This is a genomic window from Serinicoccus chungangensis (assembly GCF_001483745.1).
Classification (GTDB): Bacteria; Actinomycetota; Actinomycetes; order Actinomycetales; family Dermatophilaceae; genus Ornithinicoccus; species Ornithinicoccus chungangensis_A.
Genome location: NZ_LQBL01000027.1, coordinates 1 through 57,671, shown reverse-complemented (window position 1 = coordinate 57,671; position 57,671 = coordinate 1). Strand labels below are relative to the sequence as shown.

General features: G+C 74.0%; 48 protein-coding genes (1 of these 48 running past the window's edge). 3 read left to right on the top strand and 45 right to left on the bottom strand.

The annotated features are described in order from the left end of the window. From fmt to AVL62_RS07200, 30 genes are all read right to left on the bottom strand, one after another. Positions 1 to 405: the 5' portion of a methionyl-tRNA formyltransferase gene (gene fmt / locus AVL62_RS07345; protein WP_058891005.1), read on the bottom strand. The gene continues 537 nt to the left of window position 1, outside the view; 405 of the gene's 942 nt are visible here — the first part of the coding sequence; it begins with the start codon at positions 403 to 405; the stop codon falls past the left edge of the window. Between the two features lie 7 nt (positions 406 to 412). Then, positions 413 to 2,251, bottom strand: a complete 1,839-nt coding sequence (locus tag AVL62_RS07340) for an ABC transporter ATP-binding protein (RefSeq protein WP_058891004.1) — start codon at positions 2,249 to 2,251, stop codon at positions 413 to 415. Then, complete coding sequence (locus AVL62_RS07335) at positions 2,251 to 3,243, bottom strand: ABC transporter permease (RefSeq protein WP_058891003.1); 993 nt, start codon at positions 3,241 to 3,243, stop codon at positions 2,251 to 2,253. The genes AVL62_RS07340 and AVL62_RS07335 overlap by 1 nt, the downstream gene beginning before the upstream one ends. A 64-nt stretch (positions 3,244 to 3,307) precedes the next feature. Continuing rightward, complete coding sequence (locus AVL62_RS07330; protein ID WP_058891002.1) at positions 3,308 to 4,840, bottom strand: ABC transporter permease; 1,533 nt, start codon at positions 4,838 to 4,840, stop codon at positions 3,308 to 3,310. Positions 4,841 to 5,083: 243 nt separating this feature from the next. Next, complete coding sequence (locus AVL62_RS07325; protein WP_083518781.1) at positions 5,084 to 6,925, bottom strand: ABC transporter substrate-binding protein; 1,842 nt, start codon at positions 6,923 to 6,925, stop codon at positions 5,084 to 5,086. Between the two features lie 264 nt (positions 6,926 to 7,189). Continuing rightward, positions 7,190 to 9,340, bottom strand: a complete 2,151-nt coding sequence (locus tag AVL62_RS07320) for a hypothetical protein (protein WP_083518780.1) — start codon at positions 9,338 to 9,340, stop codon at positions 7,190 to 7,192. 16 nt (positions 9,341 to 9,356) lie between these two features. Next, positions 9,357 to 10,571 carry a methionine adenosyltransferase gene (gene metK / locus AVL62_RS07315; RefSeq protein WP_058891000.1) on the bottom strand — a complete coding sequence of 405 codons (1,215 nt, stop codon included), beginning with the start codon at positions 10,569 to 10,571 and terminating at the stop codon, positions 9,357 to 9,359. A 130-nt stretch (positions 10,572 to 10,701) separates the two neighbouring features. Next, the gene (gene coaBC, locus AVL62_RS07310) at positions 10,702 to 11,940 is read right to left on the bottom strand and encodes a bifunctional phosphopantothenoylcysteine decarboxylase/phosphopantothenate--cysteine ligase CoaBC (protein ID WP_058890999.1); all 1,239 of its coding nucleotides are present in this window, start codon (positions 11,938 to 11,940) and stop codon (positions 10,702 to 10,704) included. Positions 11,941 to 11,975: 35 nt separating this feature from the next. Continuing rightward, positions 11,976 to 12,245, bottom strand: coding sequence for a DNA-directed RNA polymerase subunit omega (gene rpoZ, locus AVL62_RS07305; protein ID WP_058890998.1), 270 nt, complete (start codon positions 12,243 to 12,245; stop codon positions 11,976 to 11,978). A gap of 7 nt (positions 12,246 to 12,252) precedes the next feature. Continuing rightward, positions 12,253 to 12,804: a guanylate kinase gene (gene gmk / locus AVL62_RS07300; protein WP_083518779.1), complete on the bottom strand. Its 552-nt coding sequence runs from the start codon at positions 12,802 to 12,804 to the stop codon at positions 12,253 to 12,255. 47 nt (positions 12,805 to 12,851) lie between these two features. Further along, entirely contained in the window at positions 12,852 to 13,169 is a 318-nt protein-coding gene (gene mihF / locus AVL62_RS07295) for an integration host factor, actinobacterial type (protein WP_058890996.1), read from the bottom strand. A 149-nt stretch (positions 13,170 to 13,318) separates the two neighbouring features. Then, on the bottom strand, positions 13,319 to 14,188 hold the full coding sequence (gene pyrF / locus AVL62_RS07290; protein WP_058890995.1) for an orotidine-5'-phosphate decarboxylase: 870 nt from the start codon (positions 14,186 to 14,188) through the stop codon (positions 13,319 to 13,321). Then, on the bottom strand, positions 14,185 to 15,102 hold the full coding sequence (locus AVL62_RS07285) for a hypothetical protein (protein WP_058890994.1): 918 nt from the start codon (positions 15,100 to 15,102) through the stop codon (positions 14,185 to 14,187). The genes pyrF and AVL62_RS07285 overlap by 4 nt, the downstream gene beginning before the upstream one ends. Beyond that, positions 15,089 to 15,883 (bottom strand): hypothetical protein, encoded by a 795-nt coding sequence (locus AVL62_RS07280; protein ID WP_058890993.1) that lies wholly within the window; start codon positions 15,881 to 15,883, stop codon positions 15,089 to 15,091. The genes AVL62_RS07285 and AVL62_RS07280 overlap by 14 nt, the downstream gene beginning before the upstream one ends. A 10-nt stretch (positions 15,884 to 15,893) precedes the next feature. Next, positions 15,894 to 19,289, bottom strand: a complete 3,396-nt coding sequence (gene carB / locus AVL62_RS07275; RefSeq protein ID WP_058890992.1) for a carbamoyl-phosphate synthase large subunit — start codon at positions 19,287 to 19,289, stop codon at positions 15,894 to 15,896. 2 nt (positions 19,290 to 19,291) lie between these two features. Beyond that, positions 19,292 to 20,500 carry a glutamine-hydrolyzing carbamoyl-phosphate synthase small subunit gene (gene carA / locus AVL62_RS07270; RefSeq protein ID WP_058891214.1) on the bottom strand — a complete coding sequence of 403 codons (1,209 nt, stop codon included), beginning with the start codon at positions 20,498 to 20,500 and terminating at the stop codon, positions 19,292 to 19,294. Further along, entirely contained in the window at positions 20,497 to 21,816 is a 1,320-nt protein-coding gene (locus tag AVL62_RS07265) for a dihydroorotase (protein ID WP_058890991.1), read from the bottom strand. Before AVL62_RS07265 ends, carA begins: the two co-directional genes overlap by 4 nt. Beyond that, positions 21,816 to 22,745: an aspartate carbamoyltransferase catalytic subunit gene (locus AVL62_RS07260; RefSeq protein ID WP_058890990.1), complete on the bottom strand. Its 930-nt coding sequence runs from the start codon at positions 22,743 to 22,745 to the stop codon at positions 21,816 to 21,818. The genes AVL62_RS07265 and AVL62_RS07260 overlap by 1 nt, the downstream gene beginning before the upstream one ends. After that, the gene (pyrR, locus tag AVL62_RS07255; RefSeq protein ID WP_083518778.1) at positions 22,742 to 23,323 is read right to left on the bottom strand and encodes a bifunctional pyr operon transcriptional regulator/uracil phosphoribosyltransferase PyrR; all 582 of its coding nucleotides are present in this window, start codon (positions 23,321 to 23,323) and stop codon (positions 22,742 to 22,744) included. Before pyrR ends, AVL62_RS07260 begins: the two co-directional genes overlap by 4 nt. A gap of 87 nt (positions 23,324 to 23,410) precedes the next feature. Beyond that, positions 23,411 to 23,824 carry a transcription antitermination factor NusB gene (gene nusB, locus AVL62_RS07250; RefSeq protein WP_058890989.1) on the bottom strand — a complete coding sequence of 138 codons (414 nt, stop codon included), beginning with the start codon at positions 23,822 to 23,824 and terminating at the stop codon, positions 23,411 to 23,413. 3 nt (positions 23,825 to 23,827) lie between these two features. Next, a complete protein-coding gene (efp, locus tag AVL62_RS07245; protein ID WP_058890988.1) occupies positions 23,828 to 24,388 on the bottom strand; it encodes an elongation factor P in 561 nt (186 codons plus the stop codon). 57 nt (positions 24,389 to 24,445) lie between these two features. Continuing rightward, entirely contained in the window at positions 24,446 to 25,525 is a 1,080-nt protein-coding gene (gene aroB / locus AVL62_RS07240; RefSeq protein ID WP_058890987.1) for a 3-dehydroquinate synthase, read from the bottom strand. Continuing rightward, positions 25,522 to 26,031 carry a shikimate kinase gene (locus tag AVL62_RS07235; RefSeq protein WP_058890986.1) on the bottom strand — a complete coding sequence of 170 codons (510 nt, stop codon included), beginning with the start codon at positions 26,029 to 26,031 and terminating at the stop codon, positions 25,522 to 25,524. The genes aroB and AVL62_RS07235 overlap by 4 nt, the downstream gene beginning before the upstream one ends. After that, entirely contained in the window at positions 26,028 to 27,290 is a 1,263-nt protein-coding gene (gene aroC / locus AVL62_RS07230; protein WP_058890985.1) for a chorismate synthase, read from the bottom strand. The genes AVL62_RS07235 and aroC overlap by 4 nt, the downstream gene beginning before the upstream one ends. A gap of 57 nt (positions 27,291 to 27,347) precedes the next feature. Continuing rightward, positions 27,348 to 28,067 carry an A24 family peptidase gene (locus AVL62_RS07225; protein WP_058890984.1) on the bottom strand — a complete coding sequence of 240 codons (720 nt, stop codon included), beginning with the start codon at positions 28,065 to 28,067 and terminating at the stop codon, positions 27,348 to 27,350. Beyond that, positions 28,064 to 28,897 carry a shikimate dehydrogenase gene (locus tag AVL62_RS07220; RefSeq protein ID WP_058890983.1) on the bottom strand — a complete coding sequence of 278 codons (834 nt, stop codon included), beginning with the start codon at positions 28,895 to 28,897 and terminating at the stop codon, positions 28,064 to 28,066. Before AVL62_RS07220 ends, AVL62_RS07225 begins: the two co-directional genes overlap by 4 nt. Then, a complete protein-coding gene (mltG, locus tag AVL62_RS07215) occupies positions 28,891 to 30,171 on the bottom strand; it encodes an endolytic transglycosylase MltG (protein WP_058890982.1) in 1,281 nt (426 codons plus the stop codon). Before mltG ends, AVL62_RS07220 begins: the two co-directional genes overlap by 7 nt. After that, entirely contained in the window at positions 30,168 to 30,704 is a 537-nt protein-coding gene (gene ruvX, locus AVL62_RS07210) for a Holliday junction resolvase RuvX (RefSeq protein WP_058890981.1), read from the bottom strand. Before ruvX ends, mltG begins: the two co-directional genes overlap by 4 nt. After that, a complete protein-coding gene (gene alaS, locus AVL62_RS07205; RefSeq protein ID WP_058890980.1) occupies positions 30,701 to 33,394 on the bottom strand; it encodes an alanine--tRNA ligase in 2,694 nt (897 codons plus the stop codon). Before alaS ends, ruvX begins: the two co-directional genes overlap by 4 nt. A gap of 111 nt (positions 33,395 to 33,505) precedes the next feature. Then, positions 33,506 to 34,894: a replication-associated recombination protein A gene (locus tag AVL62_RS07200; RefSeq protein ID WP_419177486.1), complete on the bottom strand. Its 1,389-nt coding sequence runs from the start codon at positions 34,892 to 34,894 to the stop codon at positions 33,506 to 33,508. A gap of 18 nt (positions 34,895 to 34,912) precedes the next feature. Here AVL62_RS07200 and AVL62_RS07195 point away from each other — a divergent pair, with 18 nt between their 5' ends. Both AVL62_RS07195 and AVL62_RS07190 read left to right on the top strand, forming a co-directional pair. Further along, a complete protein-coding gene (locus AVL62_RS07195; RefSeq protein WP_058890979.1) occupies positions 34,913 to 35,710 on the top strand; it encodes a GNAT family N-acetyltransferase in 798 nt (265 codons plus the stop codon). 512 nt (positions 35,711 to 36,222) lie between these two features. Further along, complete coding sequence (locus AVL62_RS07190; RefSeq protein ID WP_161937858.1) at positions 36,223 to 37,941, top strand: HNH endonuclease; 1,719 nt, start codon at positions 36,223 to 36,225, stop codon at positions 37,939 to 37,941. Between the two features lie 153 nt (positions 37,942 to 38,094). Here AVL62_RS07190 and aspS read toward each other — a convergent pair whose 3' ends face one another. Continuing rightward, positions 38,095 to 39,888: an aspartate--tRNA ligase gene (gene aspS, locus AVL62_RS07185; protein ID WP_058890977.1), complete on the bottom strand. Its 1,794-nt coding sequence runs from the start codon at positions 39,886 to 39,888 to the stop codon at positions 38,095 to 38,097. Between the two features lie 350 nt (positions 39,889 to 40,238). On the opposite strand from aspS, the gene AVL62_RS07180 reads away from it, so the two are divergent. Continuing rightward, positions 40,239 to 41,081, top strand: coding sequence for a hypothetical protein (locus AVL62_RS07180; protein WP_058890976.1), 843 nt, complete (start codon positions 40,239 to 40,241; stop codon positions 41,079 to 41,081). Positions 41,082 to 41,163: 82 nt separating this feature from the next. Here AVL62_RS07180 and AVL62_RS07175 read toward each other — a convergent pair whose 3' ends face one another. The 14 genes from AVL62_RS07175 to AVL62_RS07110 all read right to left on the bottom strand — a co-directional run bounded on the left by AVL62_RS07175 (position 41,164) and on the right by AVL62_RS07110 (position 57,574). Continuing rightward, the gene (locus AVL62_RS07175) at positions 41,164 to 42,543 is read right to left on the bottom strand and encodes a sugar porter family MFS transporter (protein ID WP_058890975.1); all 1,380 of its coding nucleotides are present in this window, start codon (positions 42,541 to 42,543) and stop codon (positions 41,164 to 41,166) included. Positions 42,544 to 42,641: 98 nt separating this feature from the next. Next, on the bottom strand, positions 42,642 to 43,253 hold the full coding sequence (locus AVL62_RS07170; RefSeq protein WP_058890974.1) for an NUDIX domain-containing protein: 612 nt from the start codon (positions 43,251 to 43,253) through the stop codon (positions 42,642 to 42,644). Then, the gene (locus tag AVL62_RS07165; protein ID WP_058890973.1) at positions 43,253 to 44,947 is read right to left on the bottom strand and encodes a CTP synthase; all 1,695 of its coding nucleotides are present in this window, start codon (positions 44,945 to 44,947) and stop codon (positions 43,253 to 43,255) included. The genes AVL62_RS07170 and AVL62_RS07165 overlap by 1 nt, the downstream gene beginning before the upstream one ends. A gap of 67 nt (positions 44,948 to 45,014) precedes the next feature. Beyond that, a complete protein-coding gene (locus AVL62_RS16575; RefSeq protein WP_161937857.1) occupies positions 45,015 to 47,027 on the bottom strand; it encodes an alpha/beta hydrolase fold domain-containing protein in 2,013 nt (670 codons plus the stop codon). Positions 47,028 to 47,038: 11 nt separating this feature from the next. After that, complete coding sequence (locus tag AVL62_RS17280; RefSeq protein WP_058890972.1) at positions 47,039 to 48,748, bottom strand: lipid II flippase MurJ; 1,710 nt, start codon at positions 48,746 to 48,748, stop codon at positions 47,039 to 47,041. Continuing rightward, positions 48,745 to 49,497 (bottom strand): hypothetical protein, encoded by a 753-nt coding sequence (locus AVL62_RS07150; protein ID WP_058891210.1) that lies wholly within the window; start codon positions 49,495 to 49,497, stop codon positions 48,745 to 48,747. The genes AVL62_RS17280 and AVL62_RS07150 overlap by 4 nt, the downstream gene beginning before the upstream one ends. A gap of 101 nt (positions 49,498 to 49,598) precedes the next feature. After that, positions 49,599 to 50,663 (bottom strand): copper transporter, encoded by a 1,065-nt coding sequence (locus AVL62_RS07145; RefSeq protein WP_058890971.1) that lies wholly within the window; start codon positions 50,661 to 50,663, stop codon positions 49,599 to 49,601. Continuing rightward, positions 50,660 to 51,838 (bottom strand): putative cytokinetic ring protein SteA, encoded by a 1,179-nt coding sequence (gene steA, locus AVL62_RS07140; RefSeq protein ID WP_058890970.1) that lies wholly within the window; start codon positions 51,836 to 51,838, stop codon positions 50,660 to 50,662. Before steA ends, AVL62_RS07145 begins: the two co-directional genes overlap by 4 nt. Beyond that, positions 51,835 to 53,622 carry a DNA repair protein RecN gene (recN, locus tag AVL62_RS07135; protein WP_058891209.1) on the bottom strand — a complete coding sequence of 596 codons (1,788 nt, stop codon included), beginning with the start codon at positions 53,620 to 53,622 and terminating at the stop codon, positions 51,835 to 51,837. The genes steA and recN overlap by 4 nt, the downstream gene beginning before the upstream one ends. Beyond that, on the bottom strand, positions 53,619 to 54,548 hold the full coding sequence (locus AVL62_RS07130) for an NAD kinase (protein WP_058890969.1): 930 nt from the start codon (positions 54,546 to 54,548) through the stop codon (positions 53,619 to 53,621). The genes recN and AVL62_RS07130 overlap by 4 nt, the downstream gene beginning before the upstream one ends. After that, positions 54,545 to 55,414 (bottom strand): TlyA family RNA methyltransferase, encoded by an 870-nt coding sequence (locus AVL62_RS07125; protein WP_058890968.1) that lies wholly within the window; start codon positions 55,412 to 55,414, stop codon positions 54,545 to 54,547. The genes AVL62_RS07130 and AVL62_RS07125 overlap by 4 nt, the downstream gene beginning before the upstream one ends. Continuing rightward, on the bottom strand, positions 55,411 to 55,761 hold the full coding sequence (locus AVL62_RS07120) for a hypothetical protein (protein ID WP_153011712.1): 351 nt from the start codon (positions 55,759 to 55,761) through the stop codon (positions 55,411 to 55,413). The genes AVL62_RS07125 and AVL62_RS07120 overlap by 4 nt, the downstream gene beginning before the upstream one ends. Then, positions 55,758 to 56,588: an HAD-IIA family hydrolase gene (locus AVL62_RS07115; protein WP_058890966.1), complete on the bottom strand. Its 831-nt coding sequence runs from the start codon at positions 56,586 to 56,588 to the stop codon at positions 55,758 to 55,760. The genes AVL62_RS07120 and AVL62_RS07115 overlap by 4 nt, the downstream gene beginning before the upstream one ends. Next, positions 56,585 to 57,574, bottom strand: coding sequence for a tetratricopeptide repeat protein (locus AVL62_RS07110; protein ID WP_235585586.1), 990 nt, complete (start codon positions 57,572 to 57,574; stop codon positions 56,585 to 56,587). The genes AVL62_RS07115 and AVL62_RS07110 overlap by 4 nt, the downstream gene beginning before the upstream one ends. Between the last annotated feature and the right edge of the window lie 97 nt (positions 57,575 to 57,671).

Below are 57,671 nucleotides of genomic sequence, written 5' to 3'. Positions count from 1 at the left end.
GGTCACCGCGCCGCTGACGTCGTCACCGGCGCGCAGCGCGTGCTGCACCGGGGCCGCGCCCCGCCACGCGGGCAGGAGCGAGAAGTGCAGGTTGACCCAGCCGTGCCGGGGCAGCGTCAGCAGGGCGGGCGGCACCAGCAGGCCGTAGGCCACGACCGGGCACGCCTCGGGGGCCCAGTGCCGCAGCTGCTCCTCGACCTCGGGGCCGCGCAACGAGCGGGGGGTCGCGACGGGTATGCCCGCCTCGTCGGCCACCTCGCGCACCGGGGAGGGCCGCAGCCCCCGCCCGCGGCCGGCCGGGGCGTCCGGCCGGGTGAGGACACCGACGACGTCGTGGTGCGAGCCCAGGACGGCGCGCAGGCTCGGGACGGCGGCCGCCGGGGTCCCGGCGAAGACGACGCGCACCGGGGGGTCAGCGGCCCGTCGGGCCGTCGGTGCCGTCGACGTCCTCGGTGTCGACGACCTCGGCCTGCGTCGACTGGTGGAACTCCTCGCCGTCGACCTTGAGCTCGACGATCTCCTCGCCCTGCTCGCGCAGCAGCTCGTGCCGCTCGCGGCGACGCCGGCCCTGCTCGAGGGGGTCCGGCACCGGGGCGGCGGCGATGAGCCGCTGGGTGTAGTCCTCCTGAGGGTTCTCCATGATCTGCTGCCGCGGCCCGGCCTCGACGACCCGGCCGTTCTGGAGCACCACCACCTTGTGCGCCAGCAGGTCGATGACGGCGAGGTCGTGGCTGATGAACAGGCAGGCGAAGCCGAACTGCTCCTGCAGGTCGGAGAAGATCTTGAGCACCCGGGCCTGCACCGACACGTCGAGCGCCGAGGTCGGCTCGTCGGCCACCAGCAGCTCGGGGTCCAGGGTGAGGGCGCGGGCCACCGAGATGCGCTGCCGCTGGCCACCGGACACCTCGTGCGGGTAACGGTTGTAGACCTCCCGCGGCAGCTGCACGGCGTCGAGCAGCTCGTAGACCTTCTGCTGGCGGGACTTGCGGTCCCCGACCTTGTGCACGACCAGCGGCTCGGCGATGCACTCCCCGATGGGCAGCCGCGGGTTCAGCGAGGCCGCCGGGTCCTGGAAGATGACCCCGATCCGCTTGCGCAGGGGCTTGAGGTCGCGCCGCTTCATCCCGGTGATGTTCTGGCCCAGCAGCTGGAACTCCCCCGAGGCTGCCGGGATGAGGCCCAGGGCGCAGCGCCCGATGGTGCTCTTGCCGGATCCGGACTCGCCGACGAGCCCGACGATCTCCCCCTGACGCACGTCGAAGCTCACGTCGTCGACCGCTCGGAAGGGTGCCTTGCCGAGCCGTTGGTACTCGATGACGAGGTTCTTCAGCTCGATGGCCAGGGGTGCCTCGGCGTCGACCTCCTCCTTGACGCTGATGCCCATCTGGCCCCGGCCGTGCCCCATCCGGGGCACCGAGCCGAGGAGCATCCTGGTGTAGTCGTGGTTCGGGTGCAGCAGCACCTCCTCCACGGTTCCGCGCTCGACGATCTCACCCTTGAACATCACGGCCACCCGGTCGGCCATGTCGGCGACCACGCCCATGTTGTGGGTGATGAGCAGGATGCCGGTGTTGAGCTTGTCCTTGAGCGAGCGGAGCAGGTCGAGGATGTCGGCCTGCACGGTGACGTCCAGGGCCGTGGTCGGCTCGTCGGCGATGATGACCTTGGGGTCACAGCTGATGGCGATGGCGATGACCACGCGCTGCCGCTGCCCGCCGGAGAGCTCGTGCGGGTACTTCTTCATCTGCCGCTCGGGCTCGGGGATGCCGACCATGCCGAGCAGCTCGACGGCCCGGCGCCAGGCCGAGGCGCCACGGGCCACGCCGTGCAGCTCCATGGACTCCACCATCTGCGTGCCGATGGTCAGGACCGGGTTGAGCGCCGTCATCGGCTCCTGGAAGACCATGGCGACATCGTTGCCGCGCAGGCGGCGCATGCTCGACTCCTTGAGCCGGCCCACCTCCTTGCCCGCGACGTCCACCTGGCCACCGATGGTGGCGTTGCGCGGCAGCAGCCGCATCGCCGTCATCGAGGTGACCGACTTGCCCGATCCGGACTCGCCGACGAGGGCCACGACCTCGCCGGGGCGCACCTTGAGGTCGACGCCCTTGACCGCGTGCACGCTGCCGAACTCGGTCTTGAAGCGCACGTCGACGTCGCTGAAGCCGAGGACCACCTCCTCGTCACCGGTGGGGGTGCCGGAGCCGGTGTAGATCGGCTGTCCGGAGTCGCTCTGCGTCGTCGTGGTCATCAGTCGGCCGTCCTGTTCTGGCGGGGGTCGAAGGCGTCGCGCAGCCCGTCACCGAGGAAGTTCACCGACAGCGCGATCGCGAGGATCATGAGGCCGGGCCACCAGAACAGCCATGGTCGGGTGAGGAAGGCGTTCTGGTAGGTCGAGATGAGCAGCCCCAGGGAGGTGTCCGGCGCCTGCACCCCGTAGCCGAGGAAGGACAGCGCGGACTCCAGCAGGATGGTCATGGCGATGGCGAGCGTGGCGGCCACGATGATGGTCCCGATGGTGTTAGGCAGGATGTGCTTGAAGATGATGCGCCCCGGGCCGGTGCCGATGGCCTCGGCCGCGGTGACGAACTCGCGCTCGCGCAGCGAGAGGACCTCGCCGCGCACGAGACGGGCCAGACTGGTCCAGGTGAGCAGGCTGAGCATGAGGGCGAGCCACCAGATGCCCTCAGCCATCTTGCCGACGACCGCGGCCAGGACCAGCAGCGGGATGATGATGAACAGGTCGGTGACCCGCATGAGGATGGCCTCGACCCAGCCGCGGTAGAAGCCGGCGATGGCCCCGATGAAGGTGCCGATGATGGTCGACAGGAGGCCCACGGTGAAGGCCACGATGAGCGAGCGCTGGGTGCCGCGCATGGTGAGGGCGAAGTAGTCCTTGCCGATGGTGTCCTGCCCGAACGGGTGCTCCCCGATCTGGAAGGGCCAGAGCTGCAGGGTGGGCCGCCCCCCGTCCACGGTGGCACCGGCGTCGTAGAACGTCTTGTTCCACCAGTTCGGGATGATCCCGTAGCCGATCGAGGTGAACGCCATGACCGTGATGAAGACCAGCACGAAGAGGGACACCATGGCGCCCTTGTGCCGGAAGAACCGGCGCACGACCAGCTGGCCCTGGGAGTAGGACTTCTGGCTGAGGTCGATCTGCTTCTCGACCGAGTAGGCCTGCTCGACCGGACCCGCCACCGGGGTGGGGTCAGGCTCGTCCGGGCGGTGGTTGTCGGTCATCGAACGATCCTCAGGTCGGTGGGAAGGGTCGGGAGGGCCGCCACTGCGGGAGGCCTGGCGGGGCTCACCGCCGGATCCGTGGGTCGAGCGAGGCGTAGGCGATGTCGGCCAGCATGTTCATCATGACCGCGGCACCTCCTGCGACGAGGTAGTAGGCCATGACCGGGTTGGGATCGACGGTGTCGAGGCCGAGCCGGAACATCGCGCCGAGCCCCCGCCAGCCGAAGATCGTCTCGGTGATGACCGCGCCCCCCAGCAGCGAGGCGAAGTCGAAGGCCACGATCGTCGTGATGGGGATGAGCGCGTTGCGCAGGGCGTGCTTGGTGAAGACCACCCGGTCCGAGAGGCCCTTGGACCGCGCGGTGCGGATGTAGTCCTGGTTGATCGTCTCCAGCATGGACCCACGCGTGTAGCGGCTGTAGGAGGCGATGGAGATGAGGGTGAGGACGATGGTCGGGAGCACCAGCTGGACCCCCCAGTTGAAGATGCCCTCCCAGAAGTCTCCGGTGAACCGCTCCGGGATGATGCGGTTCTCGCCGATGGTGCTGACCGGACGGTTGCCCGCGAGCTCGAGGAAGCCGGCCCAGCCCCGGAGCAGGCGGTCCATGAAGACGAGGAAGGCCATCCCGATCGCGGTGCCGACGCTGACGACCATGGCGGTGCGTCGCTCGTAGCCGCCCATGACCCAGCCGACGGCGAGCCCCACCAGCACCGTGACACCGAGCAGGGCGAACACGACCCACCAGTTGGCCGGGTCCTCGAGGATGGGGCCGGTGACGACGTAGGACACCAGCCCCAGGCCGATGGTGACGAGCCCGGCATACAGGATCTTGCGGTTCGACAGGCCGACGGTCATGACGAGCATGAAGCCGAGGGCCCCCAGCGCCCCCACAAGGATGAGCGGGAGCCCGAGCGCCGGCTGCACCCACCAGGTGACCTGGTCGAAGGCGAAGACGAGTCCGAACACCACGGCGAAGGTCACCAGCCCGGTCACCAGCTGCCGTCGCAGGCTCCCCCCGAGCACCGACGCCAGGGCGAGGGCGAACACCAGGGCGACGACGGCGGTCGCTGTGGTGGACACCGTTGGGTCCGCGATCCAGTTGTTGAACCGGATGGCGCCGAAGTCCTTGAGCAGCACCGCGGCCCAGAACACCGGGAGGGAGTAGAAGAGGAAGGCACCGAAGGTGATGGCGTAGTCGAAGCCGGAGTACTGCCGGATCGCGGACAGCACGCCCAGCGCCACCCCGATGAAGATGGCGAGGAAGGTCGCGACGGTCACCAGCCGCAGGCTGGCCCCGGCCGAGGAGAGCAGCAGGGCGTTGACGTCGGACCCGTCCCGTGTGGTGCCCAGGTCGCACTGCAGCACGAAGCACTTGCTCACCCCGGTCAGCCAGCCGAGGTAGCGCTGCCACCACGGCAGGTCCAGGCCCATGTTGTCGATCCGGGCCTGCATGAGCTGCTCACGGTTCTCGGCCCGGGACTCGCGCAGGTCCTGTAGCGGGTCGGCCGAGTTGATCGTGAGGACGTACATCAGCACGGAGCCCAGGAACAGGATCAGCGTCGAGATCGCGATCCTGCGGAGGATGAATGGGAGCACGGGTTCGAACCTTTGCGGTGAGGGTCCACGGCGGTGTGACTGACTGCCCGCAGACTCTAACCCCTGACGCTGGGTGCGGGTGACGTCGACCTGCGGCGCGTGTCGCGCCATGGGTCGCCGTGCTGCAGCACGTCGAGGGCGAGGGAGGGAGGACATGCCAGGGGCGGGAGGGCACGTGGCCCTCCCGCCCCTCAGCGTGGCGGTCGACGGTATGAGGTGGTGCTCACCGTGACCTCAGGTGACTCAGTTGGCGCGGACCCACTGGTCGGCGTTCCAGGAGACACCGGTCTGGACCGAGGTCGGCCGGACGTTCTCCAGCGTGCTGTCGTAGCCGACGATGCCCGGGTGGGTGAACAGCGGGATGCCGTACAGGTCGTCCCACAGGGCCTTCTCGATGATCTTCAGCTGCTCCATGTGGACCTCGGGGTCGACCGAGCTGGCCAGGGTGTCCCAGGCGGCGTCGACCTCCTCGTTGGAGAAGCCGCCGAAGTTCTGCGACCCACCGGTGGAGTAGATCGGCTCGCCCGAGGCGATCTGGCCCGAGCCGGCCCAGGCGAACAGCGCGACCTCCCAGTCACCCGACTCCAGCGTGCCGCCGGCCTCGAAGAAGTCCGGGTTGCCGGCGTCGACGATGTTGAAGCCGGCCTCGTCGCACGAGGACTTGATCTGCGCCACCTGCTCGGTGCGGCGCTGGTTGGGCGCCGAGTAGCCGATGCGGACCTCGGGGTTGTCCAGGCCGGCCTCCTCGAGCTTGGCCGAGGCACCCTCGATGTCGACCTCGTCGTAACGGCCGTCGTAGGCCGCGTCCACGAGCTCCTGGTAGTCCTCCTGGAACGGGAAGCGCTCACGGGCGTTGAGCACCTGGGCGTCCTCCGCGATCGGGGCGATGAGGTTGTCGATGATGTTCTGCCGCGGGACGCACATGGCGAACGCCTCACGGGCGGCCAGGCCACCGTTCTCGTCGCTGAAGACCGAGCTCTCGGCGAAGTTGAAGTCCAGGTGCTCCCAGGTCATCTGCTGGTTGTCCTCGACCGCGACCATGTCGCCCATGCCCTCGAGCTGCTGGCGGGTGTCCACCGTGGCCTGCGGCTCGATGACGTTGATGTCGCCGTTCTGCAGGGCCTGGACATGCGTCTCCGGGGCGGCGAACTTGAAGACCAGGTTGCCGGTCGCCGGCGCCGGGCCGAAGAAGTTCTCGTTGGGGACCAGGGCGAGCTGGTTGCCGCTCTCCCAGGCCGCACCCTCGAGGGTGTACGGGCCCGAGGAGGGCACCAGCGCCTCGTCCTCGACCTGGTAGTTCGGGAACAGCCAGCCGGTGTTCCAGAACTCGGACACCTGGGACACGGTCTCGGCGTCACCGTCGAGGATGGCCTGCGCGAGCTCGTCCGGCTCCAGCCCGCCCTGCTCCGCCGCGACGTGGGCCGGGAGTGGCGGGACCACAGCAATCTCCCAGTCCGGGTAGGGCTCGGGGTAGACGACCGTGAACTCCTTGGAGCCGACCTCGGTCTCCAGACCGTCGGTCGCGTAGGTGGACCACGTGGAGACCGGGTCGAAGCCGAGCTCCTCGGCACCGCCCATGGACTCGGGGTTGGTCGACGCCCAGGAGAGCAGGAAGTCGTTGGAGGTGATGGGCGTGCCGTCGGACCACACCGCGTCGTCGGAGATGGTGTACTCGACGGTCAGCGGGTCCTCGGAGGTCCGCTCGTAGGAGCCGAACCACTCGTTGGGGTAGATCGTGCCGTCGGTGCCCCAGTACCAGAAGCCGGACTGCAGCTGGTTGTTGACCACCGCGTTGTAGGTCGAGTTCGTCGCCGCGGTGTCGCCGTTGTAGGCGTTGTACTCCTCGGCGCCGCTGGAGAAGGACACCGAGTCGTCGTTGGTGGTGATGTCGCCCAGGTCGGCGCGGGCGGTGTCGGCCTCCTCGCCGCCCATGTCACCGGAGTCCTCCGAGCCGTCACCGGCGTCGCCGGTGTCCTCGGACATGTCCTCCTCGCCGCCGCCCTCGGCCGCGGTGTCGTTGTCCTCCGACCCGGAGTCGGACGTGCAGCCGGCCAGCGCCAGGGCACCGGCGGCCACGACGGCCATGGTCGCGCGCCTGATCTTCAATGTTCCTCCTAGTGAATGGGCGTCTCGCGGTACGGACCGTGGTGGTCCACCGCATGCTCTGATGACGCACCGGGGGGTTGCAGATGCAACTTAGGCACGCGTCCGCGCCCGACGCCACTACCGTGCCCACACGGTGACGCGATCGTTACCCTTTTGAGACTTCCGTAGGACTGACGCTGCGTCAAGCGCGTGGGCTGGTGACGCAGGGCCTGCCAGCCCCTCGTCCGCCGTCCCGCATGCGGTTCAGGCTCCGTCGTCCGGGTCGATCCGGAGACGGACGACGTCCCGGGTCTTGCGGGCGCTGCGGTCGGCCCGCACCGACCGGACCGCCTCGGGGGCCCGCCCCTGACCCTGGCTGAGCGTGGCCCTGACCTGCGGGGCCTGGCCTGCGCCCGGATCCGCGGCCGTGGTGTCGGTCGTGGGCAGGGTGCCGAGCAGCTGCATCCCGGCGGCGACCAGGGCCCGGGCCGCCTGGTCGACGGCCCCGGCCGGTCCGGTGACCTCCACGTGCCGGACGAGCGGCGGCAGCCCCAGCTCGGCGCGGTCGGACAGCTCCCGGGCGGCCAGCCAGGCCGGGTCCCAGCGCACCAGCGCCTCGACGGCCGGGACCGAACCGTGCGGCGGGACGCCGCACAGGACGACGCCGACCTCCCGCCGGTGCCCCGGCGCGCCGGTCACCGGCCGGGCCAGGGCCGCCGCACCGCACCAGCGGCGCAGCGCCTCCTGGGCGGCGTCCAGGGAGGGCCGCTCGAGCAGCCGCCACCCGTCGAGGAGCACCACGGCGCCGTAGCCGCCGGCGCACCAGGGCTCGGCCCCGGGGGTGGCCACGACGAGGGCCGGGGTGTCACCGACCTCGTCCACGACGTGCTCGCCCCCCGAGGACACCACCCGGATGCCCGGGAAGGCGCGCCCCAGCTCCTCGGCCGTGCGCCGCTCCCCCACCCCGGTGGTGCGCCGGCGCAGCGAGCCGCACTCCTCGCACGGGTGCTCGGGGGCCAGCTCGGTCCCGCACCACCGGCAGGACGCCGGAGCGCGGCGGTGCCCGGCCCCCACCGGCCCGTGGCAGACGCCGCACCGCAGCCGCGTCCGGCAGTCCTGGCAGGCCAGCCCGAGGACATACCCCTGCCGGGGGACCTGGACGAGGACGGGCCCCCGCTCGAGCCCGGCGCGCAGCGCACGCACCGCGACACCGGGCAGCCGCGCCGTCCGCGCAGCGGCGTCCCGCTCCTCCTGGTGCCCCTCCCCGGCCACCACCACCCGCGGTGCGTGCTCCCGCAGGCGTTCGTGCCCGGCGGTCACCGGCGCGAGCATCCCCTCCTGGACCCACCGTTGCACGACGACGCTGCGGGTGAACCCGCCTAGCAGCAGACCTGCTCCCGCGGAACGGGCGCGCACCCGCAGGACCTCGCGGGTGTGCGGGTAGGGGGCACGGGGCTCCTGGTGCAGGTCGTCGGCCTCGTCCCAGCACACGACCAGCCCCAGCCGCCGCACCGGGGCGAAGGCGGAGGCCCGGGTGCCGACGACCACCGTGGCGTGCCCGCGCAGCACCCGGAGGAAGGCGGCATACCTCGCCTCCGGGCCGAGGTCCGCCGTGAGGCGCACGACCTGGTCCGGGCCGACGGCCTCCTCCACCGCCCCCAGCACGCGGTCGACGTCACGACGGTCGGGGACGACGACCAGGGCACCTCGCCCGCCCAGGACGGTCTGGCGCACCGCCGCGGCGACCGCCCGTGGCCAGTCGTGCGCGGGCTCCTCCCCCGGCAGCGCGAGCCACGACGCCGCCGGAGCCTGCCCCGCGCGCAGGCGGCGCAGCAGCGCCGGTCCGGCGGGGTAGGCCTCCCATCCCTGCTCTGGTGACGGGCTCGTCGCCGCGGGGTCGGGTGCGGGATGATCCGCCGGGTCAGGGTCGGACGCGCCGGGGTCGGGCGTGCGCCCGTCCGGCTCCGCCTCCGGGGCGACCGACCGCTCGGCCCGCGCGTGCCGGGGCGGGACCGCGAGGCGCACGGTGTCGGCCAGGGTGCCGCCGTAGTGGTCGGCGACCGCGCGGGCCGCGGCGAGCACCCCGGGGGTGAGGACCGGCTCCGGGCTGACGACCGTGCGGAGCGGGGCCAGCCGGCCGGGGTGCTCGGCCGTCGCGGTCCGGGTGAGGAGGTAGCCGTCGTGGTCCCGACCGGCGAAGCGCACCCGGACCCGGACCCCCGGGCGGGCGCTCTGCGCCAGCTCGGCGGGGACGGCGTACTCGAACGGCCGGTCGAGGTGGGCCAGCGGGGTGTCCACGAGCACGGTGGCGACCGGGTCCTCCGCCGCCAGGGGCACGTCGGAGGCGGGGGTGCGGGCCCGGCGGCGCGGGGTGGCCGCCGGGGGCGCGGGGACCAGCTCGAGCTGCTCGCTCATCGCCCCCTCCTGCGACTCAGACCGCGGAGCGCAGCGCGTCCACCCGGTCCAGGCGCTCCCAGGTGAAGCCGTCCGTGAGCCCGGGGGCCTGGGTCCGGCCGAAGTGGCCGTAGGCCGCGGTGGGACGGTAGATGGGGCGCAGCAGGTCGAGCTGGTCGACCAGCGCCGCGGGACGCAGGTCGAAGACCTGCGTGACCGCCTGCTGGATCGCCTCGACGGGCACGGTCTCGGTGCCGAAGGTCTCGACGTAGAGGCCGACCGGGTGGGGGTATCCGATGGCGTAGGCCACCTGGATCTCGCACCGGCGGGCCAGGCCGGCGGCCACGACGTTCTTGGCGACCCAGCGCATGGCGTAGGCGGCGCTGCGGTCGACCTTGGACGGGTCCTTGCCCGAGAAGGCCCCGCCCCCGTGCCGGGCCATCCCGCCGTAGGTGTCGACGATGACCTTGCGCCCGGTCAGCCCGGCGTCGCCCATGGGGCCACCGATGGTGAAGACCCCCGTGGGGTTGACGAGCATGCGGTATCCGTCGGTCTTGAGCTCCACCCCCGCCTCGTGGGCCTGCTCCAGCACCGGGGTGATGACCCGCTCGCGGATGTCCGGGGTGAGCTGGTCGGCGAGGTCGATGCCCGCGGCGTGCTGGGTGGACAGCACCACGGTGTCCAGCCGGACGGCGGTGTCGCCGTCGTAGGCGATGGTGACCTGGGTCTTGCCGTCCGGGCGCAGGTAGTCCAGCTCACCGCTCTTGCGCACCGCGGCCAGCTGCTCCGCCAGGCGGTGGGCCAGGAAGGCCGGGAGGGGCATGAGCTCGGGGGTGTCGTCGCAGGCGTAGCCGAACATCAGGCCCTGGTCCCCGGCGCCCTGCTGGTCGAACGGGTCGGCGTCGGCCGCCCCCCGGCTCAGCACCGCGTCGTCGACGCCGGTGGCGATGTCGATGGACTGGTCGCCGATGGAGATCTCCACCCCGCAGGTCCGGCCGTCGAAGCCCTTGTGGGAGTTGTCATAGCCGATGTCGAGGATGGTCTGCCGCACGAGCTGAGCGATGTTGGCGTAGCCCTGGGTCCGGACCTCCCCCGCCACGTGCACGAGCCCCGTCGTCACCATGGTCTCCACCGCGACGCGGGACTGCGGGTCCTGGGCGAGCAGGTCGTCGAGGATCGCGTCGCTGATCTGGTCGCAGATCTTGTCGGGGTGGCCCTCGGTCACGGACTCCGAGGTGAACAGGCGGATCATGCACGACTCCTTCGGGGCAGCGGCTGCTGACTGAACGCCGGTGAGTCTACGGGTCGGCCCGGACACACCCGGCACGGTCCGCAGCGGCGCTCCCTGCGGGTCCCCGGTCGCCCGGACCTGCCCGGGGACGCTAGCTCAGCGAGGAGGCGACGCGGTCCCATATCGCCCGGGCGACCAGCGTCTTGGTGGCCGGTCCGACGGTCTCGACCTCGTCCTGCCCGGGTTGCAGCAGGTGGACCGTGGTGTCGTCGCGGCCGAACGTCCTGTCGGTGCCGACCTCGTTGGCGACCAGCAGGTCGCAGCCCTTGCGCTCCAGCTTGGTCCGCGCCAGGGAGAGGACGTCGCCCGTGGCGTCACCGGTCTCGGCGGCGAACCCGACGAGGTAGGGGCGGCGCCCGCCACCGCGGGCCCGCACCAGGCCGGCGAGGACGTCGGGGTTGCGGACGAGCTCGATGGTCGGTGCCGTCTCGTCGTCCGGACCGTGCGTCTTCTTGATCTTGGCCTCGGCGTAGTCCGCGGGCCGGAAGTCGGCGACAGCGGCCGCCATGACGACGGCGTCGACGCCCCCGCCCTCGACGAGGGACCCGACCTGCTCCTGCAGCTCCAGCGCGGTGCCCACCTCGAGGAGGTCGCAGCCGTCGGGGACGGCGAGGGAGACGTTGGCGCTGACCAGGCTGACCCGGGCTCCCCGGGCCGCGGCCTCGGCCGCGACCGCGTAGCCCTGCTTGCCCGAGGACCGGTTGCCGAGGAAGCGCACGGGGTCCAGCGGCTCGCGGGTCCCCCCGGCGGTCACGACGACGTGGCGACCCTCCAGGTCACGCTGCACGTGCGCGGCCGGGGCCCGCTCCCCCACGGCCTCCAGCGCCGCGGCGACGATCTCCTCGGGCTCCGGGAGCCGGCCGGGGCCGGTGTCGGCGCCGGTGAGCCGGCCCGAGGCCGGGTCCACGACGCGCACCCCCCGGGACCGCAGCGTCTCGACGTTGGCGGCCGTGGCCGGGTGCAGCCACATCTCGGTGTGCATGGCCGGGGCCAGCACGACGGGGCAGCGTGCGGTGAGCAGCGTGGAGGTGAGCAGGTCGTCGGCCAGCCCGTGGGCGGCCCGCGCCACCAGGTCGGCGGTCGCCGGCGCCACGAGCACCAGGTCGGCCTGCTGGCCGAGCCGCACGTGCGGCACCTGCGGCACGTCGTCCCAGACCTCGCTGGAGACGGGTCGTCCGCTGAGGGCCTCCCAGGTGGGGGCGCCGACGAAGCGCAGCGCGGAGGCGGTCGGCACGACGGTGACCTCGTGCCCGGCCTCGGTCAGCAGCCGGAGCACCGAGCACGCCTTGTAGGCGGCGATGCCCCCCGCGACGCCCAGGACCACACGCATACCGGTGCCGTCGCTCCTCGCCCGCCGGGTCCTGCTCAGCTCTCCGGGGAGCTGGTGTGCAGCTTGCCCTGGTCGATCTCGTGCAGGGCGATCGACAGCGGCTTGTCGGTGGCCTCGGCCTCGACGAGGGGGCCGACGTACTCCAGCAGGCCCTCGCTCAGCTGGGAGTAGTAGGCGTTGATCTGCCGGGCGCGCTTCGCGGCGTAGATGACGAGGGCGTACTTGCTGTCGGCGCGCTGCAGCAGGCTGTCGATGGGCGGGTTGGTGATGCCGTCCGGGTGGGCGATGGTGCCGGTTCCACTCACGTTCGTCTCAGTCCTTAGCTCGGGGGTCAACCATCAATGATACGAGTTCCTCGGCGGCCCGGGCGACATCGTCGTTGACGATGGTCACGTCGAACTCCTGGGCCGCCGCCAGCTCGGTCCGCGCGGTGCTCAGCCGGGCCGTGCGTTCCGCCTCCGTCTCGGTCCCCCGGCCCACGAGCCGCTGGACCAGCTCCTCCCAGCTCGGCGGGGCCAGGAAGACGAACAACGCCTCCGGCATGGCCTGCCGCACCTGCCGCGCTCCCTGCAGGTCGATCTCCAGGAGCGCCGGCCGACCCTGCGCGAGCGCCTGGTCCACCGGTCCCCGCGGGGTGCCGTAGCGGGCGCGTCCGTGCACCGTGGCCGACTCCAGCAGCTGCCCGGAGGCCTGCAGCCGGTCGAACTCGCGGTCGTCGACGAAGAAGTAGTGCGTGCCCTCGACCTCGCCGGGCCGGGGCGGGCGGGTGGTCGCCGACACCGAGAGCCACACCGCCGGGTGGTGCTCCCGGACGTAGCTGGCCACGGTGCCCTTGCCCACCGCCGTGGGGCCGGCCAGCACCACCAGGCGTCGCTTCGTGCCGGGGCTCGCCCCGGGCTCGGCCGCGGTGCTCAGCGGCCGCTGAAGTGGTCGAGCAGGTGGTGCACCTGGTTGGCGCCCAGCCCTCGGACACGCCGGCTCTCGGAGATGCCGATCTCCTCCATGAGCTGCCGCGCGCGCACCCGGCCCACGCCGGGCATGGACTCCAGCAGGGCCGAGACCTTCATCTTGCCGATGACGTCGTTCTCCTTGCCCTCGGCGATGACGTCCTTGAGGGAGCCCTGGGAGTTCTTCAGGCGGTTCTTGACGGCTGCACGCTCACGACGGGCGGCAGCAGCCTTGGCCAGCGCGTCGGCGCGTTGCTCCGGCGTCAGCTCGGGAAGGGCCACGGTCCTACTCCTTGTCATCCAGTGCCAGGGAACCCTGGTGCCGACGAACATAGCGACCCTCCGCCCGCCGTGCCAACCCGCGGCACCCGGCACCGCGCAGGAGCGGGCCGCCGGGGCGGTCCGGTCGGCCGCCCCGCTCGCTCGCGGCCTCAGTCGCGGCCCAGCGCCGTGGCCAACCGTTCGGCCCAGCGCCCGACCTCGGCCTCCACGCCTGCCGGACCCGCGCCCAGCACCGCCCGCGACACGGGCACCAGCACCCGTCCCCGGACGGCGGCGAAGGACCGGGCGACGTCGTGCTCGTCCGCCCCCTGCGCACCCACCCCCGGGGCGAGGACGGGCGCGAGGGCCTCGGCCAGCCCCAGCTGCTCGTCCGCGAGGTCGACCGTCGCACCGACGACGACGCCGATGTCCCCGCACGGCTCCTGGCCGCGGTTGTCGTGGCCGACACCGGCCAGGACCCGGGCGGCGACGCTGGGCCGCCCCACGGACTGGACCTGGGCCGCCTCAGGATTCGACGTGCGCACGAGCACGAAGGCACCGCGGCCGGCGTCGCGGGCCAGGTCCACGGCGGGCCGCAGTGCCTCGTAGCCGAGGTAGGGGCTCAGGGTCAGCGCGTCCGCGGACAGCGGGGCGCCCGGTCCGAGGTAGGCCTGCGCGTAGCCCTGCATCGTGCTGCCGATGTCACCCCGCTTGGCGTCGAGGATGGTGAGCAGACCTCGTCGCCGCGCCTGCCCCAGCAGCTCCTCCAGGACCGCGACGCCCGCCGACCCGTGGCGCTCGAAGAAGGCGGACTGCGGCTTCACCGCGGCGCACCGGCCGGTGGCCGCGGCCAGGACGATCGCGCAGAACTCGCGCAGGCCGTCCGGGGAGTCGGGCAGCCCCCAGGCGTCGAGCAGCTCGCGGTGGGGGTCGATCCCCACGCACAGGGGGCCGTGCTCGGCGAGGGCCCGGTGCAGGCGCAGACCGAACCTCTCCGGGGTCGCGGGCGGGGGGTGCTCGCCGTCGTCCACGTGGGTCATCCGCTCTCCTCGGGGTGGGTGTCGGTGATGCTGGCGGTCGGGGTCTCGCGGCCGGTGGGCAGGTCGGTACCCGTTCGCGGGTCGGTGCCCGTTCGCGGGTCGGTGCCGGTTCGCGGGTCGGTGCCGGTGGGCGTGCCCAGGCCGTCCAGCACGGCCCAGAGCACGGTCGGGTCCGCCCAGAGCGCGGACCCCAGCTGGACGGCCTGCGCCCCCTCGCGGAGGGCGGCCCGCGCCGAGGAGACGTCGTGGACCCCGCCGGCGGCGACGACCGGCACCGCCGGCCAGCGCTGCTCGGCGGCGGCCCGGGCCAGGGTCCGGACGCCCGAGCGGGACAACGCCGCCGTCGAGGCCCCGGACCACCAGCGTCCCGGGCCGAGCGGGACCGCCCCGCACACCACCACGGCGCCCGCTCCTCCGGCGACCGCCGCACGGGCGCAGCCCACGAGGTCGGGGTGGAGGGCCGACAGCCGGGCCAGCAGCAGCAGGTCGCGCGGCGTCTCCTCGCGGACCCGGGCCAGGACCCGGAGGCAGTGCTGGTCGTCGGCACCCCGGAGGTCGACCTCGACGGCGGCGACCGCGTCGCCCTCCAGCCCGCGGCACAGGCGACCGGCCAGCGTGGCCGGCTCCCCCGGGGTGGTGCCCCGCACCGCGACGAGCGCGCGCAGGTCGCGGGTGGCGCACCACCGCAGCCGGTCCACGGCCTCCACCAGGTCGAGGCCGGGTGCCTCGTCGTGCTCGACACCACCGGGGCCGGTGCCGTGCACGGCGGCGGCGCCCCGTCCGCCACGGCCCCCGACGACCGGGCCGACGGGCACGGCCACCCCGTCGAGCGGACCGAAGCGCAGCAGCCCCCGCGGGTCGTCCACCGCCCCGGGCGCGATCCACACCCCGGGCAGACCGTCACCGCGACGCATCGAGCACCTGCTCCCCCGGCACCACGGGCCCCTCCAGGCAGGGTCGCAGCGACCGTCCCCCGGCGTCGCGGTCCACCTCGAGGTCGCACTGGCCGCACAGCCCCGTGCCGCACAGCAGCGGCTCGGCGAGGTCGAGCGCGCTCACCCGCGCGGGCCGCCCGGCCGCCACCGCGGCCTGCGCGACCCGGCGGACCGACACCCGCGGCCCGGCGGCGTAGACCACGCCGATGCGCGACTCGAGCTCGAGCACCGTCGTCGCCACCCGGCCCAGCTCCTGCTCCGTGGTCAGCCGGACGCTGGCGGCCAGCCGGCGCAGGGAGGCCACCTCGAAGTGCTCGTCCGGGTCGTCCGCGGACAGCACGACGTGCACCGTGCACCCCCGGGCCCGCAGCCGCGCCACCAGCCAGCGCAGCGGCACCGTCGACCCCCCGTGCCCCACGACCAGCGCCGGGACCGCGTCCGTCGGGACGCCGAACCCCCGTCCGAGGGGGCCGACGAGGCGCAGGCGGTGGCCGAGGTCCCAGCCGTCGCCCACCGGGACGGCGACCTCGACCACGGTCCCGTGGACGGGGTCGACCGAGACGTCGGCCAGCCAGTGCAGGCCGGGCAGGGCGTCCCCGCGGCCCGGGTCACCGGGCACCACGAGGAACTGCCCGGGCCGCGCCGCCGCCCAGTCCGGCCCGGCGGGGACCGACAGGCTCACGACGTCGAAGGCCCCCGCCGGCCGGGTCAGGGTGACCACGCCCGTGCGGACCGGGCCGGCGGGCCCGTCGCCGGTCATCGCCCCCCGCTCACCGCTCCGCCGGGAGACCGAAGAGGTCCAGCTGCGCCGCGTGCTCCTGCAGGGGCGCCACCGACAGCGGCCCGGACCGCATCGCCTCGATGCCGAGGACGGCCACCGCGAGCTGCTGGACGGTGGTGATGATCGGCTTGTCCAGCGAGGTCGTGGCGGCACGGATGGCATACCCGTCCGCGCGCGCGTCCCGCCCCGAGGGCGTGTTGATGACCATGTCCACCTCGCCGGCGCTGATCCGGTCCACGACCGTGCGCACCGAGCCGTCCGCGCGCGCCTCGCTGTGCTTGTGCACCACCTCGGCCGGTATGCCGTTGCGCCGCAGCACGTCGGCCGTCCCCTCCGTGGCCAGCACCGAGAACCCGAGGTCGACCAGGCGCTTGACCGGGAAGATCATCGAGCGCTTGTCCCGGTTGGCCACCGAGACAAAGACCGTGCCGCCGGTGGGCAGGCTCGAGCCGGCCCGCAGCTGGCTCTTGGCGAAGGCCGAGCCGAAGGAGGCGTCGATGCCCATCACCTCGCCGGTGGAGCGCATCTCCGGGCCGAGGATGGAGTCGATGGCCTCCCCCGTCTGGGTGCGGAAGCGCCGGAAGGGCAGGATCGCCTCCTTGACCGAGAACGGTGCGTGCCCCGGCAGCGACCCGCCGTCGACGCCGGTCGGCAGCACCCCCTCGGCCCGCAGCTCCTCGATGGTCGTGCCCAGCATGACCCGGGCCGCGGCCTGGGCGAGCGGCACCCCCGTGGCCTTGGCGACGAAGGGCACCGTGCGGCTGGCCCGCGGGTTGGCCTCCAGCACGTAGAGGACGTCCTGGCTGAGCGCGAACTGCACGTTGATGAGACCGCGCACGCCGATCGCCTCGGCCAGGGCCCGGGTGGCGGTCCGGACGGCCTCCAGCTCGGAGCGGCCGAGCGTGAACGGCGGCAGCACGCAGGCGGAGTCGCCGGAGTGGATGCCGGCCTCCTCGATGTGCTCCATGATCCCGCCGACGTAGAGGTCGCTCCCGTCGTAGACCGCGTCCACGTCGATCTCGACGGCGGTGTCGAGGAAGCGGTCGATGAGGACGGGGTGGGCGACCTCCTCGCCGGTGACCGCCGTGGCCCGGGCGACGTAGCCGGCCAGCGACTCCTCGTCGTAGACGATCTGCATACCCCGGCCCCCGAGGACGTAGGAGGGGCGCACGAGCACCGGGAACCCGATCTCCCGGGCGACCTCCAGCGCGTCGTCGACGGAGTATGCCGTGCCGTGGCGTGGGGCGCTCAGCCCGGTCTGCGCCAGCACCCGGCCGAAGGCGCCACGGTCCTCGGCGAGGTGGATCGCCTCCGGCGAGGTGCCGACGATGGGCACCCCCTCGGCCTTCAGGGCGGCGGCCAACCCCAGAGGCGTCTGCCCGCCCAGCTGCACCACGACACCGGCCACGGGGCCGGCCTGCCGCTCCGCCTGGACGACCTCGAGGACGTCCTCGAGGGTGAGCGGCTCGAAGTACAGCCGGCTCGAGGTGTCGTAGTCCGTCGACACCGTCTCGGGGTTGCAGTTGACCATGACCGTGTCGAAGCCGTGCTCCTGGAGCGTGAGCGAGGCGTGCACGCAGGAGTAGTCGAACTCGATGCCCTGCCCGATCCGGTTCGGTCCCGAGCCCAGGATGATGACGGCGGGCCGCTCCCGCGGCGCGACCTCGGTCTCCTCGTCGTAGGAGGAGTAGTGGTAGGGGGTGGTCGCCTCGAACTCCCCGGCGCAGGTGTCCACGGTCTTGTAGACCGGCCGCACCCCCAGGGCCTGGCGCACCCCGCGCACGACGTCCTCGCGCAGCCCGGTGAGCTGGGCGAGCTGGGCGTCGGAGAAGCCGTGCCGCTTGGCCAGCCGCAGCAGCTCCGGGGTCAGCTGACCCGCGGTCGCCGACCGCGCCTGGGCCCGCACCCGCTCGGCGATGTCGTTGATGGCCGCGATCTGGTCGAGGAACCACGGGTCGATGCCGGTGGCCTCGTGCGCCTCCTCGACGGTGGCACCGCCGTGCAGCGCCTGCTGCACCAGCACCAGCCGGCCGTCCGTGGGGGTGGCCGCCTGCCGCAGCAGCGCCAGCGCCATCTCCCGGGTGGGCGTCTCGTCCTCGCGCCAGTGGAAGCTCGTGTGCCGCGCCTCGGTCGAGCGCAGCGCCTTCTGCAGCGCCTCGGTGAAGCTGCGCCCGAGAGCCATCGCCTCGCCGACCGACTTCATCGTCGTGGTGAGGGTGGGGTCGGCGAGCGGGAACTTCTCGAAGGCGAACCGCGGCACCTTGACGACGACGTAGTCCAGGCTGGGCTCGAAGGCCGCAGAGTAGAACGACCCCTCGCCGGAGGCGGACCGGGGGGAGCCCGGGGGGCGGAGCCCCCCGGGGGTCGTGATGTCGTTGGGGACCTCGTCCAGGGTGTAGCCCAGCGCCATCTTGGCCGCGATCTTGGCGATGGGGAAGCCGGTCGCCTTGGAGGCGAGCGCCGAGGACCGGGAGACGCGGGGGTTCATCTCGATGACGATGATGCGCCCGTCCTGCGGGTTGACCGCGAACTGGATGTTGCACCCGCCGGTGTCGACGCCGACCTCGCGGATCACGGCGATGCCGATGTCGCGCAGCCGCTGGTACTCGCGGTCGGTCAGGGTCATCGCCGGGGCGACCGTGATCGAGTCACCGGTGTGCACGCCCATGGGGTCGAGGTTCTCGATCGAGCAGACCACGACGACGTTGTCGGCGCGGTCGCGCATGACCTCGAGCTCGTACTCCTTCCACCCCAGGATGGACTCCTCCAGCAGCACCTCGGTGGTAGGGCTGTCCTGCAGGCCTGCTCCGGCGATGCGCCGCAGGCTCACCTCGTCGAAGGCGAAGCCGGAGCCCAGGCCGCCCATGGTGAAGGAGGGACGCACGACCACGGGGTAGCCCAGGTCGTCGGCGGCGGCGAGCACCTCGTCCATGGTGTGGCAGATCGCCGACCGGGCCGACTCGGCGCCGCAGCGCTCGACGACACCCTTGAACGCCTGGCGGTCCTCCCCCAGCTGGATCGCCTCGACGTTGGCGCCGATGAGCGGGGCACCGAGGCGCTCGAGCGCACCGGACTCGTGCAGGGCGATGGCGGTGTTGAGCGCCGTCTGCCCGCCGAGGGTGGCCAGCACGGCGTCCGGGCGCTCCCGCTCGATGATGGACTCCACGATCTCCGGCGTGATGGGCTCGACGTAGGTCGCGTCGGCCACCCCGGGGTCCGTCATGATGGTCGCCGGGTTGGAGTTGACGAGGACGACCCGCACCCCCTCCTCGCGCAGCACACGGCACGCCTGGGTGCCGGAGTAGTCGAACTCGGCCGCCTGGCCGATGACGATCGGGCCGGACCCGATCACCAGCACGCTGCTGATGTCGTCACGCTTGGGCACGCTCAGGACTCCTGGGGACTCGGGGAGGTGGTGGTGGAGGTGCGCCGCTCGAGCAGGTCCACGAAGCGGTCGAAGAGGTACTCCGCGTCGTGCGGGCCGGCGGCGGCCTCGGGGTGGTACTGCACGCTGAAGGCCGGCACGTCCACGCAGGAGAGCCCCTCCACGACGTCGTCGTTGAGCGCCACGTGGTCGCAGCGGACCGGGCCGTAGGGTGTGTCCGCCGGCTGGTCGGTCGGTATGCCGTCCGGCCAGGCGATCGCGAAGCCGTGGTTGTGGCTGGTCACCTCCACCTTGCCGGTGGTGCGGTCGAGCACGGGCTGGTTGATCCCGCGGTGCCCGAAGGCCAGCTTGTAGGTGCCCAGCCCGAGCGCCCGACCGAGCAGCTGGTTGCCGAAGCAGATCCCGAAGAAGGGGATGCGCCGGTCGAGGACCTCCCGCAGCAGCGCGACCTCGTGCTCCGCGGTCGCCGGGTCACCCGGCCCGTTGGAGAAGAAGACGCCGTCCGGCTCCAGCTCCAGGAGGTCCTGCGCGCTGGTCCGGCTGGGCAGGACGTGGACCTCGATCCCCCGCCGCGCCAGCTGCGCCGGGGTCATCCCCTTGATGCCGAGGTCGAGGGCCGCGACGCGGAAGCGGGTCGGCACCCCGTCCGGCGGGGACACGACGTAGGGCTCGGGGGTCGAGACCTCCGCGGCCAGGGCGGACCCGGCCATGAGCGGTGCCTCGGTGACCTGGCGCAGCAGCTCCTCCGGGCCCGCCGCGGCGGCCTCGCCGGAGAAGACCCCGACCCGCATGGCGCCGCGGTCGCGCAGGTGCCGGGTCAGCGCCCGGGTGTCGATGCCGCTGATGCCGACGACGCCGGCCTGCTCCAGGGCCTGGCCGAGGTCGCCCTGCGAGCGCCAGCTCGACGGCCGGATCGCGGGGTCGCGCACCACGAAGCCGGCGACCCAGATGCGCCGGCTCTCCATGTCCGTCGTGTTGACGCCGGTGTTGCCGATATGCGGTGCCGTCATGACGACGACCTGGCGGTGGTAGGAGGGGTCCGTGAGCGTCTCCTGGTAGCCGGTCATCCCGGTGCAGAAGACCGCCTCGCCGACCGTGCGCCCGCGCGCACCGTAGGCCTCTCCGCGGAAGGTGCGGCCGTCCTCGAGCACGAGGAGGGCGGGCTCGGGCTGGGCTGGGGTCACCGCTGCCTCTTTCGTCGCGTCGGTCATGAGGTGGCTCCCCACACCAGGCCCTCGCGGGCGGTGACCTGGCCTCGGAGCATGGTCAGGTGCACGGCGCCGGTGAGCCGACGGCCGTGCCAGGGGTTGTTGCGGGACAGGGAGCGCGACAGCGCCCGGTCCACGGTGTGGCTGCGGGTGGGGTCGACCAGCGTGAGGTTGGCCGGCGCCCCCGTGGTGAGCCCGCGGCCCTGGTCGGTCAGCCCGGCGATCCGGGCGGGGGTCGCCGACATGGTGCGGGCCACGTCGGCCCACGTCATGAGGCCCTCGGCCACCATGACCGTCGACACGACGGGCAGCGCGGTCTCCAGCCCGAGCATGCCGAAGGCCGCGTCGGCGAAGGCGTGCTCCTTGTCCTGGCGCACGTGCGGCGCGTGGTCGGTGGCGACCGCGTCGATGGTGCCGTCGGCGAGCGCCTCCCGCAGGGCCCGGGTGTCCTCGGCCGGTCGCAGCGGGGGGTTGACCTTGAAGGTCGGGTCGTAGCCGGCGAGCTCGTCCTCGGTGAGCATGAGGTGGTGCGGGGTGACCTCGGCGGTCACCGCGATCCCCTGCGCCTTGGCCCACCGGAGGACCTCGACGCTCCCGGCCGTCGACACGTGGGCGACGTGGACGCGCGACCCGGTGTGCCGGGCCAGCATGACGTCCCGCGCCACGACCGTCTCCTCGGCGACGGCCGGCCACCCGGGCAGCCCGAGCCGCCCGGAGAGCTCCCCCTCGTGGCAGCACGCCGTGCCGTCGGCCAGGCGCGGGTCCTGCGCGTGCTGCGAGACGACGCCGCCGAAGCCCTTGACGTACTCCAGCGCCCGCCGCATGAGCCGGGCGTCGTCGACGCACCGCCCGTCGTCGGAGAAGACCCGGACCCGGGCCCGCGAGCGGGCCATCAGCCCGAGCTCGGCCAGCTCCTGCCCGGCCAGCCCCTTGGTGACCGCGCCCACCGGGTGGACGTCGACGTAGCCCGCCCGGCGCCCGAGGTCGAGCACGGTCTCGGCGACCTCGGCGGAGTCCGTGACCGGGGTGGTGTTGGCCATGGCCAGGACGGCGGTGAAACCGCCGACCGCGGCTGCCTGCGAACCGGTCTCGATGGTCTCGGCGTCCTCCCGCCCGGGCTCGCGCAGGTGGGTGTGCAGGTCGACGAGGCCCGGGAGCAGCACCAGACCGTCGGCGTCCAGGCGCTGCACCCCCGCGGGCGCGTCGGCGGCGGCGTCGGTCCCGACCGCGCGGATGGTGCCGTCCACGACGAGCACGTCGCCGGCGCCACCCCCCGCGAGGTCGGCACCCCGGACGAGCAGGGCGGGCGTGCGGCTCACTATGCGTCTCCTTCCCCGGCGAGGAGGTGGTAGAGGATGGACATCCGGACCGCGACACCGGCGCTCACCTGGTCCAGCACCAGCGACCGGGCCGCGTCCGCGGCGTCCGCGGAGATCTCCAGCCCGCGGTTCATGGGGCCGGGGTGGGCGATGACGGCGTGGTCCTGCAGCAGCCCGAGGCGACGGGCGGTGAGGCCGTAGGTCACGGCATACTCGCGGGCGGTCGGGAAGTAGCCCCCGCTCATCCGCTCGCGCTGCACGCGCAGCATCATCACGGCGTCGACGGTGGGCAGGACGGCGTCGAGGTCGTAGGACGTCTCGAAGCCGTCGGCGGCGGCCCACGCGGCCACCCCGCTCGGCATGAGCGTCGGTGGCGCCACCAGGGTCACCTGCGCCCCCAGCGCCCGCAGGCACAGCAGGTTGGAGCGCAGCACCCGGGAGTGGGTGAGGTCGCCGACGATCGCCACGTGGCGCCCGCGCAGGTCGCCCAGCGCGCGGCGCAGGGTGTAGGCGTCGAGGAGCGCCTGGCTGGGGTGCTCGTGGGTGCCGTCCCCGGCGTTGACGATCGAGCAGTCCGTCCAGTCCGCGATCTGCGCCGGGGCGCCGCTGGCCGGGTGCCGGATGATCATCATGTCCACCCCCATGGCGTCGATCGTCAGGACCGTGTCGCGCAGCGACTCGCCCTTGGAGACCGAGGTGCCCTTGCCGGTCAGGTTGATGGTGTCGGCGCTCATCCACTTGCCGGCGATCTCGAAGGACGCCCGCGTGCGGGTGGAGTCCTCGAAGAAGAAGTTGATGATGGTCCGGCCGCGCAGGGTGGGCAGCTTCTTGACCTGTCGGTCCTGCACCTCGTGCATGGACACGGCGGTGTCGAGGATCTGGGTGATCTCGTCTGCGCTGAGGTCGGCGATCGAGAGCAGGTGCTTCACGCGATCCACACCCCCTCGGCGCCGTCCGCCTCGTGCAGCCGCACCATGACCCGCTCGGTGCGGGAGGTCGGCAGGTTCTTGCCCACGTAGTCGGCGCGGATCGGCAGCTCGCGGTGGCCCCGGTCCACGAGCACCGCCAGCCGGACGCTGGCCGGGCGCCCCAGGTCGGCGAGGCTGTCGAGCGCGGCCCGCACCGTGCGGCCGGAGTAGAGCACGTCGTCGACGAGCACGACGACCTTGCCGTCGACGCCGCCGACGGGCACCTTCATCGGCTCGGGGGCCCGGGTCGGCTGGCTGCGCAGGTCGTCGCGGTACATCGTGATGTCCAGCGAGCCGGTCGGCACCTCGGCGCCCTCGACACCGGCGACGGCGGCGGCGAGCCGGTGCGCGAGCGGCACGCCGCGGGTCGGGATCCCCAGCAGCACGAGGTCGTCGGGCCCCTTGTTGCCCTCGAGGATCTCGTGCGCGATGCGCTTGAGCGCCCGCTGGATGTCGTCACCGGTGAGGACCTCACGTCCTCCGGGGGGTCGGGCATCGCCCGTCGGGGGGGCGGCCTCTCGCTCACGGGCAGGGCTCATGGGGCCCACTCTCCTTCCCCGCCTCACTGGACGGTGGTTAAAGGACGTGATGGTGCGGCTCTCAGCCTACCCGCTCGGTGGGCGGGCTCAGACGAGGGTGTGCTTGACCTCGGCGATGCGGGCCAGCAGCCCGTTGACGAAGCCCGGGGACTCGTCGGTGCTCATGCGACCGACCAGCTCGACCGCCTCGGCGACGGCGACCATGTCCGGCACCTCGTCGTTCCAGAGGATCTCCCAGGCCCCCACGCGCAGCGCCGCCCGGTCGACGGCCGCCATGCGCTCCAGGCTCCACCCCTGCGACCAGGTCGCGAGGACCTCCTCGATCTGCCCCCAGTGCGCGATGACCCCGCGGACGATCTCGACGGCGTAGTCCGGCAGCGCGTGCTGCGTCGTCGGGGTCTCGATGCGCGACTCCAGCAGGTCACCGACGTTGATCCCGCGCTGCTCGGCCTCGAAGAGCAGCTCCAGGGCCCGCTTGCGGGCCCGGGTGCGTGCGGCCACGGGTCAGTTCACGCGGCCGAGGTAGGACCCGTCGCGGGTGTCCACCTTGACCTTGGTGCCGGTCTCGAGGAACAGCGGCACCTGGATCTCCGCGCCGGTCTCGAGGGTGGCCGGCTTCGTGCCGCCGGTGGAGCGGTCCCCCTGCAGGCCGGGGTCGGTGTGGGTGATCTCCAGGACGACCGACGGCGGCAGCTCGACGTAGAGGACGCGGCCCTCGTGCTGGGCGATCATCGCCCGGTTGTTCTCCAGGAGGTACTGCGCGGTGTCCCCCATGGCCTCGGCGGTGACCGGCACCTGCTCGTAGGTCTTCTCGTCCATGAAGATGTAGTCGGTACCGTCGTTGTAGAGGTACTGGTAGTCCGACCGGTCGACCGTGGCCGTCTCCACCTTGGTGCCGGCGTTGAAGGTCTTGTCCACGATCTTGTTGGTCAGGACGTTCTTCAGCTTGGTGCGGACGAAGGCCGGTCCCTTGCCGGGCTTGACGTGCTGGAACTCCAGCACCTGCCACAGCCCGTTGTCCATGTCGAGGACCATGCCGTTCTTCAGGTCGTTCGTGCTTGCCACGTCGCGTGTCTTCCTTCGGTATGCCGGTCGGCGCGTCCAGGGGGTCGACGGACCAGTCTACCCGGGAGCCACGGCGGCGTAGGCCGCCCGCAGGTCCTCCTCCGATGGCCCCTCCAGGCGGCCCGGCCGGGCCAGGCCCTCCAGCACGACGAAGCGCAGAGTGGACCCCCGGGTCTTCTTGTCCCGGCCCATGGCGGTGCGCAGCTCCTCCCAGCGTCCGGGCCGGTATGCCGTGGGGAGACCGACCGCGTCCAGCACCTGCCGGTGCCGGTCCCGGAGGGCGGCGTCGAGCAGGCCGGCCCGGTGGGCGAGCTCGGCGACGTAGACCAGGCCCACCGCCACCGCGTCGCCGTGACGCCAGGTGTAGCCCTCGACCTGCTCGACCGCGTGCGCGAAGGTGTGCCCGTAGTTGAGGATCTCCCGCAGCGAGGACTCGGTGAGGTCGGCCGCGACGACGTCGGCCTTGACCTGCACGGCACGGGCCACCAGGTCGAGGGCGAGGCCGGGGTCGCGACGGGGGTCGGTCGCGGCCCCCGGGTCGTGCTCGACGAGGTCGAGGATGGTGGGGTCGGCCACGAACCCGCACTTGATCACCTCGGCCAGCCCGGACACGTAGTCCGCGCGCGGCTGCGTGGCCGTCCAGCCGGGGTCGCAGAGGACCTCCACCGGCGGGTGGAAGGCGCCGACGAGATTCTTGCCCTCAGCGGTGTTGATGCCGGTCTTGCCGCCGACCGCGGCGTCCACCACGCCCAGCAGGGAGGTGGGCAGCTGGACGACCTCCACGCCCCGGAGCCAGCTCGCCGCGGCGAACCCGGCGAGGTCGGTCGTGGCCCCGCCGCCGATGCCGACCACGAGGTCGGAACGGGTGAAGCCCTGCTGCCCCAGGAGGGTCCACAGCCCGGCCAGGACCGGCACCGTCTTGGCGGACTCGGCGTCCGGGACCGGCGCCAGCACCGGCGCGGCCCCTGCCGCGGCCAGCACGTCCGCGGCCTCCCGGGCCAGGTCCTCGCGCCCGGTCTGGTGCACGACGAGCACCCGCCGCCCCGGCGCCGCGTGCCGACCCAGCCGGACCAGCGCGTCCGGGCCGAGGTGCACGGCATACGGCGCCGCTCCCCCGACCTGGATGGTGCGGCTCATGCCCCCAGCCACGAGACCACCTCGTCGGCGACCTGCTCGGGCGTGCGGCCCGCGGTGTCCACCCGCGTCCCGCTCACGGCCTCGTAGGTCGGCCGCCGGGCGTTCATGAGCCGGGTCCACGAGGCACGGGGGTTGACCAGCAGCAGCGGTCGGGAGGCGTCGAAGCCGACCCGGGTCGCGGCGGCGGCGATGGTGACGTCGAGGAAGACGACGCGGTGCCCCTCGGTGAGCGCCTGCGCGACCGGCTCCTGCATCACGGCACCGCCGCCGAGCGCGACCACTCCCGTCTCCTCGCGGAGCGCGCGCAGCACCTCCTCCCGCTCCAGGGCCCGGAAGGCGGCCTCGCCCTCCTCCACGAAGATGTCGCTGATCGAGCGCCCCTGGGCGGCCTCGACCGCGGCGTCCGTGTCGTGCAGCGCCACGCCGAGCCGCTCGGCGAGCACCGCCCCGACGGTCGACTTGCCGGACCCGGGCGGACCGACGAGGACCACGCGCGGCGCGCTCACCGCCCGCGCTCCGTCGCCGGGGTGCGCTGGTGCTCGGCCACGGCGTCCAGGTAGGCCGCGTGGTTGCGCGCGACCTCCGGCACCGAGTCCCCGCCGAACTTCTCCAGCACCGCGTCGGCGAGGACGAGCGCGACCATGGCCTCGGCCACCACACCGGCGGCGGGGACGGCGCACACGTCCGAACGCTGGTGGATGGCGGTCCCGGCCTCCCCGGTGGCCGTGTCGACCGTCCGCAGCGCGCGGGGGACCGTGGAGATGGGCTTCATCGCGGCGCGGACCCGCAGCACCTCGCCGGTGCTCATGCCACCCTCGGTGCCGCCGCTGCGCAGGGTCGCCCGGCGGATGAGGCCCGCGTCGTCCCGGTCGATCTCGTCGTGCGCCTCGCTCCCGCGGCGGGCCGCGGTGCGGAAGCCCTCCCCCACCTCGATCCCCTTGATCGCCTGGATGCCCATGAGGGCCGCGGCCAGGCGGGCGTCCAGCCGGCGGTCCCAGTGCACGTGCGAGCCCAGGCCCGGGGGGAGGCCGTAGGCCAGCACCTCGACCACCCCGCCCAGGGTGTCACCGGCCTTCTTCGCGGCGTCGACCTCGGCGACCATCGCGGCGGAGCGCTCGGCGTCGAGGGTCCGCACCGGGTCGGCGTCGACCCGCTCCACGTCCTCCGGACGGGGCAGTGACCCCGGGTCCGGCGCGTCGTCGTCGATGCCGGGCACCCCGGCCCGGCCGATGCTGACGGTGTGCGAGACCAGACGGACGCCCACGGCCTGGTCGAGGAAGGAGGCCGCCACGGCCCCGAGGGCCACGCGCGCCGCCGTCTCCCGTGCCGAGGCCCGCTCCAGCACCGGGCGGGCCTCCTCGAAGCCGTACTTCGTCATGCCGACGAGGTCGGCGTGCCCCGGCCGGGGCCGGGTCAGCGGACGGTTGCGGGCGAGCTCCTGCGGCGCACCGACGTCGTCGGCACCCTGCAGGGCCGTGTCCTCCACGGGCTCGGGGCCCATGACCGCCTGCCACTTGTGCCACTCCGAGTTCTCGATCTGCAGGGCGAGCGGCGAACCGAGCGAGACGCCGTGCCGCATCCCGCCGAGGAAGTGCAGCCGGTCGGCCTCGAAGCTCATGCGGGCCCCGCGCCCGTACCCCAGCCGGCGGCGGGCCAGGGCCCCCTCGACGTCGGCCCGGGCGACCCGCACCCCGGCGGGGAGCCCCTCCAGGACGGCGGTCAGGGCGGGCCCGTGCGACTCACCGGCGGTCAACCAACGCAGCATGGCCGTCATCTTCCCACGCGGGCCGGAGGGGGCCGGCACGCCCCGGGCGGGACCGGTTCAGGCCAGCCCCGCCAGTGCGGGGCCCCCCAGCAGCAGCCCGACCAGGGCCCCGACCATCATCGCCGGGCCGTAGGCGAAGTCGCCCTTCCAGCTCACCCGGCGGGTGAGCAGCAGGCCGACGGCGAAGAGGCCGCCGACGATGAAGCCGGCGTAGATCCCGAGCATCGCCTCGGCCCAGCCGAACCACCCGAGCCCGGTGCCCAGGACGGCCGCCAGCTTGACGTCGCCGAGGCCGAGGGCGAGCGAGCCACGGGCCAGCGAGAGCAGCGCGACGAGCAGGTAGAAGCCTCCCGCGGCCAGCCCGGCCAGGAGCGCGCGCAGCAGCGGCTCCAGGCCCCCGCCGACCATCGCCGCCACCGGCAGCCCCACGAGGAGGGTGCCCATGGTCGGCCACATGATGCGGTCGGGCAGCCGGTGCACGTCGAGGTCCATCGCCGCGAGGCACACGCAGGCCAGCGTCACCAGGAGTAGCGTCGGGGTGAGGACGGCAGCGACCGGCCACCCGGGCACCGCGTCGTCGGGGACCTGCCACACCCGGTGCATCACCACGGCCGCCGAGAGCCCCAGGGCCACCGGCACCCACCAGCGGCGTCCCGGGTAGGGCTCGTCCACCTCGTCCGGCTTGCGGTAGGTCGTCTGCTCCAGCCACCGGGCGACGGGGATGCCGAGGCCGGCCACGACGACCGCGACCAGCACCGGCAGGACGAGGGGGCTCACCGCTGCGCCCGGCCCTCGAGCTCGCCCCGCAGGGCCAGGTCCATCGCCGACGTGGGCGCCTCCCGCCCGGTCATCAGCTCCACCTGCCGGGCCGCCTGGTGCAGCAGCATCCGCGTTCCCCTCACGACCCGGACCCTACCCTGCGTGGCCTCGGCCACCGCTGCGGCGAACGGGCTCGGCCAGGGTGCGTAGCCGACGTCCATGACGACCGGCCGGTCGGCGCCGCGGCCGGGGCGGACGGGCGGCGCCGGCGTGCCGCCCGGCAGGGTGCTGAGGACCACCTCGGCCGCATCGAGAGGTATGCCGTCGGCCAGGTGCCGCACGTGGGTGTCCAGCCCGAGGGACTCCAGCAGCTGCGCGGTGTGCGGCCGCAGCCGGTCGCGGACGAGCACCTCGACGGTGCGGACGCCCAGCCCGTGCAGCGCCACGGCCGCCGAGCGGGCGGTGGCTCCCCCGCCGAGCACGACCGCCCGGTGCGCCCCCTCCAGACCCGCCTCGAGGAGGGCGGTGCGCAGGCCGTCCACGTCGGTGTTGTCGGCATACCATCCCCCGGGCCGACGCAGGAGGGTGTTGGCGGCGCCCACGGCGGCGGCGGCGGTGCTGGCCTCCGCCGCCAGCGCCAGCGCCTCCTCCTTGCCCGGCATGGTCACCGACAGGCCCACCCACTCCGGGCCGAGGCCCTCGACGAACCGGCGCAGTCCGCCGGCAGGCACCTCGGCCCGCTCGTAGGACCAGTCGTCGAGACCGAGCGCCGCGTAGGCCGCGTGGTGCAGGACCGGGGACAGCGAGTGGGCCACGGGCGAGCCGACGACGCCCGCGCGGGTCAGCACTGGTCCGGGTTGTCCTCGCACCACTGGAGGAACTCCTCCTGGTTGACGAGGTGCTCCTCGTAGGTCTCCGCGAACTTCGTCTCGCCCGTCGAGGGGTCGACGGTGACGAAGTAGACCCAGTCGCCGGGCTCCGGCTCCAGCGCCGCCCGGAGGGCGTCCTCGCCGGGGCTGTTGATGGGCCCCGGGGGCAGCCCGGGGTGGACGTAGGTGTTGTAGGGACTGTCGTTGGAGCGCTGCTCCTCCGTGGTCCCCGCGCGACCCCGCTCCTGGTAGATGAAGTGCACGGTGGAGTCCATCTGCATGAAGCCGTTGGTCTCCGAGTTGCCCTCGATGCGGTTCTCCATGACCCGCGCGATCCGGGGCAGGTCCTCGGCGAACTGTCCCTCGCCCTGGACGATGCTGGCCTTGATGACCACCTCGCGGAGGTCCTCGTCGGGGATGCCGAGCTCGTCGTAGACCCGGGTGCCCTGGTCGACCATGGCCTGCAGCTGCTCGGCGGGGGTGCTGTCCGGGGCGAAGTCGTAGGTGCTGGGGTAGAGGAAGCCCTCGAGCTCGCCCTCGGCCGCGGCGGGCAGCTCCAGGTCGGCCGGGTCCACCGCCTCGTAGTCGGCGACCTCGTGGCCGGTGCCCTCGGCGAGCACGGTGAAGGTCTCGTCGACCCACAGGCCCTCGCGCACCGTGACCCCGCTGAACTCCCGGAACTCCGGGTCCAGCAGGCGCCCCAGGGCAGCCTCCGAGCTCATCTGGTTGGCCATCCGGTAGGTCCCCGGCTGGATGGCCGCCGAGTCCGGGTCGGCCTGCAGGGCCGCGGAGAAGGCCGAGACCGAGCCGACGACGTCCTCCTCGACGAGGATCTGGGCGATGTCGGCCCCGGCGGCACCCCGCGGGATCTCCACCATGACCTCGCCGCTGCCCTCGCCCTCGTAGTCCGCGGTGGACACGTCGTCCCCGGCCGCGAGGTCGGGCACCAGCGAGCGCACCGAGCCGAAGGAGTAGACCGCGGCCACCAGGACGACGACGCCCGCCATGCCGAGGGCGAGCATGACGAGCCACGGGTTGCGCCGGTGCCGGCGACGCGGGTGGTCGCCGTGCTCGGCCCAGCCGTGGTGCTCGGGGTCGTCGTGGTGCCCGGGGTCTGCCGGGTCGAGCACGTGGGCGGCCAGCGACTCGTCGTGGTGCCGGTCGCCGCGCAGCCTCAGCACGTCGTCGTCGAAGCGCGCTCCGACGCCTCGGGCGTCGTGCTCGTCCCAGTCGTCCTCGGGAGGCTGGCTCATGTGGCGTCCTTCGCGTCAGGGTCGCGAGACCGTCGTGCCCGGGGCTTGCGTGCCGTCAGGGGGGCGCCGGCGGGACGGCCGGCTCGGCGTGAGTCCAGGGCGGCCTGGAGGATGAGCACGGCGGCGACCTGGTCCACGACGCCACGCTGCTCGCGCCCCGGGACGCCGCTGCCGTGCAGCGCCCGGTGGGCGTCGACCGTGGACATGCGCTCGTCCCAGAGCCGTACCGGCACCTCCAGGCACCGTTGCAGCCGCTCAGCGTACCGGCGGGCACGCTGCGCCGCCACTCGCTCGGTCCCGTCCAGCGAGCGCGGCATCCCCACGACCACGAGGACGGCACCGCGACGGCGCGCCTCGTCGGCGATCTCCTCCAGGTCTGCCGACCCCTCCTGGTCGCGGCGCAGGGTCGCGACCGGGTGCGCGAGCATACCCAGGGGGTCGGAGGCGGCGAGGCCCACGCGGACCTCACCGACGTCGACGCCGAGCAGCACGCCGGGCGCGACGCCGGGTCGGTCCTGCGGGCCCGAGCTCATGCCCGCAGGGCCTCCTCGACCGCGGTGAGGGCGGCGCCGGTGGCGCCCGGGTCCTGACCGCCGCCCTGGGCCAGGTCGTCCTTGCCCCCGCCTCCCCCGCCGAGGGCCTGGGCCGCGACCCGGACCAGGGCGCCGGCCCGGGTGCCGCGCTCGCGCGCGGCCTCGTTGGTGGCGACGACGACCGACGGGCGCCCGCCGGAGGTCCCCGTCAGGGCGACCACGACGGGCCGCTCGTTGCCCAGCCGGGCGCGCAGGTCGGTGACGAGCCGGCGCAGGTCGTCCGCTCCCGCGCCGTCGCCGAGGTGGTGCCCGAGGTAGGTCGTGCCCGCCACGTCCCGCGCCTGGTCCACGAGCCCGGAGGCGGCGGACAGCACCTGGGTCGCCTTGGCCTGGGCGATCTCCTTCTCGGCGTCCCGGAGCCGGGCCACGAGCTGGGCCACGCGGTCGGACAGCTCGTCCGGGCGCACGCGCAGGGTGTCGGTGAGCTGGTTGACGATGACGTTCTCCCGGGCCAGGTGGGCGTAGGCGTCCGCGCCCACGAGGGCCTCGACACGTCGCACGCCCGACCCGATCGAGGACTCGCCCATGATCTTCACCAGCGAGAGCTGGGCGCTGTTGAGCACGTGCGTGCCACCGCACAGCTCCAGGCTCCACGGGCCACCCACCGAGACGACCCGGACGACGTCCGGGTAGCGCTCGCCGAAGAGGGCCATGGCCCCCATCTCCCGGGCCTGCTCGAAGGTCATCTCGGCAGCGCTGACCTGCAGGTCGGCCATGAGCCGCTCGTTGATGCGGGTCTCGACCGCGGCGAGCTCGGCGGCGTCGAGACCGCGGGTCGCGCGGAAGTCGAAGCGCAGCCGTCCCGGTGCGTTCTCGGAGCCGGCCTGCGTGGCGCTCTCCCCCAGGGTCTCCCGGAGGACCTTGTGCACGATGTGGGTCGCGGTGTGGGCGCGGGACACCGAGGCACGACGGGCGACGTCGACCTCGCTGTGGGCGTCCTCGCCGACCGCCACCTCGCCCTCGACCAGGCGGCCGCGGTGGACCACGAGCCCGGGCACCGGGCGCTGCACGTCGGTCACCTCGAAGAGGCCGCCGCTGCCGAGCCGGATGGTGCCGTGGTCGGCGAGCTGACCGCCGGCCTCGGCGTAGAACGGGGTGCTGGCGAGCACGAGCTCGAGCTCGCCGCCGGCGCCCTCGCCGGCCGGGGTGTCGAGCCGGTAGCGGTCGACCTCCCGCCCCTCGGACAGCAGGCCGACGACGCGGTCCTGCCCGCTCATCTGCTCGTAGCCGGTGAAGGCGGTCTGGGCGCCGAGCCGGTCGGCCAGCCCGCGGTAGGCCCCGGCGCCCCCGCGCCCGGTCTTCTTCGCCTTGGCGTCGGCCTTGGCCCGCTCGCGCTGCTCGCTCATGAGCGCGCGGAAGCCGTCCTCGTCGACCGACAGCCCCTGCTCTGAGGCCATCTCGAGGGTCAGGTCGATGGGGAAGCCGTAGGTGTCGTGCAGCGCGAAGGCCTCGGCGCCGCCGAGCCGGGTCGCCCCGGCGGACCGGGCCCGGGCCACCGCGTCGTCGAGGATGCTGGTCCCGCTGGCCAGGGTGCGCCGGAACGCCTCCTCCTCGGCCGCGGCGACCTCGCTGATGCGCTCCCACTGCTCCTGCAGCTCGGGGTAGGAGGTCTTCATGACGTCCTTGCTCACCGTGAGCAGCTCGGTGAGCGAGGGCTGCTCCACCCCCAGCAGCCGCATCGAGCGCACCGCGCGCCGCAGCAGCCGCCGCAGGACGTAGCCACGGCCCTCGTTGCCGGGCACCACGCCGTCGCCGAGCAGCATGAGGCCGGACCGGACGTGGTCGGCGACGACCCGGAAGCGGACGTCGTCCTCGTCGTCGGCGCCGTAGGCCCGCCCGCTGAGCTCCTCGGCACGCTCGATGACGGGGTAGACCTCGTCGATCTCGTAGAGGTTGTCCACGCCCTGGAGGAGGTAGGCCACCCGCTCCAGGCCCATCCCGGTGTCGATGTTCTTGCTGGGCAGCTCGCCGGCCACGTCGAAGTCGGTCTTGGACCGCACCTCGGTGAGCTCCTCCTGCATGAAGACGAGGTTCCAGATCTCCAGGAAGCGGTCCTCGTCCACCACCGGCCCGCCGTCCGGGCCGAACTCCGGGCCGCGGTCGACGTAGATCTCGCTGCACGGGCCACCCGGTCCGGGGACGCCGGTGTGCCAGTAGTTGTCCTCCAGACCGCGTTCCTGGATCCGCTCCGGGGGCAGGCCGGCGACCCGGCCCCAGATCTCGGCGGCCTCGTCGTCCCCCTTGAGGACGGTCACCCAGATGCTCTCGGGGTCGAAGCCCAGGCAGCCCTGGTCCTGGGAGCCGGTGACGAACTCCCAGGCGTAGGCGATGGCCTCCTCCTTGAAGTAGTCGCCGAAGGAGAAGTTGCCGTTCATCTGGAAGAACGTGCCGTGCCGGGTGGTCTTGCCGACCTCCTCGATGTCGAGGGTCCGCACGCACTTCTGCACGCTCGTGGCCCGCGTCCACGGGGGGGTCTGCTGGCCGGTGAGGTAGGGGATGAAGGGCACCATGCCGGCCACGGTGAACAGCAGCGTCGGGTCCTGGCTGACCAGGGAGGCGCTCGGCACCACGGCATGGTCCTTGTCCTGGAAGAAGGACAGCCAGCGGCGGCGGATCTCGGCGGTTTCCATGATCTCCTCGTAGGCCCGGCGACAGGGGGCGCCGGCGGTGCGATGGGCTCATCCACTCTAGACGACCCCACCGGCACCGGCCGAACTCCGGCCCCGCCGGCCACAGGGGCCTCAGCCGCCGCGGATGATCCGCCGCAGCTCGCGCCAGCGGGGACCGAGGCGTTCCTCCCAGCCGCGGCCGGTGGGGTGGTAGTAGTCGGCGTCGGCCAGGTCCTCGGGGAGGAACTGCTGCTCGCCCACCCCGGCGGGCTCGTCGTGGGTGTAGCGGTAGCCCTCGCCGTGACCGAGGCGGGTGGCACCGGCATACCCCGTCCCCCTCAGGTGCGGCGGGACCGGGCCGCCCCTGCCGGCCCGCACGTCGGCGATCGCGGCGTTGACGGCCGCGTAGGCGGCGTTGGACTTCGGCGCCAGCGCGTTGTGCACCACGGCCTGGGCGAGGATGATGCGGGCCTCGGGCATCCCGATCTGCGCCACGGCGTGCATCGCCGCCACGGCGGTCTGCAGCGCCGTCGGGTCGCCCAGGCCGACGTCCTCGCTGGCGGCGATGACGATGCGCCGCGCGATGAAGCGCGGGTCCTCCCCCGCCTCGAGCTGCCGCGCGAGGTAGTGCAGGGCCGCGTCGACGTCCGAGCCGCGCATGGACTTGATGAACGCGCTGGCGACGTCGTAGTGCTGGTCACCCGCGCGGTCGTAGCGCACGGCCGCCTGGGCCATCGCCTGCTCGACCTGGGCGAGGGTGATCTCGACGACGTCGTCCTCGCGGCCGGCCGGCCGGTCGTCGGCGGCCACCCCCGCAGCCGCCTCGAGGGTCGTCAGCGCCCGGCGGGCGTCTCCTCCGGCCATCCGGACGACGTGCCCGGTGGCCTCGTCCCCCAGGGTGAACGCCTCTGCCAGGCCGCGCTCGTCGACGAGCGCCCGGGCGAGGACCCCGCGCACGTCCTCGTCGTCCAGCGAGGTCAGCGTGACCAGGACCGAGCGCGAGAGCAGCGGGGCGATGATGGAGAAGGACGGGTTCTCGGTGGTCGCGGCCACGAGGATGACGGTGCGGTTCTCCACGCCCGGGAGCAGGGCGTCCTGCTGCGCCTTGGTGAAGCGGTGGATCTCGTCGAGGAAGAGCACCGTCTGCCGGCCGTGCAGGGAGCGCTCCTGCACCGCGCGGTCCATGACGGCCCGGACGTCCTTGACGCCGGCGGTGACGGCGGAGAGCTCCACGAAGGTCCGTCCGGCAGCCTGGGCGACCAGGTGCGCCAGCGTTGTCTTGCCGGTCCCCGGCGGCCCCCAGAGGATCGCCGAGAGCGGTCCGGCGGCACCGCCGGACCCCTCGATGAGCCTCCGCAACGGTGACCCGGGGCGCAGCGCCTCGCGCTGGCCGACGACCTCCTCCAGCGAGCGCGGGCGCATGCGGACCGCGAGCGGGGCCAGCAGGGCACCGCTGGCGTCCCCCACGCCGCCGGCGCCACCGGAGGCGGGGTCCACGGCGGAGGTGAAGAGGTCGGACACGGATGTCAGGCTAACGCCGTGGACCGACTCACCTCGCACGCCGAGCTGCTCTCGCTGTCCGGTGACGACCCCTGGGTGCGGTGGGCGCTGCCCGACCCGTTGCAGGGCGAGGTATGGGTGCATGATTCGGTGGCGCTCGTGCAGCGGCTCGGTCCTCGGCCGGGGTTCTGGGTGGCGCCCCTGAGGGGGCGGGGCCCGACGACGGCGGAGGCGACGCGGGTGCGCACGGCGCTCAGCGAGCTGCGGCAGGGTGGTCATCTGCGACGGCTCGGGGCCCGGGCGGTCTCCGTCCCCCAGGAGCACGCCGAGGTCGCCCACGACGTCCTGGACCTGGGTGACGGAGGCGACTGGGACTGGATGTGGACCACCTCGCAGCCGCCCGTCGACGCGGGCGGGCGTGACGTCATACCTCTGGACGACCGGCGGGACGCCGCCGAGCTCGAGCGCTTCACCCGGGAGCACAACCCGCGGGTGTGGACCGAGATCGGGACCGGCCGCGTGCACCACTGGGTCGGCGTCCGGGGTCCCGACGGGGGCCTGGTCGCGGTCGGCGGGGCCGAGCGCGAGGCGACGGGGGTGCCGCACCTGGCCGGCATCGTCACCGCGACGCAGCACCGGGGTGCCGGACTGGCCACGGTCGTCAGCGCCGCCCTGACCCGGTGGGCGCTGGCCGGGCACGGGGCCTGCACCCTCGGCATGTTCAGCGACAACGCGGCAGCCCGGTCGGTGTATGCGCGACTCGGCTTCCGCACCGCCCGCGCCTGGCACTCCCGGATGCTGGCCTTCGGTGACGGTTCCGCATCAGGACACGGGTGACAGGTCAGGGTCCTTGGGTCGTGACACGTCGGACCGGTCCTGGCGGCGGGTGGTGGTCCTGAGCTGCAGCGGCCCGACCGGACTCGCGAGCCCACACCCTCCGGCCCGTTGCGACAGGACCTGCCAGCCGGCAGCTGTGACGACTCGGCTTAGCCGGCCCCTTCAGCCTCACCAGGGTCGTCCACCTCGCTGGTGCCCCGCAGGCGATCGCCCAGGTACTGATCACCAGCGACGACGACCTCATCGTCACCAACAGCGACGGCGACGTCCCGCCGAACGCCCAAGACCAGCACCCGGCATCACCTACGTCGGCGACGGCCGACCCACCGGCACACGACCCAAGAACACCTGACCGTCACCGATGTCCTGACACACCAACCGTCACCCAAGTCCTGATGCAGAACCGTCACCGATGTCCTGACACATCACACGCACAAAATTTTGTTGAGGCTTGACGAATCGAACGCGTGTTCGATATGCTGGTCTCAGCAACCATCGAGGGGGTGGGGAACGTGGCGACATCGACGACACCGACGCGGAGGTCGGCGGACGTAGACCATCCGGCGGGGCGAGCCGAGATCCGCGCACTGGCCGGACGCCTCGCGCTCCCGCGCCCGGACGCGTCGGACGCCGAGCGCCTCGAGCTCATCCGTGCGTTGGAGGACCTCAACCGCGCGTCCGCGGCGGCGCACGCCGTCCTCTCGGACGAGTTCGACCGGTCCCAGAGGCAGCAGCAGGAGGCCGACGGGGTCGCCGCCGCACGTCTCGGGTCGGGGGTCGCGGACGACCTCGCCCTCGCGGGCAAGGTCTCCCCTGCCCGGTCCTCGAACCGCCTGGCCTGCTCGCGGGCGTTGGCCCGGGAGATGCCCCGCACCCTGGCCGCTCTCACGGAGGGCGTCATCGACGCCCACCAGGCCGAGGTCGTCACCCGCGCCACGACCTGCCTGTCGACCCAGGACCGTCGGCTCGTCGACGAGCAGCTCGTGGGTCGCCTCGCCGGACTGTCCACGAGACAGCTGCGCGCCACGGTGACCGCCCTCGTCTACGAGCTGGACCCGCAGGCGCACGTGCGGCGGGCGGCCAGGGCCGCCGAGGACGCCTACGTCTCGATGCGCCCCGCGCCGGACGTCATGTGCGTCATCTCCGCGATGCTGCCGGCGGCCCAGGGGGTTGCGGTCTACGCCGCGCTCAAGCGGCACGCCGAGCTGCTGAGGGCCTCGGGGGACGAGCGCAGCCAGGGCAGGATCATGGCCGACACGCTCTATGCCAAGGTCACCGGGCGTGACCCCGTCTCCCTGCCCGACATCGACCTCAGCCTCGTCATGACCGACGCCTCGCTCATGGGCGGCGACACCGTGGCGGCCTTCCTCGACGGGTACGGCCCCCTCCCCGCGCAGGCGGCGCGCGACCTGCTGACGCCCCCGCCGGGGCGAGCGGTCGACCCGCCGGCTCCGACGGGACCTGCCGAGACCGCTGACGTGCCGGATCCGGCGACCCGCGGCCGGTCTGGCGACGACGTCTGTCCGGACGGGCCGCGCTGCCCGGCCTGGTCGTGCCCGCTGGTCCACGGTGCCTCAGGTGCCTCAGGTGCCTCAGGTGGCACAGCTGCGTCGCCGGGCAGACCCACATCGCCCCCGGTGGGAGCCCCGGGGCCGGGCGTGGGCGGACCCACGTCGCCCCCGATGCGAGCCAGGGGGCCGGGCGCACACCCGTCCGTCGGTCCGGGGATGCACCCCACTGCCCCTCCCGACGCCGCCGACGTGGCCGCCGCCCGGGTCTTCGTCCGTCGCCTCTACGCCGACCCGCTCACCGGGGAGGTCTTCGCGCGGGAAACCCGGCGACGATTCTTCAGCGAGGCCCAGCGGGCACTGATCGTCAGCCGAGACCGCTACTGCCGGACCCCGTGGTGCGGGGCGCCCATCCGGCACGTCGACCACCGCGTGCGGCACCGTGACGGCGGTGCCACGTCGATCCACAACGGTCAGGGGCTGTGCCAGCGGTGCAACCAGGGGCGGGAGCGGCCGCGGCAGACCGCCGTGCCGCCGACCCTCTACCTCCGCCCGGGTGCAGTGCTGCCGAGGATCTCGTCGGGCACCGCCGACGGCCGCCTCTCGACGGCCAGCACCGGAGCCCGCCGACCGACCGTCACGGCCCAGGTCCACCATCAGACGGTCACCACCCGGGACCGCTCCGGGTCGGCCGCCGGAACGGCAGCTCCGGCGCCTCCCTGACCTACAGCACGCCCAGCACCCCCCGCCCGTCCACGACACGACGGGGGCGGGGGGCGGGCGGCATACCGGGCAGTCCGGGACGACGTCCCGCGAGGGGCCTTGAAGGAGCCCTCAGCCGCACCGGAGCGATGCTGCCTGCAGCCTCAGCGGCCCTCAGGCCGTGACGCCCTCCTCCTCGGGCTCGGCGTCCACACCCGCCTCCTTGCGCTGCTCGGGCGTGATGGGCGCCGGCGCCGCGGTCAGCGGGTCGAAGCCGCCGCCGGACTTGGGGAAGGCGATGACGTCGCGAATCGAGTCGGTGCCGGCCAGGAGCGCGACGATGCGGTCCCACCCGAAGGCGATCCCACCGTGCGGCGGTGCGCCGAACTTGAACGCCTCCAGCAGGAACCCGAACTTCTCCTGCGCCTGCTCCGGGGACAGGCCCATGATCGCGAAGACCCGCTCCTGCACGTCGCGGCGGTGGATACGGATGGACCCACCCCCTATCTCGTTGCCGTTGCAGACCAGGTCGTAGGCGTAGGCCAGCGCAGCGCCCGGGTCCTCCTCGAGGGAGTCCAGGAACTCCGCCTTGGGCGAGGTGAAGGCGTGGTGCACGGCGGTCCAGGCGCCGGCACCCACCGCGACGTCGCCCGCCGCGATGGCGTCCCCGGCCGGCTCGAAGAGCGGCGCGTCGACGACCCACAGGAAGCTCCAGGCGTCCTCGTCCACCAGACCCACGCGCTCGGCGATCTCCTGCCGGGCCGCGCCCAGGAGGGCACGGGAGGGCTTGGTCGCCCCGGCGGCGAAGAAGACGCAGTCACCCGGCTCGGCGCCCACGTGCGCCGCCAGACCCTCGCGCTCGGCGTCCGAGAGGTTCTTCGCCACCGGCCCACCCAGCGTCCCGTCGTCGCCGACGGTGACGTAGGCCAGACCCTTGGCCCCGCGCTGCTTGGCCCACTCCTGCCAGGCGTCGAACTGACGACGAGGCTGGCTGCCCCCACCGGGCATGACGACCGCACCGACGTACTCCGCCTGGAACACCCGGAACGGCGTGTCGGCGAAGTAGTCGGTGCACTCGACCAGCTCCACACCGAAACGCAGGTCCGGCTTGTCCGAGCCGTACCGCCGCATGGCCTCGGCATACGTCATCCGCGGGAAGGGCGTGGTGAGCTCGACCCCGATGGTGCGCCACACCTCCGCCGCGACCGCCTCGCCGAGCTCGATGACGTCGTCCTGCTCCACGAAGCTCATCTCGATGTCGAGCTGGGTGAACTCCGGCTGCCGGTCGGCGCGGAAGTCCTCGTCGCGGTAGCACCGGGCGATCTGGTAGTAGCGCTCCATCCCGGCGACCATGAGCAGCTGCTTGAACAGCTGCGGGCTCTGCGGCAGGGCGTACCAGCTGCCCGGCTGCAGGCGCGCCGGCACGAGGAAGTCACGGGCGCCCTCCGGCGTCGACCGCGTCAGGGTGGGGGTCTCGACCTCGACGAAGTCGCGCTCGGCGAGCACGGTGCGGGCGGCCGCGTTGACCCGCGAGCGCAGCCGCAGGTTCTGACCCGCCGCGCCGGCTCCGGGACGTCGCAGGTCCAGGTAGCGGTGGCGCAGGCGCGCCTCCTCGCCGACGCTGACCCGCTCGTCGATCTGGAAGGGCAGCGGGGCCGAGGCGCTGAGCACCTCGATCTCGCTGGCCACGACGTCGACGCCGCCGGTCGGCAGCTCGGGGTTGACGTCCTTCTCGGCGCGGGCGGTGACCTCGCCGACGACCTTCACGCAGTACTCGCTGCGCAGGTCGTGAGCGGTGCCCGTGAGGACCTCGTCGCGCGCGACGACCTGCACGACGCCGCTGGCGTCCCGCAGGTCGATGAAGGCGACGCCACCGTGGTCGCGGCGTCGGGCCACCCAGCCAGTGAGGGTGACGGACTGGCCGACGTGCTCGGGCCGCAGGGTGCCCGACTCGTGGGTGCGAAGCATGATCTCTCCTCTCGGTGCGGCGCGCCGGAGGGTCTGTCGATGCGACGACCCGGGCCCGCCAAGGCAGCCCGGGAGGTGTGGGCGGGGGCCAGGTCGCGGTGCCACCACACCTTCGCCGAGGGGACCTCGGCCTCTCGTCGGTGTCGCCGGACGCGCGGCTCCGGGCGGGTGTCACGGTCACGAGGTATGCCTGCGCCTCGCTCCTCGTCCACCCCGGCGGGTCGTCACTCCGCCCCGGGAACGGGATCATTCTACGGGTCGGTGCGGGGCCGCCCGACACGCGAACGTGCGCGTCGATCTGCTGCGGTCGGGTTGCCGTGTCACCCTGAGGCATGGGGCGGGAACGAGACGTGGGACGCGGGACGGCCGAGGACGGGCGGGCACGGGGTCGTGCCCCGCTCGTCGAGCCCGAGACGATGCCGGGCGGCAGGACCGGCCCCGACGCCCGTGACGCGCGGTTCAGGCGGTGGGCCCGCCGGGTCGCCGGCGTCGCGGTGGTGCTGCTGTGGGCCACCCACGCGCTGCTGTCGCTCGTGGGTGGCTTCCAGATGGTCAACCACAGCCAGGCCGTGGAGGACCTGTCGTCCGGGAGGATGACCAGCTACGCCTTGGTGGAGGACCGACCCGGCGGCGGCTCCTCCACCCCCGGGTGGTGGACACAGGAGGACCTCGAGCCGGGCTCCGTGGAGGACCTGCGGACCGGCACGACCACCGTGCTCTACACCGTGGCCGGCTCGCGCCCGCGCCTGGTGGTGCCGGACCACATCACCCCCAGCATGAACAGCTGGGGGTCCTGGACGGAGGCCGAGGTGGACTGGATCGAGGAGGATCTCGTGACGAGCGGGCTGCCGTCCACGGTCTCCTCGGTGGTCCCGGGGCGGGTCCTGCAGGCGCACGGTCTGCTCGGCCTGGTGCTGGTCGTCAGCATGCTGGTGCGGGTGGTCTTCGGAGCCGCCCCGGTCCATGGCACCCGGTGGTTCTGGTTCTGGCTCATCGGCCTGCCCGCGGGCCTGGGGGTGCTGGCCTGGGCGATCTGGGAGGAGGGCGGGTGGCGCGACCACCGGGTGCCCGCACCACAGCAGCGGTCCTCGGGCGGCTACGGCTTCGCCGTCCTGCTCCTCGGCTCGTTCGTCCTGACGGCCGGAAGCCAGCTGATGGCCTGGCTGCTCGGGGTCACCGTCATCCCGCTCTGACCGCGAGCGATCACGGCGGCGACACGGCGGACGGACCTGCCCGCGCTGGTGCCCAGCCGCGCCGGCGCCCGGGGCCGGGCGCCTACCGTGCCTTCATCGCCGCGCTGCCGGCGAGGTCGAGGGTCTCCTCCATCTCCTCCAGCGGGATGCCCTTGGTCTCCGGCATGACCTTGATCGTCCAGAACGTCATGGCCACACCCCCGAGGAGGAAGACGAGGAAGGCGACGCCGCCGCCCAGGCTGCCGGCGATCGCGGGGAAGGACCAGGAGATCGCCGCCGCGAAGGTCCAGTGGGTCAGCGCCCCGAAGGACTGGCCCCGCGCGCGGATGGCGTTGGGGAAGATCTCGGCGATGAACACCCAGATGACGGCTCCCTGCCCGAAGGCGTGCACCCCGACGAAGAGCATGATGCTGGTGATCACCAGGCCGCTGGTGACCCCGGTGAAGTTGCCCTCGTAGACGAAGAACAGCACGGTGAGCGAACCGAGGGTGAGGACGTACCCGGCCGAGCACACGAGCATGAGGAAGCGCCGGCCCACGCGGTCGATGATCGTCAGGGCGAGGATCGTCGCGAGCAGGTTGACGAGCCCCACACCGGCGCTGTTGAGGAAGGCGGCGCTCTCGCCCAGCCCGGCGCTCTCGAAGATGGTGGGGGCGTAGTACAGCACCGCGTTGATGCCGCCCAGCTGGTTGAACGCCGCGATCGCGAAGGCGAGCAGGATGACCTTGCGGTGCCCCTCGGTGAAGAACGGCACGGTGGCGCTGTCCCCCTCGACCTCCAGCGCCTCCTTGATCTCCTCGCGCTGGACCCGCGCCTCCTCCTCGTCCGCGGTCAGCTGGTCGATGACCTCGCGAGCCTCCTCGTCCCGGCCCACCGCCATGAGCCACCGCGGGCTCTCGGGCACGAGGAGCACCAGGAGCGCGAAGACCAGCGCGGGGAGCGCCTCGGCCCCGAACATCCACCGCCAGGCGGTGTCCTCCGGGAAGAGGCTGAGGATGGCGAAGTTGGAGAGGTAGGCCAGCAGGATGCCGACGGTGATGTTGAACTGGAACAGCCCGACCAGCCGGCCCCGGTGCCGCGGCGGCGCGACCTCCGCGTTGTAGATGGGTGCCACCGAGGTGGCGGCGCCGACCCCGAGCCCGCCGACGAAGCGGAAGATCATGAAGACGACCCAGTCGGTCGCGAGGGCGCTCCCGAGCGCGGAGACGACGTAGAGGACGCCGATGACGATGAGCACCGGTTTGCGCCCGAACCGGTCGGCCGGCTTGCCGAGCCCGGCGTAGGCGGCGCCGACGACGGTGCCGATGAGGGCGGTCGCCACGGTGAAGCCGAGCGCGAACCCGGACAGCCCGAACACCTCGGTCAGGTCCGAGGTGGTCCCGGAGATCACCGCCGTGTCGAACCCGAAGAGCAGACCCCCCAGGGCCGCGATGATGGCACTTCGTAGCACCAGTGGCTGCATGTCCGCTCCTTTGCCGACGGCGAGGATCACCTGGTATGACGCGACGTCACCCTGGCACACGCAGCGGCGGTCGGCGCGCGGGGCGCGCCGGGGCGGGGTCAGCCCGGCGAGTCTGCGCGGGTGTGCAGCGCGAGCACCGCGAGCATGAGCGGCCCGTTGTGCACCTGTCCCCCGAGCACGGCGGCCACCGCGTCGCGCACGCCGACCCAGCCGGACGGCATACCCGCCTCCTCGCCCTCACGGGCGTGCCGCTGCGCCTCCGGGACGTCGGAGAGACCGGTCGCGACGAAGACGTGGATGGTCTCGTCCAGCCCACCCGGCGACGGTGTGAACGACACCAGGGGCTCCCAGTGCTCCGCCCGCAGGTCGGCCTCCTCGGCCAGCTCCCGGCGCGCCGCCTCCACCGGCGGCTCCCCCTCCACGTCGAGCAGCCCGGCCGGGATCTCCCAGTCCTCGGCGCCGATGGGGTGGCGGTACTGCCGGATGACGAAGATCTCCGGCTCGCCCCGGTCCTCGCGCACCGCGAGGACGGCGACGGCCCCGGTGTGGTGGACGTACTCCCTGCTGGCCGGGCCGTCGTCCAGCTCCACCTCGTCACGGTGGACGTCCCAGACGGCACCGCGCATGGCCACCTCGGTGCTGCGCACGGGGCGGGAGCCCACCAGGTCGACGAGCTCGAGCAGGCCCAGCCGGGGCGCGGAGAGCGTCATCAGTCGGGCAGCTCGTGGTGACGCTGGCGCTCGACCTCGACGAGCCGCTGGCTGCGCTGGGCGTCCAGCGCCGCGGCGACCAGCCCCGCGAACAGCGGGTGCGCGTGGTCGGGTCGGGACTTGAACTCGGGGTGGGCCTGGGTCGCGACGTAGTAGGGGTGCACCTCGCGCGGCAGCTCGACGAACTCGACGAGCCCGCCGTCCGGTGACTGGCCGCTGACGACGAGCCCGGCGGCCCCGAGCTGGTCACGGAACCCGTTGTTGACCTCGTAGCGGTGCCGGTGCCGCTCGGTCACCTCGGTCGTCCCGTAGGCGGCGGCCACGACGGACCCCTCGGTGAGCACGGCCGGGTAGGACCCCAGCCGCATGGTGCCGCCGAGGTCGCCGGCGCCCTCCACGAAGGACTTCTGCTCCTCCATGGTGGCGATGACCGGCGCGGGGGTGTCGGGGTCGAACTCCGTGGAGCTCGCGCCCTCGATCCCCGCGACGTGCCGCGCGTGCTCGATGACCATGGCCTGCAGCCCCAGGCAGATCCCCAACGTCGGCACCTGACGCTCCCGCGCCCAGCGCAACGCCCCGATCTTGCCCTCGATGCCGCGCACGCCGAAGCCGCCGGGCACGAGGATGGCGTCGACCCCGCCGAGCGCCCGGGCCGCCCCCGCCTCGGTGCGGCACTCGTCGGAGGCCACCCAGCGGATGTCGACCTTGGCGTCGTGCTTGAACCCACCGGCGCGCATGGCCTCGGTCACCGACAGGTAGGCGTCGGGCAGGTCGACGTACTTGCCGACCAGGGCGATCTCGACGCGGTGCTCCGGCTCGTGCACCCGCTCGAGCAGCGCGTCCCAGGCCGACCAGTCGACGTCCCGGAACGGCATCCCCAGGTGCCGGACGACATACGCGTCGAGCATCTCGGTGTGCAGGACCTTGGGGATGTCGTAGATCGAGGGGGCGTCCACGGCCGCGGCCACCGCGTCGGAGTCGACGTCGCACATCATCGAGATCTTGCGCTTGATGCCCTCGGGGATCTCCCGGTCGGCGCGCAGCACCAGGGCGTCCGGGGTGATGCCGACCTGACGCAGCGCCGCCACCGAGTGCTGGGTCGGCTTGGTCTTGAGCTCCCCGCTGGGCGCGAGGTAGGGCACCAGGGAGACGTGCAGGAAGAAGGAGTGGGCACGCCCGATGTCGTGGCGCACCTGCCGGGCCGCCTCGAGGAAGGGCAGCGACTCGATGTCTCCGACGGTCCCCCCGACCTCGGTGATGATGATGTCGGGCCGCTCCCCCGGCGGCCGGTCCGCGGCCGCCCGCATGCGCGTCTTGATCTCGTTGGTGATGTGCGGGATGACCTGGACGGTGTCGCCGAGGTAGTCGCCGCGTCGCTCCTTGGCGATGACGTCGTTGTAGATCTGCCCGGTGGTGACGTTGGACCGGCCCCAGAGGTCGGTGTTGAGGAAGCGCTCGTAGTGCCCGATGTCGAGGTCGCACTCCGCGCCGTCCTCGGTGACGAAGACCTCGCCGTGCTGGAAGGGGTTCATGGTGCCGGGGTCGACGTTGATGTAGGGGTCGAGCTTCTGCATCGTCACCCGCAGCCCCCTGCTGCGGAGCAGGAACCCGAGGCTCGAGGCCGTCAGTCCCTTGCCGAGCGAGGAGGCGACGCCTCCGGTCACAAAGATGTGCTTCGTCGTCGTCTCCGCCACGGGCTTGCATCCTACGGGACGTCCGTGGGTTCCGGGAAAGGGGTGGTCGCCGGGCGCGCCGCGCGGGTCAGGACGACCCGGGTGCGAGGTGGTCGGCGAGCCAGGAGCGGGCGGTGGCCAGGAGCTCGAGGGCGAGGGGGTGGCGGGGTGCCCAGGCCTCGAAGCCGTGCGGCGCGCCCGCCACGACCTCCAGGGTGACGTCCGTGCCCGCGACGCGCAGCCGGTCGGCGTAGTCGGCGTCCTCGTCGAAGAACAGCTCGACGTCCGAGGTGGAGATCCAGGTGGGGGGCAGGCCGCTCAGGTCCTCGCGACGGGCCGGGGCGGCGTACGGCGGCAGCGTCGCGGCCCCGACGTCCCCGCCGAGGTAGGCCGACCAGCCGGCGAGGTTGGACCGGTTGTCCCAGACGAGGTGGGCGGGGGCGTCCTTGTCACGGTCCGCGGCGGTGCGGTCGTCGAGCATCGGGCAGAAGAGCCACTGCGCCGCCACGGGGTCTGCCCCGTCGACGACCCGGTGGACCAGGCTCGCGGCGAGGCCGCCCCCGGCGCTCTGCCCGCCGATCGCCAGACGCCCGAGGTCGAGGCCGAGGTCCGTGGCGTGGGCACGCATCCACCGCCACCCCACGAGGCAGTCGTCCAGCGCCGCCGGGAAGGGGTGCCGCGGGGCCAGGCGGTAGTCCACCGAGACCACCGTGACCCCGGTGTCGCGCGCCGTCTGCCCGCAGTGCCGGTCGTCCATCGCGGCGGACCCGAGGACCAGACCGCCCCCGTGGATCCACAGCAGCCCGGCGCCGGACGGGCGGGGAGGCGTGTAGACCCGCAGCCGGACGCCGTGGTGCCGGACCCGGCGGCGCCGGACCGACGGGACCCGCCTGCCGGGCACGAGTGCGGACACCCCCTTCGCCAGGGCGAGGGCGGCCCTGTTCTCGAGGTCGACGCGCGGTGTCCGTAGCGCGGCGGCGCGCAGCGTCGGGTCGACGGCCGGGTCGGGCAGGACGCCACGGTATGCCGTGAGCACCGCCTCGAGCGCGTCCCGCCTGGTGGGCAGACGGCTGGCCCGGTCGCGGGCCCGCCGGGCGAGGTCGGCCCGGGCCCCCGTGTCGAGCAGCAGGCCGGCGACCGCCTCGGCCAGCTCGGCGGCCGACCCCGGGCGCACGAGCACCCCGGCGCCGCCGAGGAGGTCGGCGGTGCCCCCCACGTCGGTGGCGACGACCGGGGCGCCGGCGGCGAGCGCCTCCTGCAGGACCAGCGGCTGCCCCTCCCAGTCCGCGGACGAGACGACGACGTCGGCGCCGGCGAGCAGCCGTGGGACGTCCTGCCGGTGGCCGAGGAAGTGCACGTCTCCCCCACTATGTGCGGCCTGCTCGCGCAGGGCGCCGTCGAGGGGCCCTTCACCCACCACCACCAGGACCGGGGGCGAACCGAGCCGGGTGTCCTCGCGCAGGCGGTGGTAGGCGTCCAGGAGCAGGTCGACCCGCTTCTGGCGGGCCAGCCGACCCGCCGTGAGGACCACCCCTGCCCCGTCCGGGACGCCCAGCTCGGCGCGCAGCTCGCGCGCGGCCTGCTCGCGCTGCGCGTCGGTGGCCGGGGCGGCCGCCGAGGAGGGGACCACCGCGAGGCCGGTGGCCCGCGCACCGCGCCGTCGGGCGCGCGCCACCAGGTCCGACGACACCCCCAGGACGAGGTCCGCCCGTCGGCACACCAGGGCCTCGAGCGAGGCATACGTCCACGACGCCGCGCGCCCCTCCGGAGGACCGTTGTGGCTGGTGACGACCAGGGGGAGCTGCCGGGACCGTCCGCCGCCGACGGCCAGGGCCGCGGCGGCGCCGGCGCGGACGCCGTGCGCGTGCACCACCTGCGCTCCCGCGGCCAGGAGGCGCAGCCGGGCGTCGGTGGTCGCGAGGGCTCCCGGTGACCCCACGCCGACCTCCACCGCCTCGACCCGGGCCCCCGTGGCGTGCAGGTCGAACCGCTCCGCCACCGTCCGCGGGCAGGCCACCACCACGACGTGACCGGCGCCCACGAGGTCCTCGGCGAGCTGGCGCACGTGTCGTCCGACGCCGCCACCGACGATCCCGACCACCAGCAGCACCCTCACCGGTCGCCCACCAGCCGTCGACCCCGCAGGCGCAGCCGCTCCCGCAGCGGGGCGGCCGCCTCCCGGTCCAGCACCAGGACGAGGCCGAGCACCACCCCGGCGGCGACCCCGCCACGCAGGAGGCCCAGCCCCACCGCCACGGCCAGGGTCGCCGGTGGGCCGGAGGCGTCGGAGGCACCCGGCAGCTGGGCGGCGACGAGCACCCCCGCCGCCGCACCGAGCAGCGACACCGCCAGCGCGCGGGGAAGCCCGGTGAGCGCCCCCCGACCCCACGCCCCCCGGGTGGACCAGGCGAGGACGCCGGCCGAGACCAGCATCCCCACCGACGAGGCGCCGGCCAGCAGGACCAGCACCCCGGCCACGCCGTCCGCGGAGGCCACCCCGGCCCCGGCGAGGCCCACGAGTGCCGCCAGGAGCCAGCCGGAGGCGGCCCCGGCCGCCGCGGCGCGAGGCCGGTCGGCGACGTACAACGCGCGGGTGAGCAGCGCCACGAGACCGAACCCGACGAGGCCGGGTGCGAGGACGCACAGCGCGAGAGGCAGGGCTGTCAGCGCCTCCCGCCCCGCTCCCCCGGCACCGGCGTCGAGAGCCAGGAAGGCCGTGCCCACCTCACCGCTGGCGGCGACCAGCGCGGCGGCGCCGGCGACCGCGGCCGCGACCACCGCGCTCGCCGTCCGGCGCAGCACCGCCCGGGTCCGCGCCGCGTCGCCCACGAGACGGGGGAAGGCCGCGGTGGCCAGCGGGACCACCAGCACGGCGTAGGGAAGCAGGTAGACGGTCTGCGCGTACGTCCACACGGTGATCCCGCCGACACCGGTGCTGTTGCTCACGAGGATCACCACCACCGTGAAGACCTGCTGCGTCCCCACCGTCACCAGTCCGGCGAGCGCCAGCCCGCCCGCCAGACGTCCCGAGCCGGCCGGGAAGCGGAGGGTGGGGCGCCACCGCACCCCGGCACGGGCGACGGGCAGCAGCAGCGGCAGGCTCAGGGCGACCACCCCGACGGTGGTGCCACCGGCCAGCAGGAGCAGGGCACGGTCCGGCACCTCGCCCAGCGGGACGTCGGCGTCGACGGTGGCACCGACGAGCAGGTAGACCGCGATGACCACGAGGCTGGACAGCAGCGGGGCGAGCGCGGCGGCGAGGAAGCGGCGGTGGGCCTGCAGCACCCCGGTCAGCACGATGCCGACGCCGTACAGCACCACCTGGGGTGCGAAGAGCAGCAGCATGAGGCGCCCGGCCCGCTGCGCCGCCGCCGGGTCGCAGCCGTCGGGGTCGCCGGCGCCGAGCAGGGCGGAGGTGATCGGGCCCGCGAGCAGCGCCGCAAGGAGCCCGAGCGGGACGAGGACGAGCAGCGCCCAGCCCAGCAGCGCCGAGGCGGTACGGTCCGCACGGCCCTCGTCACCGTCCTGCAGGTGACGTGCCACCAGCGGCACGGCCACCGCGGCGAGCGCCCCGCCGGCCGCGATCTCGAAGACGACGTTGGGGATGAGGTTGACGGTGGTGTAGACCTGCCCGAGGCAGGTCGTCCCCACGGCCTCCGAGAAGACCACCCAGCGGGCGACCCCGGCCACCCGTGCGAGCAGGGTGGTGGCGGCGACGACGCCCGCGGCGGCGAGCAGCCCCTGCCCGAGGATGCGGCGGCTCGGCCCCGTCCCCTCACCCGTCCCCTCTCCGGGCCGGGCTCCCGGGCCGGAGGAGGTCATCGGCGGCCCCAGCGGTCCAGCTGGCGCAGGCCGGGGGTGGCGTCGATGACCCGGGTGAAGCTGACCCGCTCGCTGACCAGGGTCAGGCCGGCCAGGACGCTGAGCCAGGGCCAGCGCGCCCGGGGCGGCAGGTGGCGGACCGCCGCCACGCCCAGGGCCGCGCCCACGGCGTTGGCCCCTGTGTCGCCGAGCATGCTCCGGCCCCCCAGGTCGTCGGGCAGCACAGCGAGGGCGGCGCCCGAGCAGGCCGCCGCCGCCGGCTGCGTGCGCGCGAGCGGCAGGCCGACCAGGAGCGCCACCTTGAGCGCCCGCCCCGGACGCAGGTCCAGGAGGTTGGCCAGGTTGGCCGCGCCGGCGACGACGCCGGCGGCCGCCAGGGTGGAGGCCCCCCGCCCGCGGTCGCGGTCGACCTCCCAGGCGGCCAGCACCCCGGCACCCACCAGCACCCCGACCTTGAGCGCACCGGTGGTCACCCGGCCCTGCCGCAGGGCGCCGAGGTGGCCGCGCAGGCCCTTGACTCCGGTGTCACCCGCCAGGTCGTCGACGGCACCCCCACCCGCGGCGAGCAGCACCGCCGCGGCCGAGGCGGGCTCGACGAGGGCCAGCGGAGCCGCCGTGCCGATCGCCAGGGCCACCCCCTCCACCAGCGTCACCTCGTCACCGCGGTGGTTCACCCGGACCCAGCGCCGACCACCGCCAGGCAGGGCACCGGCGCGGTCCAGCAGGCACACCCCCTGGGTGAGAGCCACGGCTGCGCCGGCGACAGCACCGGGGTGCGGGCCGGGGGGCGTCCCGGTGCCCACGGAGCGGCCGGCCGGCGTCCCGGGGCCGGCGGAGGGACCGACCGGCGTCACGGTGCCGACGTGGTGTCGCTGTCGTCAGGCACCGGCTCGGTCGCCGGAGCCTGGCCGTCGGAGCCGGTCGTGGCGCCGAGGCGCAGCGGCGGCGGCGCGGGCACCGGCGCCTCCGCCTGGCGGCCCAGCCCGTAGTGCCCGGCCTCGTCCTGCAGCTCCCAGGCCAGCCCGAGCACGGCTGCCGCCCTCCCGCTGGCGCTCTCCAGGTCGTCGACGGTCGAGACGTCGCCCCGGAGGCCGCCCTCGTCCCGGACGGCCTGGACGAGGGCGTCCTCGCCGCCGCCCTCGGCCAGGGCCTCGGTCTCGGTGCCTGCCGCCGCGACCACCAGGGGCTGTTCCAGCGCCGCCAGTGTGCGGACGAGGTCCAGCCGGGTGCGCAGCCGGGCCTCGGCCTCGGGTTCCGCGTCGTCGTCCCCCTCCGGCAGCCCGCCGCCGACGACGACCGTGGCGTCAGGGGGACGGCGGTCGGTGACCTGCGCTGCCGGCCCCTGCCACCGCAGGTCGATCAGCCCTTCCTCCTCCAACCGCTCGGACACCGCCAGCCAGGCCCCCACCTCGCCGTCCGGGTCCGCCCCCGCCAGGGTGGCCCCCAGCACCGCGCCCAGGCCTGCCTCGTCCAGCCCGGGGGCCTCCGGGACGTCCAGCGTGCTCGCGAGCCGCTCGGCCACCCCCTCGTCGACCTGCCCGGCATCGAGGGAGTCGTCGACCTCGACCTCCAGCACCAGCGCACCGCCGGCCTCGGCGAGGCGGTCCTCCAGCAGCGCCACGTGGTTGCGGTCGGCCCCGGGCAGGACCACCAGGGCCACGCGGGTGCCGTTGAGGGTCCCGGCCACCCCGCGCGGGCTGAGCAGGTCGACGGCCTCGTCCTTGGCCTCGGCCTGCCGTGCCCGCACGTCCAGCTCGCTGCGCAGCTCGGTCCGCTCGGTCCGCAGCTGGCCGACCTCCTCGTCGATGGTGTCCGAGATCCCCTCGCGCAGCGGGCCGGCACCGAGCACGATCCCGACCGCCAGGGCGATGAAGACCGCGACCAGCGACACGAGGTGGTAGCGGAAGTCGATCACGGTGAGAACAACCCCTCCATCCAGGCCCAGACGTCGTCCCATCGTACGGCCAGCACCCCCAGCAGGGCCCTGCCACCAGGGGTCACCGCCAGGGCCACGAGCAGGGCCAGCAACCCGGCCAGCAGCAGCCAGACCAGCGACACCGTGGGGATCCGTGACCGGTACAGCAGGCTCACCCCCTTGGCGTCCACGAGCTTGCTCCCGACCCGCAACCGGGTGAGGAAGGTGCTCGCCATCCCCTGCCTGCCCTTGTCGAGGAACTCCACGAGGGTCGCGTGCGTGCCGACCGCGACGATGAGCTCGGCCCCGAGCTCGTCCGCCAGCAGCATGGCGATGTCCTCGCTCGTCCCCGGCGCCGGCAGCACCACGGCATCGGTGACCCCGAGGGCCTGCACCCGCTCCAGCCCTGGGGCACGGCCGTCGCGGTAGGCGTGCACGACCAGCTCGGCGCCGCTGGTCAGGGCGGCGTCCGACACCGAGTCCATGTCCCCCACGACGAGGTCGGGGGTGTGGCCCATCTCCAGCAGCGCGTCGGCACCGCCGTCGACGCCGATGAGGACGGGCCGGGCCTCGCGGAGGAACGGACGCAGGGTCTGCAGGTCCTCCTTGTAGTGGTAGCCGCGCACGACCACCAGGGCGTAGCGCCCGGCGAAGCTGGTGCGCAGCTCGGGGACCCCGATGCCGTCCAGCAGCAGCTCGCGCTCCGCCCGGACGTACTCCATGGTGTTGTGCGAGAAGGCCTCGATCTGCTCCGAGAGGTTGCCGCGGGCGTCCTCCTGCTGCTCGCGGACCAGCTCCGGCGTCATCCGGACCCCCTCGGCGACGACGGCTCCGTCCACCAGCAGCTGCTCGCCGGCCACGGTCACGGTGACCCCCTCGGGCAGGCTCATCACCTCGCTGCCGGCGGCGTCGAGCAGCGGTATGCCCGCCTCCACGAGGATCTGCGGGCCCATGTTGGGGTAGGCGCCGGTCGTGGACGACGCGGCGTTGACGACCGCGACCGGGGCGCAGGCGACGAGGGCCGCGGCACTGACCTGGTCGAGGTCGGCGTGGTCGACGACCGCCACGTCCCCGGGCTGCAGCCGTGCCGTCAATCTCTTCGTGCGCGCGTCGACGCGCGCCGGGCCCACCACGGGACCGGCGTGGCGGGTGCTCGCTCGGCGCCTCGTGCTCATCCGGCGTCAATGGTCGCACGACGGGCGAGCAGCTCCCGTGCGTGCTCCAGCGCTGCGTCCGAGTCGGCGACGCCACCCAGCATGCGCGCCAGCTCCGCCTCGCGCTCGGCCCCCTCCACGACGCTCACGTCGCTGCTCGTGACCTGCCCGTCGGTGCTCTTGCGCACGACGAGATGGCGGTCGGCGTGCGCCGCGACCTGCCCCAGGTGGGTGACGACGACGACCTGCGAGGTGGTCGCCAGGCGGGCCAGGCGCGCCCCCAGGTCCAGCGCCGCCGCGCCGCCGACGCCGGCGTCCACCTCGTCGAAGACGTAGGTGGGGACGGACCCGTCGCCGCACACCAGCTCGAGGGCGAGCATGACGCGGGAGAGCTCACCGCCGGAGGCCGCCCGGGTGACCGACCGGGCGGGGGCTCCCGGGTTGGCGGCCAGCCGGATCTCGACGGTGTCGAGGCCGTGGCGTCCGGCCCGCGCCAGCGACCCGTCGGACAGCTCCACCACCGGCTCACCCGGCCCGTCCTGCGGTTCCTGCGCACCGGCCGGCCGCTCGGGCCGGCGGTGGGCCACCTCGATGCTGACCGTGGCCGAGCCCATGGCCAGGTGGGCCAGCTCCTCGGTGACCGTGGCCGCGACCCGCTCGGCGGTCCGCCGGCGGACCGCGCCGAGCTCGGCGCCGCGGCGCCCCGTCTCGTCCCGCAACCGGGCCACCTCGGCGGCCAGGGTGGCGAGGTCCTCGTCGGAGACGTCGATGTCGTCCAGCTCCTGCGCCGCCTGTCGGGCGAACTCCAGGACCTCCTCGGTGCTGGACCCGTAGCGCCGCAGGAGAGCACCGATCTCGGAGCGCCGCGCGTGCACGGACTCCAGCCGCTCGGGGTCGACGTCGACCCCGGCGGCGTAGCCCGCCAGCTCGGGCCCGAGATCGCTCGCGAGGTACAGCAGGTCCTGCACGCGGCGCTGCAGCCCGGCGAGCTCCTCGTCGTGCTCGGCCGCCGGTGCGAGGGCCGCGACGGCGCTCCCCAGCAGCGCCGAGACCGACGGCCCGTCCGGCGCTCCCGTGGCCGGGTCGCCCCCGACGAGCGCGTCGTGGGCGTGGTGCGCCGCCTGCCGCAGCTCCTCGGCGTAGGTCAGGCGCTCGGACTCGGCCCGCAGGTCGGACTCCTCGCCCGGTGCCGGGTCGACCTGCTCGATCTCCTCCACGGCGGTGCGCAGGGCCGACACCCGCAGCGAGCGCTCGGCCGTCGTCCTCGTCAGCTCGGCCCACCGCTCCCGGGCCTGCTGCCAGGCCTGCCAGGCCATGGCATACGCCTCGGCGGCGGCCGCGAGGTCGGGACCCCCGGCGGCGTCCAGCAGGACCCGGTGCTGCTCGGCGTCCCGCAGCCGCCACTGGTCCGCCTGGCCGTGGACCGCCACCAGGTGCTCGCCGACCTCGCCCAGGACCGAGACCGGGGCGCTGCGTCCCCCGACGCTGGCCCGCGACCGGCCCTCGGCGGCCACCGTCCGCACGAGGATGAGCCCGTCCGCGGCGTCGCCCCCCGCCTCCTCGACCCGCCGGGCGGCCGGGTGGTCCGGGGGGACGTCGACCTCACCCTCCACCACGGCCCGCGAGGACCCGGAGCGCACCAGCCCGGCGTCGGCGCGCTCCCCCAGGAGCAGCCCGAGCCCGCTGACCACCATCGTCTTGCCGGCCCCGGTCTCGCCGGTGATGACGTTGAGACCGGGAGCCAGGTCGAGCTCCGCCTCCTCGATGACCCCGAGCTGCTGGAGCCGGATGCGACGCAGCGTCACGCCGTGGCCTCGGGCAGACCGCCGGCGGGACCGCGCCACCCGGAGACGGGGAGGGCGAACTTCGCGACGAGCCGGTCGGTGAAGGGCCCGGTCCCGAGCCGCGCGAGCCGGACCGGCGTCGTGGACCGGCGCACCTCGATGCGTGCGCCCGGCGGCAGCTCGACGGTGCGGCGACCGTCGCACCACATCACCCCGGTGACGTGGCTGTGCGGGACCACCTCGACCGCCAGGTGGGCGTCCGGCCCGAGGACCACGGGACGCGCGAAGAGGGCGTGCGCGGAGATGGGGACGACGAGCAGCGCCTCCACGTCGGGCCAGACGATCGGCCCGCCACCCGAGAAGGCGTAGGCGGTGGACCCCGTGGGGGTGGACATGACGACGCCGTCGCAGCCCCAGGTGGACAGCGGCCGGCCGTCGACCTCGACCGCCAGCTCCAGCATGCGTTCCCTGGCCGACTTCTCGACGCTGGCCTCGTTGAGGGCCCAGTTGTGGCAGACCACCCGGCCGTCGTGCACGACGTCGACCTCCAGGGTCATCCGGCGTTCGACGTGATAGTCCCGGTCGACGATGCGGGCGACGATGACCTCGATGTCGTCCTTCTCCGCCTCGGCCAGGAACCCGACCCGCCCGAGGTTCACGCCCAGCAGCGGCGTCCCGGCCGGCCGGGCGATCTCCGCCCCCCGCAGGATGGTGCCGTCGCCGCCGAAGACGACCACCAGCTCGCACCCCGAGGCGTCGACGTGCCCGGGGACCGGGCTCTTGAGGGCGACCACCTCGCTGTCGCCGACGACCTGGTGGGTGGGGTCCGCCTCGGGGACGACCTCGACCTCGATGCCGTGCCGCCCCAGACGCTCGGCGAACTCGCTCGCGAGGTGCGGCACGTCGGACCGCGTCGGGTGGGTCACGAGCATGATCCGCCGACTCATCCGTCCTCCTGTGCTCGGGCCCTGATCAGGGCGGCCATACCGGTCCGCCCGGGTGCACAGCCCATCATGCCTCCCCCTCCCGGGCACGGCCCCGGGTGGGCGCACCGGCGCAACCACCAGAGGTACTCCACGTTGCCGCTGGCCCCGCGCAGCGGGGAGAGGAGGAGGTCCTGCGGCGAGAGACCGTGCTGGGGGGCCTGGACGTCGAGCTGCCGGAGCACGCGCTCGCGCTGCGCCGGGGACCGTACGACCCCGCCACGGCCCAGGGCCTGCGCCCCGACCTCGAACTGCGGCTTGACGAGCAGCACGAGGTCGGCGCCAGGAGCGGCGAGCCCGGCGATCTGCTCCAGCACGACGGACAGCGAGATGAAGGACAGGTCGGCGACGACGACCTCGAAGGGGCCGCCGAGCGACCCGGGGGTCGCGTCCCTGACCGAGATGCCGGGCCGGTCCTCCACCCGTGGGTCCTCGCGCAGCACCGGGGAGAGCTGCCCGTGCCCCACGTCCAGCGCGACCACGCGCTGCGCCCCGCGCTCGAGCAGCACCTGCGTGAAGCCGCCGGTGGACGCCCCCACGTCCAGGGCACGGCGACCGGGGACCCGCGCGCCGACCTCGGGCCAGGCCTCCAGCGCGTGCGCGAGCTTGACCGCGCCACGCCCGACCCACCCGCGGCGCACCCAGGCGGACTCGGTGCCGTCTCCCGACCCCTCCACGCGCACGTCGTCCTCGGCGGCCACGGGGTGCGCGGGCCGCCGGACGGTCTGTCCACCGACCCGGACGAGGCCGTCCCGGACCAGCAGCTGCGCCTGCGTCCGGCTCGAGGCCAGACCCCGGGCGACGAGGGCCCGGTCCAGCCGGTCGCTCACCGGGGTCGCGGCCTGGCCCCTGCCGCACCGGGCTGGTCGGGGTCCGGGCTCGTCAGCCGGGCCTGCAGCGACCGGTGGGCCGTGGCGAGGGCGTCGGCCACGGCGGCGGGATCCTCGTCGTCGAGACCGCGCTGGAGGGCCCGCAGGGTCGCATCGACCTCGTCGTCGCCCGTGGTGGGCGGCGCCGCGTCGGACGCGAGGTCGGTCCTGGCGGAGGGGCCGCCCGGCCCACCCGGTCCCCCGGTCGCCGGGTCGTGTCCCCCGGTCGCCGGGTCGTCAGGTCCCCCGGTCGTCGGGTCGTCAGGCTCCCCGGCCGCCGGGTCGTCAGGTCCTCGTCCGCCGATCACGGGGCACCCCACAGATCGGCCAGGTCGAGGAGGGTGCTCGCCACGTGGTCGGGGCGCTGGGCGTCCGGCGCGGCCTCCGCCTCGGCACGGTCGCACACCCCGGTCAGCACCAAGGCGCTCGGCAGCCCGGCCGCCCGGGCTCCGGCGATGTCGGTCTCCAGCCGGTCCCCCACCATGAGGGTCTGTCCGCGCGGGTGGCCGAGACGGCGCAGGCCCACGTCGTAGGCGGGACGGTGCGGCTTGCCCACGACCCTCGGTCGACGGTCGGTGGCGTGCGCCACCGCCGCCACGAGCGAGCCGTTGCCCGGCGCCAGGCCGCGGGCGGTGGGCAGCGTCGCGTCGTCGTTCGTGGCGATCCACGGCACGCCGGCGCGGACCGCGTAGGCGGCCTCGGTGAGGTCGGTCACCCCCAGGTCGGGCCCGTAGCCCTGGACGACCGCCCCCAGCTCGCGCGCACCGCCCCGCTCCGCCGCCGCGGCCACCTCGTCCGGGGCGACGACCGCGAAGCCTGCGTCCTCGAGCGCCCGGGCCACGCCCTCCCCGCCCACGGCCAGCACCGGGAGGGAACCCCCCAGCTCCGGGTGCTCCTCACCGAGCACCTCCGCCGCCACCTGCGACGCGGTGAGGATCTCGTCCTCGTCCGCACGGACCCCCAGCCGGGTCAGGTGCCGCGCGACCATCTCGGGCGTCCGCGAGGCGTTGTTGGTCATGAAGAGCACGTCCACGCCCGCGTCCCTGGCGCTCTGCAGCCCTGCGACGGCCCCCTCGCAGGCCTGGTCGCCGCGGTAGACCACGCCGTCCAGGTCGCAGAGGAGGCCGGAGATCACGACCGTCCCTCCGGGCGGCCTCGCTGTTCGCCGGCCGGGCGGGACGTCTCGTCCGCGCCGGGCCGGTCGTGGCCGGGGACCGGGTCGTCGTCGCCGAGGTCGACCACCCAGGCCTCGTCGCCCGTGCCGAGACGTTCCGCGGCGTCGGTCTCGCCGTGCACGTCCACCTCGGCCGCCGAGGCGTACCACTGCTGCGCCTCCTCCTCGTGGCCGGCTCCCTCCAGGGCCGCGGCGTAGGCGTACCGCACGCGGGCCGCCCACGGCTGACGCGCCGTGCTGGCCCTGGCCAGCCGCTCGATGTGCTGGACGGCGGCCGCGTGCTGCCCGAGATCCGCCCGTGCGCCGGCCACCACGATGGCCAGCTCGACCTGCTCCGCCGCCGCGAGGTGCGCCGCCTCCGGCGACGCGGCCAGCTCCACGGCACGTTCGGGGCGCCCCAGGCCGCGCTCGACATCGGCCATGAGGGGCAGGAGGTGCTGCGAACCGCTGAGCCGGCGCGCCGTGCGGAACTCGGCCAGCGCCTTGGCCCACTCACCGCGGCGGTAGTAGACGACGCCCAGCGTCTCCCGGACCCCGGCGACCCGCCCGGCACGCCGGGCCGCTGCCTCCGCGTGCGCCAGGGCCAGGTCGAAGTCCTCGGCGTCCAGCATCCGTCCGACCATGACCAGGTGGCCCCCGACCCCCTCCGCGTTCTCCTTGCTCAGCGTCCGCAGCTCGCTGCGCAGCGCACGGTCCAGGCCACCGGCGTCGGCGTCCTCGGGCAGGGGCGGCTCAGGGGTCCTGGGGGGTCGGCGCACCTCGGACCGGTCCACGGGGTCCGGGCGTCGCGGGCGGCCCGATCCGTCCCGGTCCCCCGGACGACCGCGTCCCTGCGGACCACCGGCGGCGCCGTCGCGACCACGACGCTCCCCCCGACGCCCGCGCGCGTCGTCGCGTCGCTCACGTCCCCCCGGGCGTGGGCCGGAGGCGGGGCGTTCCTGGTTCACGGGGTGTCCTCTCGTGGGCAGCCTGAGTCCACAGTCTGGCAGGTCCATCGGGCCCGTCTGGTGGTGGACATGCGCAAGGGCCCGCCCCTGGTGTGGG

What these genes read in the sequence shown, in the direction of transcription:
- AVL62_RS07335 (WP_058891003.1), bottom strand. Translation starts at nt 3,243, where the DNA reads ATGACCGACAACCACCGCCCGGACGAGCCTGACCCCACCCCGGTGGCG.
- alaS (WP_058890980.1), bottom strand. Translation starts at nt 33,394, where the DNA reads ATGGAAACCGCCGAGATCCGCCGCCGCTGGCTGTCCTTCTTCCAGGAC.
- AVL62_RS07325 (WP_083518781.1), bottom strand. Translation starts at nt 6,925, where the DNA reads ATGGCCGTCGTGGCCGCCGGTGCCCTGGCGCTGGCCGGCTGCACGTCC.
- AVL62_RS07175 (WP_058890975.1), bottom strand. Translation starts at nt 42,543, where the DNA reads ATGCAGCCACTGGTGCTACGAAGTGCCATCATCGCGGCCCTGGGGGGT.
- aroB (WP_058890987.1), bottom strand. Translation starts at nt 25,525, where the DNA reads ATGAGCCGCACCATCCAGGTCGGGGGAGCGGCGCCGTATGCCGTGCAC.
- coaBC (WP_058890999.1), bottom strand. Translation starts at nt 11,940, where the DNA reads ATGCGTGTGGTCCTGGGCGTCGCGGGGGGCATCGCCGCCTACAAGGCG.
- AVL62_RS07170 (WP_058890974.1), bottom strand. Translation starts at nt 43,253, where the DNA reads ATGACGCTCTCCGCGCCCCGGCTGGGCCTGCTCGAGCTCGTCGACCTG.
- aroC (WP_058890985.1), bottom strand. Translation starts at nt 27,290, where the DNA reads ATGCTGCGTTGGTTGACCGCCGGTGAGTCGCACGGGCCCGCCCTGACC.
- aspS (WP_058890977.1), bottom strand. Translation starts at nt 39,888, where the DNA reads ATGCTTCGCACCCACGAGTCGGGCACCCTGCGGCCCGAGCACGTCGGC.
- AVL62_RS07285 (WP_058890994.1), bottom strand. Translation starts at nt 15,102, where the DNA reads ATGCGTCGCGGTGACGGTCTGCCCGGGGTGTGGATCGCGCCCGGGGCG.
- metK (WP_058891000.1), bottom strand. Translation starts at nt 10,571, where the DNA reads ATGATCCGCCTGTTCACCTCGGAGTCCGTGACCGAGGGCCACCCCGAC.
- AVL62_RS07130 (WP_058890969.1), bottom strand. Translation starts at nt 54,548, where the DNA reads ATGAGTCGGCGGATCATGCTCGTGACCCACCCGACGCGGTCCGACGTG.
- AVL62_RS07340 (WP_058891004.1), bottom strand. Translation starts at nt 2,251, where the DNA reads ATGACCACGACGACGCAGAGCGACTCCGGACAGCCGATCTACACCGGC.
- pyrR (WP_083518778.1), bottom strand. Translation starts at nt 23,323, where the DNA reads ATGAGCCCTGCCCGTGAGCGAGAGGCCGCCCCCCCGACGGGCGATGCC.
- ruvX (WP_058890981.1), bottom strand. Translation starts at nt 30,704, where the DNA reads ATGAGCTCGGGCCCGCAGGACCGACCCGGCGTCGCGCCCGGCGTGCTG.
- carA (WP_058891214.1), bottom strand. Translation starts at nt 20,500, where the DNA reads ATGACCGACGCGACGAAAGAGGCAGCGGTGACCCCAGCCCAGCCCGAG.
- steA (WP_058890970.1), bottom strand. Translation starts at nt 51,838, where the DNA reads ATGAGCACGAGGCGCCGAGCGAGCACCCGCCACGCCGGTCCCGTGGTG.
- pyrF (WP_058890995.1), bottom strand. Translation starts at nt 14,188, where the DNA reads ATGACCCACGTGGACGACGGCGAGCACCCCCCGCCCGCGACCCCGGAG.
- AVL62_RS17280 (WP_058890972.1), bottom strand. Translation starts at nt 48,748, where the DNA reads ATGACCTCCTCCGGCCCGGGAGCCCGGCCCGGAGAGGGGACGGGTGAG.
- mltG (WP_058890982.1), bottom strand. Translation starts at nt 30,171, where the DNA reads ATGAGCCAGCCTCCCGAGGACGACTGGGACGAGCACGACGCCCGAGGC.
- AVL62_RS07280 (WP_058890993.1), bottom strand. Translation starts at nt 15,883, where the DNA reads ATGACCGGCGACGGGCCCGCCGGCCCGGTCCGCACGGGCGTGGTCACC.
- AVL62_RS07320 (WP_083518780.1), bottom strand. Translation starts at nt 9,340, where the DNA reads ATGAGCGAGCAGCTCGAGCTGGTCCCCGCGCCCCCGGCGGCCACCCCG.